The organism is Cellulomonas sp. CW35 (assembly GCF_052378485.1).
Taxonomy (GTDB): Bacteria; Actinomycetota; Actinomycetes; order Actinomycetales; family Cellulomonadaceae; genus Cellulomonas; species Cellulomonas uda.
On sequence record NZ_CP199000.1, the window covers coordinates 735,022 to 792,692 of the forward strand.

Genomic DNA, 57,671 nt, shown 5'->3' on the forward strand with positions numbered 1-57,671 from the left:
TCACGCAGTAGACGACGAATCCGATGAGCAGCAGCGTCCCGAGGTAGCGCACGCCCCCAGGCTAGTCGGTGGCGCGTGCCACAGGTGCGGGCGCGACCCCGAGGGTGGGCGGGGACCCCACGCCGCCTACGCTGGGACCGTGCCCGTCCTCGTCTACACGCTCCTGCGCCTGGTCCTGTTCGCCCTCGTGACCGTCCTGCTGTGGGCGGTCGGCATGCGCTCGTGGCTCGCGCCGCTCGCGGGGCTGCTGGTCGCGTGGGGGTTGTCGTACGTGCTGCTGGCGAAGCAGGGCCGCGCGGCCGCGGAGTGGGTCGAGCGGCGTGCCGCGCAGCGGGGGGAGCGGCGGCCCACGGCGGCCGACGAGGACGCGCGGCTGGAGGACGCGGCCGACGAGGCCGCGCGGGCCACCCCGGCCGACGAGGCCGCGCGGGCGGACCGCCCGGCCGACGAGGCCTGACGCCCCCGCTCGTCAGACGGCGAGCCCCACGCCCAGCAGCACGCCGAACGCGAGCTCGAGCATGCCCGTGCCGGCGAGCACGGGCACGAGCGCGCGGCCGCGCGCGCCGAGGAGCACGACGCCCGCGAGCAGACCGGCGGGGAACAGCAGGATCGAGACGATCAGCGCCCACGGCGAGGCGAACGCGCACACGATGCCGAGCAGCACGGGCACGACGACGAGCGCGGCGTACGCCCGGCGCGCGCGGCGGTCACCGAGCCGCACGGCGAGCGTGCGCTTGCCGGAGACCGCGTCCGTCGGGATGTCGCGGACGTTGTTGACCATGAGCAGCGCGCACGCGAGCAGCCCGACGGCCACCGCGCCGACCCACGCCACCCAGGACAGCCGCCCGGCCTGCGTGTAGGTGGTGCCGAGCACGGCGACCAGGCCGAAGAACACGAACACGCCGACCTCGCCGAGCCCGCGGTACCCGTACGGGTTGCGCCCGCCGGTGTAGCCCCACGCGGCGAGGATCGACACGGCACCGACGCCGACCAGCCACCAGGCGCCGGCCGCGACGGCGAGCCACAGGCCGAGGGCCGCGGCGACGCCGAACGCCGTGAACGCCGCGTTGCGCACGGCCGAGGGCCGCGCCGCGCCGGACGCGGTGAGCCGCATGGGTCCCACGCGCTCGAGGTCGGTGCCGCGCACGCCGTCGGAGTAGTCGTTGGCGTAGTTCACGCCCACCTGCAGCGCGAGCGCGACGCCGAGCGCGAGCGCGGCGCGCCCCAGGTGCGACGCGTCGAGCTGCGCGGCCGCACCGGTGCCGACCAGCACGGGGGCCGCGGCGGCGGGCAGCGTGCGGGGCCGCGCGCCGGCGACCCATTCCTGCGGTGTGGTCACGCGGTGCTCCCTGAGGTGGTGGTCGGTCCCGCGTGCGGTGCGGGCGAGGAGACGTGGTCGACGACGAGCGCGGCGGCGGCCCGGCGGTCGGGCTTGCCCGGGCCGCGCAGCGGCAGCGCGCCGACCACGACGAGGTGCTGCGGGGCGTGCGCGGGCCCGAGCGCGGCGGTGACGTGCGCGCGCAGGTCGGCGAGGGTCGGTGGTGCGGTCGGGTCCGTGGGGACGACGAGCGCGCCGACGGCCTGCCCCCACGTCTCGTCGGGCACGCCGACGACGAGCGCCTCGGCGACCCCCGGTGCCGCGGCGAGCGCCGCCTCGACCGCCGCGGGCGCGACGTTCACGCCACCCGTGACGACGACGTCGTCGGCCCGGCCCAGGACGCTCAGCACGCCGTCGTCGAGCCGGCCCAGGTCGTTCGTGCGCAGCCAGCGCGTGCCGTCGAGCGTCACGAACGGGTCCAGGTCGGGGCGGCCGAGGTAGCCCGCGGTGAGCACGTCCCCGCCCAGCAGGACCCGCCCGGAGGCGTCGAGCCGGACGCGCACCCCGTCGAGCGGTACGCCGTCGTAGACGCAGCCGCCGCACGTCTCGGTCATGCCGTACGTGGTGACGACGCGCACCCCCGCGGCGCGGGCGCGCTCCAGCAGGGGGGCCGGCGCTGCGGCGCCGCCGAGCAGGACCGCGTCGAACGTGCGCGCGGCGTCGGTCGCCGCCTCGTCGTCGAGGACCCGGACGAGCTGCGTGGGGACGAGCGAGGTGTACGTCGGCGTGCCGGCGGGGGTGCCGGTGCGCAGGTCGGCGACCGCGGCCGCGAACCGCGTGGCGGTGAACGGCGTGCCGAGCGCGACGACGGGCCGCGTGCCGGCGAGCACCGAGCGCACGAGCACCTGCAGCCCCGCGACGTGCTCGACGGGCAGCACCAGCAGCCACCGACCCGGACCGGCGAGGCGCCGCTCGGTCGCGCGGCCCGAGGCGCGCAGGGCCGAGGCCGTCAGGAGCGCGGTGCGCGGCTCACCGGTCGAGCCGGACGTCGCCACGGCGAGCGCCACGTCGTCGTCGACCGCGACGGTCGCGAGGTGGTCCCACCCGGTCGCGGTCGCCACGCGCACGGCGGGTCCCGCGCCGTCGAGCGCGGGACCCAGCGCGTCGAGCAGGTCCTCGGCGCGCGGCGGGACGTCACGCAGCGGCCGGCTCACGGTCCCAGAGTAGGTCGCCACGCGCGCGCGGATGCACGCCGCGCGCGCGGTCCGTGGCACCCTGGACCCGCTACGACCCCAGGGGAGAGACCACATGACGTCCACGTCCCACCGTCGCGCGCGCACCCGGGTGCTCGGCCTGCTCGGCGCGTTCGCGCTCACGCTCACGGCGGCGTGCAGCTCGACGACGCCCGAGACGCCCGAACCGGTGACGGCGGCCCCCGTGATCACCCCGGACAAGCAGCCCGTGCCGACGCCCTCGCTGCCCGCGACGTGGCCGCTGACGGGCCTGCCGGCCGGTGGCGACCTGGTCGAGCGCCCGTCCCTGGCCGTCAAGGTCGAGAACACGTCCGCGGCGCGCCCGCAGTCCGGCCTCGAGCAGGCCGACGTGGTGTGGGAGACGATCGTCGAGTTCCAGGTCTCGCGGTTCATCGCCGTGTACCACTCGCAGGTCCCCGAGACGGTCGGCCCGATCCGCTCGGTGCGTCCCATGGACCCGCTGGTCCTCGCGCCGACGAAGGGCCTGCTCGCGTTCTCCGGCGGGCAGGGCGGCATCGTCTCGCTCGCCCGGCAGTCCGGGCTGCAGATCCTGTCGAACGACGAGGGCGTCGACGGCATGTACCGCTCGAGCGACCGCGCCGCCCCGCACAACGTGTACGGCGACATGAAGACCCTGTGGGGTCAGGCGGACGCGTCCCACTCGGCGTCCCCGGGCGAGCAGTTCCTGTTCGCCCGGACCGCCGACGAGGCCGCGGCCGTCACGGGCGGTACGCCCGCCTCGACGCTGTCGTTCCGGCTGTCGAGCGCGTCGAACCCGTCGTGGGCGTGGGACGACGCGACGGGCACCTGGCTGCGCTCGGAGGGCTCGTCGCCCGCCACGGCGCGCAGCGGCACGCGGCTGTCCGCGGTGAACGTCGTGTCGGTCGTCGCGAACCACCCGAACACGGCCTTCCCGGCCCAGGGCGGCGCGCGTGTGCCCACCTACGACCTGGTCGGCCAGGGCGAGGGCACCCTGGCCACGGGCGGCAAGACCGTCGCGGTGACGTGGAAGAAGGAGGCGCAGGACGCGCCCCTGCGGCTGTTCCTCGCCGACGGCTCGGACGCCCTGCTCGCCCCCGGGAACACCTGGGTCGAGCTCGTCCCGCTGGGCTCGGGGTCGCTCACGACGAGCTGAACGTCCACCCTGCGGCGGCCGGGCCGTCCACCTGCGGGTGGAGGCCCGGCCGTCGTGCACCCGCCCCGGGACGGTCCGCGCCGCGGGCAGGACGAGCCCGGCGGCCGATGCCCGCACCGGCCGGCGCCGACGAGGCTGGTCGCATGACCACAGAACCTCTCACCGAGCCCGTCGAGCACGACATCGCGGCCGTGGGTGCCGTCGTCACCGCGGGGGTCGTCCTGCTCGCGTTGGTCGTCGGCGCCGCGTTCGTCGTCGCGCAGCTCGTCGACCTCGTGTCCTGGTTCGCCGTCGACTGACGACGCACCGGGACCGAGCGCACCGGGACCGAGCGCACCGGGACCGAGCGCACCGGCCGCGGCGCGCTCAGTACGCGTACGGGAAGCCCGACCAGTCGGGGTCGCGGCGCTGCAGGAACGCGTCCCGGCCCTCGACCGCCTCGTCGGTCATGTACGCCAGGCGTGTCGCCTCGCCCGCGAACACCTGCTGGCCCGCGAGGCCGTCGTCGGCCAGGTTGAACGCGAACTTCAGCATCCGGATCGCCTGCGGCGACTTGGTCGCGACGATCCGCGCGTACTCCAGGCCCGCGTCCTCGAGCTCGTCGTGCGGCACGACGTCGTTGACCGCGCCCCACGCGCACGCCTGCTCGGCCGAGTACTCGCGGGCCAGGAAGAAGATCTCCCGCGCGCGCTTCTGCCCGACCTGCCGCGCGAGCAGCGCCGAGCCGTACCCGCCGTCGAACGAGCCGACGTTCGCGTCGGTCTGCATGAACCGCGCGTGCTCGCGGGACGCGATCGTCAGGTCCGCGACGACGTGCAGCGAGTGCCCGCCGCCCGCGGCCCAGCCGTTGACGAGGGCGACGACGACCTTGGGCATGGTCCGCATGAGCCGCTGCACCTCGAGGATGTGCAGCCGTCCGGCGCGCGCGGGGTCGATCGCCTCGGCGGTCTCACCCTCGGCGTAGCGGTAGCCGTCCCGCCCGCGGATCCGCTGGTCGCCGCCGGAGCAGAACGACCACACGCCGTCCTTCGGGCTCGGGCCGTTGCCGGTGAGCAGGACCGTCCCCACGTCGGAGGTCATGCGCGCGTGGTCGAGCACGCGGTACAGCTCGTCGACGGTGTGCGGGCGGAACGCGTTGCGCACCTCGGGTCGGTGGAACGCGACGCGCACGACGGGCAGGTCCCGCACGACCGTGCCGTCGGCCGCGCGCTCGACGCCGCGGTGGTACGTGAGGTCGGTGAGGGCGGTGCCGTGCTCGAACCCGTCGACCGTGCGCCAGCGCGCGGGGTCGAACGTGTCGGAGACGCGGGCGGGCAGCTCGTCGTGCGCAGTCACGGCCTCACCCTACGAGCCTCGCGCGCGGGCGGGGCCGCAGGGCAGCGCACGTACGCTGGTCCGGTGCTCGCCCCGGACGTCGTCGTGTGGTCGCTGCCGATGCGCACGCGCTTCCGCGGTCTGACGTCCCGGGACGGCGTGCTCGTGCGGGGCGACGCGGGGTGGGCGGAGTTCTCGCCGTTCTGGGACTACGACGACGAGGAGTCCGCGGGCTGGTGGCGCGCGGCGCACGAAGCGGCCGAGCTCGGCTGGCCCGCGCCCGTGCGCGACCGTGTGCCGGTCAACGTGACGGTGCCCGCGGTGGACGCCGCGACGGCGCACCGGATCGTGACCGGCTCCGGCGGCTGCCGCACCGCGAAGGTCAAGGTGGCCGAGCGGGGGCAGGACGTGTCCGACGAGATCGCGCGCCTCGAGGCCGTCCGGGACGCGATCGGCCCGGGCGGGGCGATCCGGGTCGACGCGAACGCGGGCTGGGACGTCGACGAGGCCGTGGCGCGCCTGGCCGTGCTCGACCGCGCCGCCGGCGGGCTCGAGTACGCCGAGCAGCCCGTGCCCGGCGTCGCGGACCTCGCCGCGCTGCGACGGCGCACGCACGTGCCGATCGCCGCGGACGAGTCGATCCGCCGTGCCGCCGACCCGTACGCGGTCGCGCGTGCGCACGCGGCGGACGTGGTGGTGCTGAAGGTGCAGCCGCTCGGCGGGGTGCGCGCGTGCCTCGAGCTCGCGGAGCGCATCGGGCTGCCCGTGGTGGTCTCCTCGGCGCTCGAGTCGTCCGTGGGGCTCGCTGCCGGGGTGGCGCTCGCGGCCGCGCTGCCCGAGCTGCCGTACGCGTGCGGGCTCGCGACCGCACAGCTGCTCACCGCGGACCTCGTCGCGCAGCCGCTGCTGCCCGTGGACGGTGCGCTGCCCGTCCGCCGCACGCAGCCCGACCCCGCGCTCGTCGCCGCCGCGTCCGCCGACGAGGCCCTGACCGCGCGCTGGCGCACGCGCACGGCCGCGGTCCGCGCCGCCGCCGCCCGCGCGGACCGGGCATGATGTCCGGCGTGACGACGGCTGTCCCGGACCCCGCAGGCCACGCGACCGGCGCCGCGACGGGTCCCGGCGCCGGTGCCCCCGCCGTGGTGTCCGCGCGCGTGCTGGTGCAGGCGCTCGCGCGGCTGGGCGTCGAGGACGTCGTGCTTGCCCCGGGGTCCCGCAGCGCGCCGCTCGCGTACGCGCTCGCGGACGCCGCGCTGGGCGACGACGAGCGCCCCGAGCACGCGCCGGCCCTGCGGCTGCACGTGCGCATCGACGAGCGCGACGCGGGCTTCCTCGCGCTCGGGCTGGCGAAGGCGTCCGCGCACACGGACGGCTCCGGCGCGGCCCGCCCGGTCGCGGTCGTCACCACGTCCGGCACGGCGGTGGCGAACCTGCACCCCGCGGTCCTCGAGGCGCACCACAGTGGCATCCCGCTCGTCGTGCTCACGGCGGACCGCCCGCACGAGCTGCGGGGGACCGGCGCCAACCAGACCACCGACCAGCCGGGCATCTTCGGCAGCGCGGTCCGCCTGCTCGTCGACGTGCCCGCACCCGTCGGCCTGCCGCACGAGGCGCGCGACGTGCGGCACACCGCGGCGCGCGCCGTGGCGGCCGCGACCGGCGCGCGCACCGCAGACCCCGGCCCCGTGCACCTCAACCTCGCGTTCCGCGAGCCGCTCGTCCCGGGCGACGAGCCGTGGCCCGCGCCCGGCACGGCGGGCCTCACGCACGTGCAGTCCCGCCCCGGCCCGAGCGTCCCGACCGCGACCGGCGCCGTCCCCGCGGTCGTCGCGGCCGCGCAGCGCGTCGCCGACGACGACCGCCCCGCACGACGAGCACCCGGCCGACTCGGCGGCGTGCCCACGGTCGTCGTCGCGGGCGACGGTGCGGGACCCGCGGCGCGGCGCATCGCCGAGGCCAACGCGTGGCCCCTGCTCGCCGAGCCGTCGTCGGGGGCGCGCGGCGGCCCGTGCGCCGTGAGCGCCTACCGCCTGCTGCTCGCGCAGCCCGAGCTCGGCGGCCGCGTCCGCCGCGTCGTCGTGCTCGGCCGGCCCACGCTGTCGCGGCCGGTGCTCCGGCTCCTCGCGCGCGACGACGTCGAGGTCGTCGTGCTCGCCCCCCGCGGCGCCGACTGGTACGACGCCCCGCGCGCCGCCGACCAGGTGCTGCTCGAGACGTCCGCGCGCATGCGGCAGGGGCGCATGCCCGGGCCCGCGGGCTGGCTCGAGGCGTGGCTCGTGGCCGACACCGCCGCGCGCACCGCGGTCGACGCCGTGCTCGACGACGGGCCCGAGGCCGTGCGGGGCCGCCGCTCGCGCACCGGCGCCCGCATCACCGGCCCGGTGCTCGCGCGCGCGGTCGCCGCCGCGAGCACGCCGCAGGACGTCCTCGTCGCCGGGTCGTCGAACCCGGTGCGTGACCTCGACCTCGTCGCGCGCTGGGACGACCCGCCGCTCGTGCTCGCCAACCGTGGGCTCGCCGGCATCGACGGCACGGTCGCGACCGCGACGGGCGTCGCGCTCGCGCTCCCGCGGCGGCGCGTGCGCGCGCTCGTCGGGGACCTCACGTTCCTGCACGACGTCGGTGGGCTGCTGCGCGGCCCCGCCGAGCCGGCCGTGGACCTGCAGGTCGTCGTCGCGAACGACGACGGCGGTTCGATCTTCGCGACCCTCGAGCACGGCGAGCCGCACCGTGCCGCGGTGTTCGAGCGCGTGTTCGGCACGCCGCACGGCGCCGACCTCGCCGCGCTGTGCGCCGGGTACGGCGTGCGGCACTCGCGCGTCGTCGAGGTCGACGGGCTGCTGCCCGCGCTCGCCGCGCCCGGGCGCGGCGTGAGCGTCGTCGAGGTGCGCGTCGACCGCGCCGGGCGGCGCGCGCAGTCGGCGCTGCTCGCGCAGGAGGTCGCCGCGGCCGCCGCGCGCGTCCTGCGCACCTGACGAACTCCCAGGGAACTCTCAGGTCCGACGAAGGCTGCGCCCAGCACGAGGGCGTGTCATGGAGTCCGACCCGAGGAGGAGCTCACACCATGACCACCCCCACCCCTGAGAACCACCCGCAGGCGGAGCCGACCCAGCCCCTGCCGCCGGTGCCGGCCCCACCGACGACCCCGCCGACGACCCCGCCGTCGACCCCGCCGACGGCCCCGACGGCGCAGCTGCCGCAGGCTTCGGCCCCGCAGGCGCCGGCCCCGCAGCAGCCGGCCGCGCCCGTCGGACCGCAGGCGGGCCAGCCGTACGCGCCGGCCGCGCCGGACGCCGGTCAGCCGGACGCCGGTCAGCCGGCCGCCGCCGGGCCGTGGACGCCGGCCGAGCAGCCGCCCGCGGACCCCGCGCGCCGCGAGCGCCGGGGCCGCGTCTGGATCCCCGTCACGTCCGCCGCCGCCGCCGCGCTCGTCGCGGCCGTCGCGACGCTGGGCGTCACGGGCGCGCTCGACGACACGGCAACCCCGGCCGCGTCGAACGGCACCAGCTCGTTCGCCGAGCTCGGCCACTCGTCCACCGACACCGTCCCGGTCGCCGGCTCGTCCGACGACGCCCCGGACTGGGCCGCCGTCGCGGCGGCCGTGCAGCCGTCGGTCATCGCGATCGAGACGACGACCTCGGGTGGCACCGCGCTCGGCTCGGGTGTCGTCATCGACGACGAGGGCCACATCGTCACCAACAACCACGTGGTGGCGGGCGCGCAGGGCGGCGAGGTGCAGGTGACGCTCACCGACGGGCGCATCTTCACCGCCAAGGTCGTCGGCACCGACCCGACGACGGACCTCGCCGTCGTCAAGCTCGTCGACCCGCCGAGCGACCTGGAGCCCGCCGCGCTCGGCGACTCGTCGCAGGTGCGCGTGGGCGCGGCCGTCATGGCGGTCGGCAACCCCCTCGGCCTGCAGAACACCGTGACCACCGGCATCGTCTCCGCGGTCGACCGGCCCGTCTCCACGCAGAGCGAGGACGGCTCGCAGGCCACCGTCACCAACGCGATCCAGGTCGACGCGTCGGTCAACCCCGGCAACTCCGGGGGCCCGCTGTTCGACGCGCAGGGCCGCGTCATCGGCATCAACTCGTCGATCGCGACCACGTCGCAGCAGTCCGGGTCGATCGGTCTGGGCTTCGCGATCCCGGTCAACCTCGTCAAGACCATCGCCGGTCAGCTCGTCGAGTCGGGTACGGCCCGGCACGCGTTCCTCGGCGTGGGGCTGGACGACGGCACCGCGACGGTCGACGGCGTGACGCGCGCCGGTGCCGTCGTCAAGCAGGTCAACGAGGGCTCGCCCGCCGCGAAGGCAGGCCTGCAGGTCGGCGACGTGGTCGTCGGCATCGACGGCAAGGCCGTGGGCGGCGCGGAGTCGCTGACCGCGTACGTGCGCTCGTACGCGTCGGGCTCGTCGGTGACGCTGACGGTCGTGCGGGACGGCAAGGCGAGCGACGTCGACGTCACGCTGGCGACGCGCGAGGACACCACGGCCGGCGGCCAGCAGGGTGGCGGCCAGCAGGGCGGTGACGAGCAGGGCGGCCAGGAGGGTGGCGACCAGCAGGGTGACCAGCAGGGCAGGCCGGGCTTCGGCGGCCAGGACGGCTCGCAGCTGCCCGACCTGCAGAACATGACCCCTGACGAGCTGTGGCAGTGGCTCCAGGAGAACGGGGTGGGTCAGGGCCGCTGACCCCCCTGCGGACGCCCGGTCGGACGACCCCTGGTCCGGCCGGGCTTCCGCACGTCCGGGCTTGCGCACGTCCGGGGTTCGGCGCATCCCGCGGTCCGCGAGCCCGGCCGCGCGTCAGTCGGACGCGAGCGCCGTCCGCATCGGGACGAGCTTCGCCTCGGACTCGGCGAGCTCGGCCGCCGGGTCGGACGCGGCGACGATCCCGCACCCCGCGAACAGCCGCACGCGCGTCGGGTCGTCGGTCGACGTCTGCGCGGAGCGCAGCGCGATGCCCCACTCGCCGTCGCCGTCGGCGCCGAACCAGCCGACCGGCCCGGCGTACCGGGCGCGGTCCATGCCCTCGATGCGGCGGATGAGCGCCGCCGCGGCGCGCGTCGGCGTGCCGCACACGGCCGCGGTCGGGTGCAGCGCGGCGGCGAGCGCGAGCGACGAGGGGTGGGCCGGTGTGCCCACGACGCCCTCGGACGCGTCGGTCAGGACGCCGGTGACGTCCGAGGCCAGGTGCAGCACGTTGGGCAGGTGCAGGACGAACGGCACGTCGGGCACGTTCGTCGACGAGCAGAACGGCTCGAGCGCGTGCGCGACGGAGCGCACCGCGTACTCGTGCTCCTCGAGGTCCTTGGAGGAGTGCGCGAGGATCGCGGCGCGTGCGAGGTCCGCGGCGTCGTCGCCCGTGCGCCGGATGGTGCCCGCGAGCACGCGCGACGTCACCAGGCCCTTCTCGGAGCGCACCAGCAGCTCCGGGGTCGCACCGATCATGCCGTCGACGCTGAACGTCCAGCAGGACGGGTACCGGTCCGCGAGTCGGCCCAGCGCCCACCGCACGTCGAGCGGGCGCTGCGTGCGGGCGACGACGTCGCGCGCGAGGACGACCTTGTCGACCTCGTCGGCGTGCACGGCGGCGATGCCCGCGGCGACGACGTCGCGCCAGCCGTGGGCGGTCACGGCGCCGTCGGCGTACGTGACGCGGCCGGGGGAGGCGGGCGGGACGCGGTCGCCCGCGAGCTCGTCGAGGTCCGGCACGGGCCCCAGTGCGGGGCCGGTGGACATGGTGGTGAGCCACGTGCGGCCGCCGCGCCGCCCGACGACCACGCGGGGCACGACGACGACGCCGCCGGCCGCGGACTCGTCGTCGAACGCGAACGAGCCGAACGCGACGGGACCCGAGCCGGGCAGGCGCACCTCGTCGCGCACGACGGCGTGCGCGAGCACGTCGTGCCACGCGCGCTCCGCGTCGGCGAACCGGTCCGCCCCGGCGACCTCGAAGCGCAGCACCTCGCCCCAGGCGACCAGCCCGTCACCGCGGCGCACCCACGCGAGCGGCGGTGCGCCCTGCGCGCGCTGCGCGCCGGGCGCCGGGAGCAGGTCCAGCAGGTCCGCGGGGTCCGGCAGGTGCTCACCCGACGGGTCGGCGACCGCGCCGGGCGCGAGCGCGTCCAGGGGGACGGTGCGGACGACGAGGGGGTGCGGGAGTCGCTCCGCGGGTGCGGAGGCAGTCGTGCTCATCGCGTCCCAGGGTATGCCCGCGCCCGCGCCGCGCTCGTCGTGGCCCCCGGCCCGTGGCCTGGTCCGTTCGTCACACCGTGGTCGGTGCCGGGGCCCGCGGGCTGGCACGATGGGGGCATGGCGCGAGCGAACCTGGACAAGAAGCCCGACGAGGTCGCGGCGATGTTCGACTCCGTGGCGCAGCGCTACGACCTCACGAACGACGTCCTGTCGATGGGGCAGGACCGCCAGTGGCGGCGCGCGACGCTCACCGCGCTCGCGGCGCAGCCGGGGGAGCGGGTGCTCGACCTCGCGGCGGGCACGGGCACGTCGTCGGAGCCGCTCGCGGACGCGGGCGTGCTCGTCGTCCCGTGCGACCTGTCCGAGGGGATGCTCGGCGTCGGCAAGCGCCGCCGCCCGGACCTGCCGTTCGTCGCGGGGGACGCGCTGCACCTGCCGTTCGCTGACGCGTCGTTCGACGCCGTGACGATCTCGTTCGGCCTGCGCAACGTGCCCGACGTACCGGCCGCGCTCGCGGAGATGCTGCGCGTCACGCGCCCGGGCGGACGGCTCGTGGTGTGCGAGTTCTCGACGCCGACGTTCGCGCCGTTCCGCGCGGTCTACACGGGCTACCTCACGCGCGCGCTGCCGCGCGTCGCGCAGGCCGTCACGCGCGACTCGGAGGCGTACACGTACCTCGCGGAGTCGATCCGCGACTGGCCGGACCAGCGCGAGCTCGGGCGCACGGTCAAGCGCGCGGGGTGGGACCAGGTGGCGTTCCGGAACCTGTCCGGCGGCATCGTCGCGCTGCACCGCGGGACCCGGCCCGCCTGACCCGTGCCGCGGAGGACCTGGTCCGTGGACGGTCGGCCCGGGCGACCGACTGGCGGTCACGCGTCGTCCGTCAGGCGGACGCCGCGCCGTCGCGCCCGCGTCCGACGAGCGGCGACGGGTGCGCGAACCGGCTGTTGGCGGGGCGTTCTTCACCCGGTCACCCGGCACCCGTGCGAGGTGAGGTAAGCCTTCGCAGACACCCTCCCGGACGCGTGACTAGACTCCCCCGAGTCGCACGTGAACATCGTCACAAGTGAGGTCGCTCGTGGTGGTCGCAACCGATGACGCGGACGTCATCGTCGTGGGCGCGGGTCCTGCCGGGGCCGCGACCGCGTACCACTGCGCCCTCGCGGGGCTCGACGTCCTGCTGCTCGAGAAGGCGTCCTTCCCGCGGGACAAGGTGTGCGGCGACGGCCTGACGCCGCGTGCGGTCGCCGAGCTGGTCCGCATGGCCGTGCCGATCCGCGAGCAGGACGGCTGGATCCGCAACAAGGGCCTGCGCGTCATCGGCGGCGGGCACCGGCTCGAGCTGGCGTGGCCCGAGATCTCGTCCTACCCGTCCTTCGGCCTGGCGCGGGCCCGCACGAGCCTGGACCAGATCCTGGCCGAGCACGCGCGTGCCGCGGGCGCCAAGCTGCACGAGCTCACCAACGTCACGGGCGCGGTGCGCGACGAGCGCACGGGCCGGGTCGTCGGCGTGACCGCACGGCCGGTGGACGCCGACGGCAGGCGGGCCGGTGACGAGGTCACGTACCGCGCCCGCGTGGTCGTCGCGGCCGACGGCGTCAGCGCGCGGCTCGCGACCGGCGTGGGCCGCACCAAGCGTGACGACCGCCCGATGGGCGTGGCCGTGCGCACCTACTTCCGCACCCCCCGCCACGACGACGCCTGGATGGAGTCCCACCTCGAGCTGTGGGACGGCGAGCCGGGCCGCTCGAACCTCATGCCGGGCTACGGCTGGATCTTCGCCCTCGGCGACGGCACCGCGAACGTCGGCCTGGGCTCGGTGAGCTCGACGGCCGCGGCGACCAAGGTCGACTACAAGTCCCTGTTCGCGGCGTGGATGGCCAACGCACCCGCCGAGTGGGAGTTCACGCCCGAGAACCAGCTCGCGCCCGTGCGCGGCGCGGCGCTCCCGATGGGCTTCAACCGGGGGCCGCTGTACGCGGACGGTCTGCTGCTCGCGGGGGACGCGGCCGGCATGGTCAGCCCGTTCAACGGCGAGGGCATCGCGTACGGCCTGCAGGCGGGACGGGTCGCGGCCGACGCGATCGCGCAGGGCCTCGCGCGCGGCACCGTCGCGGGCCGCGAGCGCGCCCTGGCCACCTACCAGCGCCGCATGAAGGACGACCTGGGCGGGTACTACACGCTCGGGCGGGTCTTCGTGCGCCTCATCGAGCACCCCGAGGTCATGCGCATCTGCACGCGCTACGGCCTGCCGCGGCCCCTGCTCATGAAGTTCGTGCTCAAGCTCCTGTCCGACTGCTACGAGCCGCACGGCGGTGACGTGGTGGACCGGACGATCGCCGCCCTGGCCCGGATCGCCCCGGCGGCCTGACCGACATGACCAGCAGCACCTCAGCGCCGAGGAAGGACGCCTGATGACCAACCCGTACGTGCCGCTCCTGTGGCTCATGGGCATCGCCGCCGTCCTCGCCCTGGGCGGGGTCGGCGCCAGCGCGATCATCGGCCCCAAGCGGTACAACCGCGCCAAGCTCGAGGCGTACGAGTGCGGCATCCAGCCCACGCCGCACGCCGTGGGCGGCGGCCGCTTCCCGATCAAGTACTACCTGGTCGCGATGACGTTCATCGTGTTCGACGTCGAGGTCGTGTTCCTCTACCCGTGGGCCGTGAGCTTCGTGGAGCTCGCGCTGTACGGGCTCGTCGCGATGCTCGCGTTCCTGGTGCTCATCACGGTGCCGTTCGTCTACGAGTGGCGGCGCGGGGGCTTCGAGTGGGACTGAACCGGCTGGACGTAGGACGAAGGTCACGGGCCGCCCGGTCAGGGGCGGCGACGATCACGACGAGCACGACGACGAGGAGGTCCTGACATGGGGATCGAGGAGGCACCTTCCGGGTTCCTGCTGACGACGATCGAGGACCTCGTCGGCTACTTCCGCAAGGGGTCGCTGTGGCCCGTCACGTTCGGTCTCGCCTGCTGCGCGATCGAGATGATGGCCGCGGGTGCCCCGCGCTACGACCTGTCGCGGTTCGGCATGGAGGTGTTCCGGGCGTCGCCGCGCCAGGCGGACCTCATGATCGTCGCGGGCCGGGTGAGCCAGAAGATGGCGCCGGTCGTGCGGCAGGTCTACGACCAGATGTCCGAGCCGAAGTGGGTCCTGTCGATGGGCGTGTGCGCCTCGTCGGGCGGCATGTTCAACAACTACGCGATCGTGCAGGGCGTCGACCACGTCGTGCCCGTGGACATCTACCTGCCGGGCTGCCCGCCGCGCCCGGAGATGCTCATCAACGCGATCCTCACGCTGCACGACCAGATCCAGAACGAGCCGCTGGGCGTGAACCGCGAGGAGGCCGCCGCGGCGGCCGAGGCGGCGGCGCTGGCGGCCACGCCCACCTCGCACATGACGGGGCTGCTGCGATGAGCGACGAGCCGAAGAAGGACGAGCTGAAGAAGGACGCGGCCGAGGCGGTCAAGCCCGGCGACGGCACGACCGACGCGCAGCGCACGTCCGAGGCGGCGCTCGAGTCGGGCTCGCAGCACGTGCCCGCGACGTCCGGCGCGGCGCGCACGCCGCTCGACGTCGTCGACGTGCGCCACGGGCTGTTCGGCGCGCACGGGTCGGGGGACACCTCGGGCTTCGGCGGGCTCGTGACGACCGTGCTCCTGCCGGGGCCGAGCGAGCGTCCGTACGGCGGGTGGTTCGACGAGGTGGTCGACATCCTCGCCGAGCTGCTCGACGCGTCGGGGACCGGCTTCGCGAACGCGGTCGAGTCGGTCGTCGTGGACCGCGGCGAGCTGACGATCAACGTGGCGCGCGACCACCTCGTCGAGGTGTGCCGGCACCTGCGCGACGACCAGGACCTGCGCTTCGAGCTCGGCCTGGGCGTCTCGGGCGTGCACTACCCGCACGACACGGGCCGCGAGCTGCACGCCGTCGTCCACCTCACGTCGGTCACGCACTCGCGCCGCCTGCGCCTCGAGGTCGCGGTGAGCGACGCCGACCCCCACATGCCGTCGACGACGGGCGTCTACCCGGGCCACGACTGGCACGAGCGCGAGACGTTCGACTTCTTCGGGATCATCTTCGACGGCCACCCGGGCCTCGCCCGCATCGAGATGCCCGACGACTGGCCGGGCCACCCCCAGCGCAAGGACTACCCGCTGGGCGGCATCCCGGTCGAGTACAAGGGCGCGACCGTCCCGCCCGCGGACCAGCGGAGGTCCTACAGCTGATGAGCACCACACGCCCCGCCCCCCACGCCCCGCGCGCCACGTCGGGCATCGTCGACGACGAGACCACCGGCATCCCCTCGTTCGAGGCGTCCGGCGGCGACTGGTCGGACATCGCCGAGGAGGCCGCCCGCCTCGGCGAGGAGCGCATCGTCGTCAACATGGGCCCGCAGCACCCGTCCACGCACGGCGTGCTGCGGCTCATGCTCGAGATCGACGGCGAGACCGTCACCGAGGCGCGCGCCGGCATCGGATACCTGCACACAGGTATCGAGAAGAACATGGAGTTCCGCACCTGGACCCAGGGCGTGACGTTCTGCACGCGCATGGACTACGTGGCACCCCTGTTCCAGGAGGCCGCGTACTGCCTCGCGGTGGAGAAGCTGCTGGGCGTCACGGACGACGTGCCGGAGCGCGCGAGCGTCATCCGCGTGCTGATGATGGAGCTCAACCGCATCACGAGCCACCTCGTGTGCCTCGCGACCGGCGGCAACGAGCTCGGCGCGACGACGATCATGACGGTCGGCTTCACCGCGCGCGAGGAGCTCCTCAAGATCTTCGAGCTGATCTCCGGCCTGCGCATGAACCACGCGTACATCCGCCCCGGCGGCGTCGCGCAGGACGTGCCGGCGGGCGGCGTCGAGGCGACGCGCGAGGCGCTGAAGAACGTCGAGCACTACCTGCGCCAGCTCGAGGACCTCATGCTGGCCAACCCGATCCTGCACCTGCGGCTCAAGGACGTCGGCGTCCTCAACCTCGCGGGCTGCATGGCCCTCGGGATCACGGGCCCCATGCTGCGCTCGGCCGGCCTGCCGTACGACGTGCGCAAGGCCGCGCCGTACAGCGGGTACGAGACGTACGAGTTCGACGTCCCGACCGTGACGAGCGAGGACGCCTGGGGTCGCGTCGAGGTCCGCCTCGAGGAGATCTACCAGTCGATCAAGATCGCGCGGCAGGCCCTCGACCGGCTCGAGAAGAACCCCGGGCCGGTGATGGTCGCGGACAAGAAGATCGCGTGGCCCGCACAGCTCGCGATCGGCTCGGACGGCATGGGCAACTCGCTCGCGCACATCAAGGAGATCATGGGCACCTCGATGGAGGCCCTGATCCACCACTTCAAGCTGGTGACCGAGGGCTTCCGCGTGCCGGCCGGCCAGGTGTGGCAGACGGTCGAGCACCCGCGCGGCGAGCTCGGCGTGCACCTCGTCTCGGACGGCGGGACGCGCCCGTACCGCGCGCACTTCCGCGACCCGAGCTTCAACAACCTGCAGGCGACGTCGATCGTGTGCGAGGGCGGCCAGGTGGCCGACGTCGTCGTCGCCGTCGCGTCGATCGACCCGGTGCTCGGAGGGGTGGACCGCTGATGTCCGTCGAGGAGCTGGTCCCGCGCGAGCCCGGCCGGGTGCACGCCGCGTCGTACGACGACGTGACGCTCGCCCGGCTCGAGGCCGACGCCACCGTGATCAAGGCGCGCTACCCGCAGGAGCGCTCGGCGCTGCTGCCGCTGCTGCACCTCGTGCAGTCGCAGGACGGCTACGTCAGCCCGCGGGGCATCGCGTTCTGCGCGCAGACGCTCGGGCTGACCACGGCCGAGGTGTCCGCGGTCGCGACGTTCTACACGCAGTACAAGCGCCACCCCAACGGCGACTACACCGTGGGCGTGTGCACCAACACGCTGTGCGCCGTCATGGGCGGCGACGCGATCTACGAGCACCTGTGCGACCACCTCGGCATCGGGCACGACGAGACCACCGAGGACGGCAAGGTCACGCTCGAGCGCGTCGAGTGCAACGCCGCGTGCGACTACGCGCCGGTCGTGATGGTGAACTGGGAGTTCTTCGACAACCAGACCCCCGAGTCGGCGGCAGCGGTGGTCGACGCGCTGCGCGCGGGGGAGCCGGTCGCGCCGACGCGCGGCGCGGACCAGGTCGTCACGTTCAAGGAGATGTCGCGCGTGCTCGCGGGCTTCCCCGACGGCCGCGCCGACGAGGGTGTCGGGGCCGGTGAGGCGACGCTGCGCGGCACCGTGCTCGCGCACGAGCAGGGTTGGACCGCCCCGCCGCTGCCCGGCCAGGACGAGCCTCGTCGCACGAGCACGCGGACGACGACGCGCGCCCGGACGGGGACCGCCCGCGCCGCCGCGTCCGAGCCCCGCACGGGCGACGAGCAGTCGAGCGCGGAGCGCCCGGTGACGGGCGAGCGCGACACGTCGTCGCAGCAGCAGGAGACCAAGCAGGCCTCGTCCGACGCGAAGGAGGACTGAGCGATGGCGACGACCCTCGCACCGGTGCTCACCGACCACTGGGACGCCGAGCGCTCCTGGAGCCTGGCGACGTACGAGGCCAACGGCGGCTACCGCGGTCTGCGGCGCGCGCTGGGCATGCCGGCGGCTGACGTGGTCACCGCGGTCAAGGACTCGGGCCTGCGCGGCCGCGGTGGCGCGGGCTTCCCGACGGGCATGAAGTGGGGATTCCTGCCCGCGCCCGACGGCGGGCCGCGCTACCTCGTCGTGAACGCGGACGAGTCCGAGCCGGGGACCTGCAAGGACATCCCGCTCATGATGGCGAGCCCGCAGCACCTCATCGAGGGCGTGGCCATCACGTCCTACGCGATCGGCTGCCACCACGCGTTCATCTACGTGCGCGGTGAGGTCGTGCACGTGTACCGCCGCCTGCTGCGCGCGGTCGAGGAGGCGTACGCGAAGGGCTACCTCGGGAAGAACGTCCTGGGCTCGGGCTTCGACCTCGAGGTCACGGTGCACGCCGGCGCCGGCGCGTACATCTGCGGTGAGGAGACCGCGCTGCTCGACTCGCTCGAGGGCCTGCGCGGCCAGCCGCGCCTCAAGCCCCCGTTCCCCGCGGTCGCGGGCCTGTACGCGCGCCCGACGGTGGTCAACAACGTCGAGTCGATCGCGTCGGTGCCCGGGATCCTGGTCGGCGGTGCCGACTGGTTCAAGCAGATGGGCACCGAGCGGTCGACCGGCCACGGCCTGTTCTCGCTGTCGGGCCACGTCACGCGGCCCGGCCAGTACGAGGCACCGCTGGGCATCACGCTGCGTGAGCTGCTCGAGATGGCGGGCGGCGTCCGCGAGGGCCATGAGCTGAAGTTCTGGACCCCGGGCGGCTCGTCCACCCCGATCTTCACGGCCGAGCACCTCGACGTCCCGCTCGACTACGAGTCGGTGGGCGCCGCGGGCTCGATGCTCGGGACGCGCGCGCTGCAGATCTTCGACGAGACGACGTCCGTGGTGCGTGCGGTCACGCGGTGGACCGAGTTCTACAAGCACGAGTCGTGCGGCAAGTGCACGCCGTGCCGCGAGGGCACGTTCTGGCTCGCGCAGGTCATGCAGCGCCTCGAGCGCGGTCAGGGCACGCCCGCCGACATCGAGCTGCTGCTCGACCTGTGCGACAACATCCTGGGTCGCGCGTTCTGCGCGCTCGGCGACGGTGCGACGAGCCCCGTGACGAGCGCCATCCAGTACTTCCGGGACGAGTTCGAGGCCGGGTGCCACACGCCCGCGGACGTCCTGTTCCCGCCCGAGCGCAGCGCGCTGTTCGACTACACGCCTCGCCGTCGCGGCGCGGCACTCGCGGGGGTGCACGCATGACGATCACCTCGGACCGCTCGCAGACGGGGTCGCCGCTCGTCCCGGCCGCCCCGCCCGTCGCCACGCCCGTGCCGGCGGACACGGTCACGTTCAGCATCGACGGCGTCGAGACGACCGTGCCCAAGGGCACGCTCGTCATCCGGGCCGCCGAGCAGCTCGGCGTGCAGATCCCGCGGTTCTGCGACCACCCGCTGCTCGCACCCGCCGGTGCGTGCCGCCAGTGCCTCGTCGAGGTCTGGGCACCCGGCCGCGACGGCAACCTCGCCAAGATGCCCAAGCCGCAGGCCTCGTGCACGCTCGAGGCCACGCCGGGCATGCAGGTCAAGACGCAGCACACATCGCCCGAGGCGGACAAGGCGCAGCACGGCGTCATGGAGCTGCTGCTCATCAACCACCCGCTCGACTGCCCGGTGTGCGACAAGGGCGGCGAGTGCCCGCTGCAGAACCAGGCGATGAGCAACGGCCGCGCCACGTCGCGGTTCGTCGACGTCAAGCGCACGTTCCCCAAGCCCATCGCGATCTCGACGCAGGTGCTGCTCGACCGCGAGCGGTGCATCCTGTGCCAGCGCTGCACGCGGTTCTCCGAGGAGATCGCCGGCGACGTCTGGATCGACCTGCAGAAGCGCGGTGCGCAGCAGCAGATCGGCACGTTCGACGTCGAGGTCCTCGGCTTCGCGGGCGACGTGCCCGTCGGCGCGTCGACGCTCGACACGAGCGGGCAGCCGTTCGCGTCGTACTTCTCGGGCAACACCGTGCAGATCTGCCCCGTGGGCGCCCTCACGTCGGCCGCCTACCGGTTCCGCGCACGCCCGTTCGACCTCGTCTCCACGCCCGGGGTGTCCGAGCACGACTCGCAGGGCTCCGCGATCCGCGTCGACCACCGCCGCGGCGTCGTCATGCGTCGCCTCGCGGGCGAGGACCCGGCGGTCAACCAGGAGTGGATCACCGACAAGGACCGCTTCGCGTTCCGCTGGCAGTCCTCGCCGGACCGCATCACCACCCCGCTGGTGCGCGACCGCAACCCCGACGGCACGCGCGGCGAGCTGCGCCCCGCGAGCTGGGTCGAGGCCTACGGGGCCGCGGCCGCGGGCCTGCGCGACGCGCTCGCCGCGGGCGGCGTGGGCGTGCTGCCCGGCGGCCGGGTCACGCTCGAGGACGCGTACGCGTACGCCAAGTTCGCGCGCGTCGTGCTCGGCACCAACGACGTCGACCACCGGGCGCGCCCGCACTCCGACGAGGAGGCCGCGTTCCTCGGCCACCACGTCGCGGGCCGCACGCTGGACGTGACGTTCGCGGACGTGACGTCCGCGCCGACCGTGCTGCTCGTCGGCCTCGAGGCCGAGGAGGAGGGCGGCATCCTGTTCCTGCGGCTGCGCGACGCCGTCGTCAAGCGCGGCACGGCCGTGCTCTCGGTGGCCGCGCTCGCGAGCCGCGGGCTGGAGCGCCTGTCCGGCACGCTCGTGCCGGCCGCGCCCGGCACCGAGGCCGAGGTGATCGAGGGCATCGACGCCGGCTCCGACGAGCCGGTGCTCGCGCGCGCCGCCGAGGCGCTCGCCGCACCCGGTGCCGTGGTGCTCGTCGGTGAGCGCGCGGCCTCGTCGACCGGTGCGCTCTCCGCGGTGCTGCGGCTCGCGGCCCGCACGGGGGCGCGCGTGGCGTGGGTGCCGCGTCGCGCCGGTGAGCGCGGTGCGGTCGAGGCAGGCACGCTGCCGACGCTGCTGCCGGGCGGTCGCCCGGTCGCGGACGCGGCCGCGCGCGTCGACATCGCCGCGGTGTGGGGCGCCGAGCACCTCCCCGAGGCTCCCGGCCGCAGCGTCACGCAGATCGTCGCCGCCGCGCGCGACGGCTCGCTCGCCGGGCTCGTCGTCGGCGGCGTGGACCCGGCGGACCTGCCGGACCCGGCGCTCGCGCGCGACGCGCTCGAGAAGGCCCGCTTCGTGCTCTCGCTCGAGGTGCGCCCGTCGGCCGTCACGGAGCGCGCGGACGTGGTGCTGCCCGTCGCGCCTCCGGTCGAGAAGCCGGGCACGTTCGTCACGTGGGAGGGCCGACCGCGGCCGTTCCCGCAGGCGCTCGTGTCCCACGCGCTGAGCGACCACCGCGTCCTGCACGGGCTCGCCGCGGAGCTCGGGGTCGACCTCGGGCTCGGCTCGGTCAGCGACGTGCACGCGGAGCTCGACCAGCTCGGCGGGTGGGACGGGACGCGGCTCGACGCGCCCGACGTCCGGCCCGGCGAGCCGCCCGCCGTGCCCGCGGGCCACGCGGTCCTCGCGACGTGGCACCAGCTGCTCGACGCGGGCCGGCTGCAGGACGGCGAGCCGCACCTGGCCGGCACGGCCAAGCGACCCGTCGCGCGCGTCTCGGCAGCGACCGCGGCGTCGGTCGGCGTGGCCGACGGCGCGCCGCTCGCGGTGAGCACCGACGCCGGGACCGTGACGCTGCCGGCGCAGGTCAGCGACGTGCCGGACTTCGTCGTCTGGCTGCCGACGAACGCGCCCGGCTCGGCCGTGCGCGACACGCTGCACGCCGTCGGCGGTGACCTGGTGCGGCTCGCGCCCGGCACCGCCGTCACGCAGGACGAGGAGGTCTGACGTGCACACGATCCTGCTCGCCGAGCCGGTCGCGCCGGTCACGGCCGACTTCTCGAACGACACGTGGTGGATCTGGCTCATCAAGGCCGTCGCGATCCTCGTGTTCCTGCTCACGAGCGTGCTGTTCGCGATCTGGTTCGAGCGCAAGGTCGTCGCGCGCATGCAGGTGCGCCCCGGCCCCAACGTGCACGGCCCGTTCGGCCTGCTGCAGTCGCTCGCCGACGCCATGAAGCTCCTGTTCAAGGAGGACATGACGGTCAAGGCGGCGGACAAGGTCGTCTACATCGTCGCGCCGCTCATCGCGGTGTTCTGCTCGCTGCTGACGTTCGCGGTGATCCCGCTCGGCCCGACCGTGAGCATGTTCGGCGTCGAGACGCCGCTGCAGCTCACCGACTTCCCGGTCGCCGTGCTGTACATCCTCGCGTGCGCGTCGGTCGGCGTGTACGGCATCGTCCTCGGCGGCTGGTCGTCGAACTCGACGTACCCGCTGCTCGGTGGTGTGCGCTCCACCGCCCAGGTGATCTCCTACGAGCTCGCGATGGGCCTGTCGCTGGTCAGCGTGTTCGTGCTCGCCGGGTCGATGTCGACGTCGCAGATCGTGTCCTCGCAGACGCAGCTGTGGTGGTTCCTGCCGCTGCTGCCCGCGTTCGTGATCTACGTGATCTCGATGGTCGGCGAGACCAACCGTCTGCCGTTCGACCTCCCCGAGGCCGAGGGTGAGCTGGTCTCCGGCTACATGACCGAGTACTCGTCGATGAAGTTCGCGTGGTTCTTCCTCGCGGAGTACATCAACATGCTCAACGTCTCCGCGGTCGCGACGACGCTGTTCCTCGGCGGCTGGCGCGCGCCGTTCATCCCGGCCGACCACTTCCTGCAGCAGGGCTGGTGGCCCGTGCTGTGGTTCCTGGCGAAGCTGTGGGCGCTCATGTTCTTCTTCGTCTGGGTGCGCGGCTCGGTGCTGCGGTTCCGGTACGACCAGTTCATGAAGCTCGGCTGGAAGGTGCTCATCCCCGCCGCGCTCGCGTGGCTCGTCCTGGTCGCCGTCGTGCAGGGGCTGCGCCAGTTCCCCGAGTTCGCGGACCTCGAGCTGCGGACCATCCTGTTCGTCATCGCGGGCATCGTGGCGGTCGGCGTGGTGATCTCGCTGTTCGTCCCCGAGAAGAAGCGCCCGGAGCCGGCGACGCCGCCGCGCGTCCTCGACGCGTTCGCCGACGGCTACCCCGTCCCGCCCCTGCCCGGTCAGGTGCTCCCGCCGTCGCCGCGCCGGGCGCGCGTGCCCGCGGGTGCCCCGGGCGAGCCCGACGAGCCCGATGCGCAGACCGACACGAAGGAGGTGCACGGTGGCTGAGCCGCGCAAGAAGCCGCCCGCCCCGCGCCCGCAGCAGGCCGGTGCGCCCGCCGGGGGCAAGGCCGTCGCCCGCAAGCCCGCCTCGGAGGTGGGAGCGCCCGCGGCACCGCAGTACGAGTCGCTCATCCCGCAGTCGTCGGGCCTGCGCGCGCTGCTCGCCCCCGTCGGCGGGTTCGGCGTGACGCTGTCGAACATGTTCCGCAAGACCGTCACCGAGCAGTACCCGCGCGAGACGGTCCCGACGAAGCCGCGCTACCACGGCCGTCACCAGCTCAACCGCTACGCCGACGGCCTCGAGAAGTGCATCGGCTGCGAGCTGTGCGCGTGGGCGTGCCCCGCGGACGCGATCTACGTCGAGGCCGGGGACAACACCCCCGACGAGCAGTACTCGCCCGGGGAGCGCTACGGCCGCGTCTACCAGATCAACTACCTGCGCTGCATCTTCTGCGGGCTGTGCATCGAGGCGTGCCCCACGCGCGCGCTGACGATGACGAACGACTACGAGCTCGCGGGGCCGACGCGCGCCGGGATGATCTACGAGAAGCAGGACCTCCTCGCGCCGCTGCGTGACGGCATGCTCGCGGCGCCGCACCCCATGGCCGAGGGCACGACCGACACCGACTACTACCGCGGTGAGGTCACCGGGGCCACGCAGGAGCAGCAGGACTGGGTCCGCGAGCAGCGGCCCGACGACCCGACGCTGCCCGAGGGACCGGGGCTCACCCCGGCCGAGCAGGTCGGGCCGACCGCAGCGGCCATGGCCGCGAACGTCGCCGCCGCGCACCGCCAGGGCGGTGCCCGATGAGCGCAGCGCTCTCGGCGGCCGCGCTGGCCGCCGACCTCACCTCGAGCCTGCCCGCCGTCGGGGCGCTGCCCCGCGCGGTCGACTCGGCCGGGGACCCGTCCACCGCCGAGGCCGTCCTGTTCTGGGTGCTCGCGCCCGTCATGGTCCTCGCGTCGCTCGGGCTGCTCTTCGCGCGCAAGGCCGTGCACGCCGCACTGTCGGTCATCCTCGTGATGATCTGCCTCGCGTTCATGTACGTCACGCAGGGTGCGGTCTTCCTCGGCGTCGTCCAGGTGGTCGTCTACACCGGCGCGATCATGATGCTGTTCCTGTTCGTCCTCATGCTCGTCGGCGTGAGCACCGCGGACTCGCTCGTCGAGACCATCCGCGGGCAGCGCTGGATCGGCTGGGTGGCGGGGCTCGGGCTGCTGGTCGTGCTCGCGGGCGTGATCGGCACCGCCGCGTACCCCGAGCCCACCGGGCTGGGCAGCGCCAACGAGGCGTCCAACCCCGTGGGCATCGCGCACCTGATCTTCGGCAGGTACGTGTTCGCGATGGAGGTGGTCGGCGCACTGCTCGTGACCGCCGCGCTCGGCGCCCTCGTCTACACGCACCGCCGCCGGCTCACCCCGCGCCTCGGCCAGCGCGAGCGCGCCGAGGCGCGCGTGCGCGACGGGCAGCACCTCGCGCCGCTGCCCGCGCCGGGCGTGTACGCCAAGCACAACGCCATGGACGTGCCCGCGCTCGACCCGTACGGGCAGCCGATCGAGAGCTCGGTGCCGCGCGTGCTGCGCGTGCGCGGCCAGGAGGCCGACGCCGCGGAGTACGCCGCGCGGATCGACCGCGTGCTCGCGGGCAAGGCGGCGGTCGACCGCGGCACGAGCGCGTCCGACGAGCAGGGCACCACCCCGCCGCCGCACGCCGAGCCGCAGTCGGCGCCGATCGGCGAGCCGCGCATCGCGGACGCGGTCGCGGGCGTGGACGCCGGCGCACCGGACTCGGAGGAGGGCAAGTGACGCTCACCCACTACCTCGTGCTGTCGGGGATCCTGTTCTCGATCGGTGCGGCGGCCGTGCTGCTGCGCCGCAACGCGATCATCGCGTTCATGGGCGTCGAGCTCATGCTCAACGCCACCAACCTCTGCCTCGTGACGTTCTCGCGTATGCACGGCGAGCTCACGGGCCAGGTGCTCGCGTTCTTCGTGATGGTCGTGGCCGCCGCCGAGGTCGTCGTCGGGCTCGCGATCATCGTGGCGATCTTCCGTACCCGTCGGTCGGCCTCGATCGACGACGTCAACCTGCTGAAGAGCTGAGGGGACGGCTGTGCACTCTCTTGCCCTCGCGGCGACCCTGCCCGCGGTGTCCCCGGTGGTGAACCCGGCCGGGGCGACCGCCTCCGGCGGTGTCTGGTCGTTCGCCTGGCTGGTGGTCGCCCTGCCGCTCGCCTCCGCGGCCGTGCTGCTGCTCCTCGGCCGGCGTGCCGACCGGTGGGGGCACTGGCTCGGCGTGCTCGCCTCCACCGGCGCGTTCGTCGTCGGCCTGCTCGCGATGCTCGAGGTCCTCGGGCAGGACGCGTCCTCGCGGGTGTGGGACCTGCGGCTCGGGACGTGGATCGACGCGGGTGCGCTGCACCTCGACGCGGGGCTGCGGTTCGACCCGCTGTCGCTCACGTTCGTGCTGCTCGTGACGTTCGTCGGCACGCTCATCCACGTCTACTCCGTGGCGTACATGGAGCACGACACCGACCGTCGCCGGTTCTTCGCGTACCTGAACCTGTTCGTCGCCGCGATGCTCCTGCTCGTGCTCGCCGACTCGTTCGTGCTGCTGTTCGTCGGCTGGGAGGGCGTCGGTCTGGCCTCCTACCTGCTCATCGGGTTCTGGAACCACAACACGCCGTACGCGGTGGCCGCCAAGAAGGCGTTCGTCGCGAACCGTGTCGGTGACGTGGGCCTGCTCGTCGCGATGGGCCTGATGTTCGCGCACTTCGGCGCGCTCGACTTCGGGACCGTCCTCGCCGACCCGGCGGCGCACGCGAGCGAGGGGACGCTCACCGCGATCGGCCTCATGCTGCTGCTCGCGGCGTGCGGCAAGTCGGCGCAGTTCCCGCTGCAGTCCTGGCTGGGTGACGCGATGGCCGGCCCGACCCCCGTCTCGGCGCTCATCCACGCCGCGACGATGGTCACCGCGGGCGTGTACCTGATCGTGCGCTCGGGTGCGATCTTCGAGGCCGCGCCGAGCGCGCAGCTCGTCGTCGTGGTCGTCGGCGCGATCACGCTGCTGTTCGGGGCGATCGTCGGCTGCGCCAAGGACGACATCAAGAAGGCCCTCGCGGCGTCGACGATGTCGCAGATCGGCTACATGGTGCTCGCGGCCGGCCTCGGCCCCGTCGGCTACGCGTTCGCGATCTTCCACCTGGTGACGCACGGGTTCTTCAAGGCCGGGATGTTCCTCGGTGCCGGGTCCGTCATGCACGGCATGGACGACCAGGTGGACATGCGCCGCTTCGGCGGCCTGGCCCGCTACATGAAGGTCACCTGGATCACGTTCATGATGGGCTGGCTCGCGATCCTCGGGATCCCGCCGTTCTCCGGCTTCTTCTCCAAGGACAAGATCATCGAGGCCGCGTTCATCCCCACCGACGGCGCGCCGTGGCGCGCGTGGGTGTTCGGGACCGTGGCGCTCGTCGGCGCCGGCATCACGGCGTTCTACATGTCGCGCCTGTTCTTCATGACGTTCGAGGGCGAGCGCCGCTGGACCACCCGCAAGGACGGCTCCGAGCAGCACCCGCACGAGTCCCCGGCCCTCATGACGTGGCCGATGATCGTCCTCGCGGTCGGCTCGGTCGGCCTCGGCCTGTTCCTCGCGCTCGGCAACCGGTTCACCGGCTGGCTCGAGCCCGTCACGGGGCACGTCGAGCACGAGGAGCCCGTCCTGCCCGCCGGTGTGCTCATCGCCCTCACGCTCACCGTGGTCGTCGCCGGCCTCGTGCTGGCGTGGCGCCGGTACGCGACCGCGACCGTGCCCGTCGTCCCGCCGCTCGGCACCGCGCTCACGCGCGCCGCGCGCGTCGACCTCTACCAGGACGCCGTCAACGACGCCGTGCTGGTCGAGCCCGGGCAGCACCTGACGCGCTCGCTGGTCTACGCCGACCACGCGGTCGTCGACGGCGGGGTCAAGGGGGTCACGCACGCGACCGTCGGTCTGGGCGCGCTGCTGCGCCGCCTGCAGACCGGATACGTCCGCACGTACGCCGCGACGATGCTCGGAGGCCTCGTGGTCCTCCTCGTCGTCGTGCTGGCCGTCCAGAGCTGAGGAGAGCGATGTCGCCCGACTTCCCCTGGCTGACCACGCTGATCGCGTGGCCGGTCCTCGGTGCGCTGGTGCTGTGGTTCGCGCCGAGGGCGCTGCGCCCCCGGGCGCGCGTCGTGGCGCTCGGTGTCGCGCTCGTCGAGCTCGTCCTGCTCGGCCTCGCGCTCACCGCGTTCGACACTGCCGACGCCGGCACCGTCCAGCTCACCGAGACGCACCGGTGGATCCCCGCGATCGGCGCGTCGTACGCGGTCGGGGTCGACGGCGTGGGCCTCGCGCTCATCGCGATGTCCGTGCTGCTCGTCCCGCTCGTCGTCCTCGCGGCGTGGCGCGAGCAGGGTTCGCGCACCACCACGAGCGACGCGCTGCGCAACTACCTCGCGCTCGCGCTCGTGCTCGAGGCGTTCATCGTCGCGGTGTTCGCCGCACGTGACGTCTTCCTGTTCTACGTGCTGTTCGAGGCCATGCTCATCCCCGTGTACTTCATGATCGGCGGGTACGGGGGAGCCGAGCGCCGGTACGCGGCCGTGAAGTTCCTGCTCTACTCGCTCGCGGGCGGCCTGATCATGCTCGTCGGCGTCATCGCGCTGTACCTGCAGGGCCCGCGCGGCGAGGACGGCTTCCTCACCGAGAAGCTTACCGGGCTCGACCTGTCGACCGGCACCGAGCGGTGGCTGTTCGTCGCGTTCTTCATCGCGTTCGCGATCAAGGCGCCCATGTTCCCCGTGCACACGTGGCTGCCCGACGCCGCCGAGCAGGCGCCCGCCGGCACGTCGACCCTGCTGGTCGGCGTGCTCGACAAGGTCGGCACGTTCGGCATGCTCACGCTCTGCCTGCCGCTGTTCCCGCAGGCGTCGCGGTGGGCCGCGCCCGTCGTCATCGTGCTCGCCGTCGTGTCGATCCTCTACGGCGCGCTGCTCGCGATCGGCCAGAAGGACCTCATGCGGCTCATCGCGTACACGTCCGTGTCGCACTTCGGGTTCATCGTGCTCGGCATCTTCGCGTTCACGTCGACGTCGGTCGCGGGCTCGTCGTTCTACATGGTCAACCACGGGCTCTCGACCGGTGCGCTGTTCCTGATCGCCGGCTTCCTCGTCGCGCGCCGCGGCTCGCAGCAGATCGACGCCTTCGGCGGCCTGCAGAAGGTCGTGCCCGTCCTGGCGGGCCTGTTCCTCGTCGCCGGCCTGTCCGCCCTGTCGCTGCCGGGTCTGTCGACGTTCGTGTCCGAGTTCATGGTCATCGTCGGCACGTTCGCCCGGCACCCGGCCGCCGCGGTCGTCGCGACGCTCGGCGTCGTGCTCGCCGCGATCTACGTGCTGTGGACCTACCAGCGCATCTTCACCGGGCCGCCGCGCGAGGAGGTCGCGGGCTTCCGCGACGTCACCGCGACCGAGCGGTGGGCCGTCGCGCCGCTCGTCGCCGCGATGCTCGTGCTCGGCTTCGTCCCCGGCCCCGCGCTCGACCTCGTGCGTCCGCCCGCGTCCGTGACGCTCGACGTCGTCGGCCTGCAGGACGTCCCGGCCGCTGCTCTCGAAGGGAGCGACCAGTGAGCTTCACCGCACCGGAGATCGCCTGGGGCGCGCTCAGCCCCGTCGTGATCGTGCTCGTCGCGGGCATCGTCGGCGTGCTCGTCGAGGCGTTCGTGCCCGACCGCGCGCGGCGGGCCGCACAGCTCGTGCTCGCGTTCGGCGCGCCCGTCGGCGCGATCGTCGCGGTCGCGGCGCTGTGGGACGGCGTCTCGTCGTCCGGCGGGACGGACGTGCTCGACGGCTCGCTGCTCGTCGACGGCCCGACGCTCGTCATCCAGGGCGTCATCGCGGTCCTCACCCTGCTCGCGCTGCTCGTCGTCGCCGACCGCACGGCCACCGGCGAGGACGCGTTCGCGCCCACCGCGGCGTCGATCCCCGGCTCGGACTACGAGGAGCTCGCACGGCGCAAGGGGCTCACGCAGACAGAGGTCTACCCGCTGCTGCTCCTCGCGACCGGCGGCATGATGATCCTGCCCGCGACCGGCGACCTGCTCACGCTGTTCGTCGCGCTCGAGGTGCTCTCGCTGCCGCTGTACCTCCTGACCGGCATGGCGCGCCGCCGCCGCCTGCTCTCGCAGGAGGCCGCGCTCAAGTACTTCCTGCTCGGTGCGTTCGCGTCCGCGCTGCTGATCTTCGGCGTCGCGCTCGTCTACGGCTACTCGGGCACGCTGCGCTACTCGGAGATCGCCGCCGCCACGGGCACGCCCTCGGCGCTCGACCCGCTGCTGCTCGTCGGCGCCGTGCTGCTGCTCGTCGGCCTGCTGTTCAAGGTCGGCGCGGTGCCGTTCCACTCGTGGACGCCGGACGCCTACCAGGGCGCCCCGACCCCGATCACCGGCTTCATGGCCGCGTGCACCAAGGTCGCCGCGTTCGGTGCGCTGCTGCGCGTGTACTACACGATCTTCCCCGGCCTGCAGTGGGACCTCGACGTGTTCCTGTGGACCGTCGCGATCGCCACCATGGTCGTCGGCACGGTCGTGGCGCTGGTCCAGACTGACATCAAGCGCCTGCTCGCGTACTCGTCGATCGCCCACGCGGGGTTCATCCTCACGGGCGTCGTCGCGCTCGACGAGGCGGGCATCAGCGCGGTGCTGTTCTACCTGCTGGTGTACGGCGTCGCGACGGTCGGGGCGTTCGGCGTGGTGTGGCTCGTGCGTGAGCGCACCGTCCCGCAGGCGTCGACCGACGTGGCGGCCGACGAGCTCGCGGAGGCCGGGGACGAGGACCTGCGCACCAGCGTGCTCGGCGAGGCCACGCACCTGTCGCAGTGGGCCGGGCTCGGGCGCACGCACCCCGCGCTCGCGGGCGCGTTCGCGCTGTTCCTGCTGTCCTTCGCGGGCATCCCGCTCACCGCGGGGTTCATCGGGAAGTTCGCCGTGTTCTCCGCCGCGGTCGACGGCGGCGCCTGGCCGCTCGCGCTCGTCGGCGTGCTGAGCTCGGCCGCGGCCGCGTTCTTCTATGTGCGGATCATCGTGCTGATGTACTTCACGCCCGCGCCCGGCCGCGACGAGGCCGCCGTGGAGCCGTCCGACGAGGACGCCGCACCGGTCGTCGAGGGCCGCGCGTCCGACGAGAACGCCGCACCGGGCGAGGACGTCACGCTCGTCGGGGCCGACGGGTCGTCCGCCGTCGCGACGCTCGTGGCCGCGCCGACCGCGACGACCACGACGACGGTCGTGCCGTCCGAAGGGCTCGCCGCGGTCGCGATCGCGGTCGCCGCCGTCCTCACGGTGGTGCTCGGCGTGTTCCCGACGCCCGTGCTCGACCTCATCTCCGACGTCGCGCGGTTCCTGCCCTGACCAGGCCCGGTCCGGCTCCCGAGATCACCGTCCGGTTCGTCCGTTACGCCCGGTCGGGCGTGCCGGCGCACCCTCGTGGCCGGGATAGGTTCGTCTCGTGACTTCGACCGCGGCCATCCCGCTGGCCGACCAGGCCCTCGCCGACCGGCTCACCGCGCGCCTCGCCCTCGTCGAGGAGGCGCTGCGTGACGCGGTCGGCAACGCCGACGCCCTCGCGGACTCGGCCTCGCGCCACCTGGTCAACGCCGGCGGGAAGCGCCTGCGTCCGCTCCTGACCCTGCTCGTCGCCGAGCTGGGTGACGGGGCGCGCCGGGAGGTCATCGACGCGGCCGTCGTCGTCGAGCTCACGCACCTCGCGACGCTCTACCACGACGACGTCATGGACTCCGCACCGCTGCGCCGCGGTGCGCCGTCCGCGCACGAGGTCTGGGGCAACTCCGTCGCGATCCTCACGGGCGACCTCCTGTTCGCCCGGGCCTCCACGACCGTCGCAGGCCTCGGCCCCGAGGCGGTGCGCATCCAGGCGCGCACGTTCGAGCGGCTGTGCCTCGGCCAGCTCCACGAGACGGTCGGCCCGCGCGAGGGTGACGACCCGGTCGCGCACTACCTGCAGGTGCTCGCCGACAAGACCGCGTCGCTGCTCGCGACGTCCGCGCGGCTCGGCGCGATGTTCGCCGGCTGCACGCCCGAGGTCGTCTCCATCGTCATGGAGTTCGGCGAGCGCATCGGTGTCGCCTTCCAGCTCGCCGACGACGTCATCGACCTCACCTCCGACGGTGCGCTGACCGGCAAGACCCCCGGGACGGACCTGCGCGAGCGTGTCCCGACGATGCCCGTGCTCCTGCTGCGGGCCCGCTGCGCGGGTCCCGCCGCGACCGACGAGGACCGGGCGCTGCTCGCGCGCCTCGACGGGGACCTGTCCGACGACGCCGCGCTCGACGAGGCCGTCGCGCTGCTGCGGGCCCACGCCGTCGTCGACGAGACCCGGGACCAGGCGGTCGCGCTCGCGCACGACGCCGTGCGCGTGCTCGAGCCGCTGCCGGCCGGGCCGGTCAAGGACGCGCTCGTCTCCTTCGCCGACGCACTCGTCGACCGCGCCTCCTGACGACGGGCCGTCGCACCCCGCGCACCACCCGTGCGGGGGACACCTCGGGCCCCGCGCGTCTCGCGGTACGACCTGCACGGGCGGTGCTGTGCACGGACCGGGCGAACGCATCGGGCGCATCTGGCACGATGCTCGCGGCAGGCCGGGGAGCGCGCGAGCGGACCGGCCACCGCGACGAGGAGGGTGGCGAGCGTGAGCGGCAAGCTGTGCGGGACGTGCGGGGCTGAGCTCGAGGCGGGGGCGATGTTCTGCGCCGAGTGTGGCGCGCGCGTCCAGGCAGCGCCCGCGCCGTCGGCGCCCGGACCCGTACCCGCCCCCGTACCCGCTGCCGCGCCCGCTGCCGACGACCCCGTCCGGACGTCGCGCGACGTGCCCCCGAGCGCGCCCGCCGCGACCACCGCGCCGGCTCCTGCGCCGACGACGGCCGCGACCGCGTGGGGCTCGGAGCCGGTCACCGCCGCCTCGGTCGCCGCACCGCCGAGCGTCGGTGGGCGTCGCGACGCGCGTGCGGCCGGGACGTTCCCGGTCGTGCCGGGGAGCGTGGCGCCCGTCGGGCGCCGCGTCGCCGCGTACGCGATCGACCTCGCCGCGCTCTCGCTGCTCGCCGGGCTGGGCGTGGTGATCTCGCTGGCCGTCGCGGGCACCCCCGAGGCGGGAGCGCGCCCGAGCGCGGCGTCGTTCCTGCCGTCCCTGCTGGGCGGGCTCGGCGGGCTCGCGCTGTGGATCTCCGAGTCGGTCACCGGCGCAACCGTCGGCGGTGCGCTGCTCGGGATCCGGACGGTGTCGGCCGAGACCGGCCGTCCCGCGGGTCTGCTGCGCATCTTCGTCCGGCAGCTCGTCGTGGGACTCGGCTACGTCGCGTGCCTCGTCGGGGAGTGGCTCGTCGTGGCGTCGGGCGTGTTCGACAAGACGCCCGCGCAGCGGGGCTGGCACGACAAGGCCGCGGGCACGATCGTCCTGCTCGCGAACGCGACGGGCGTCGCTCGGTCCGAGGACCCCGCGCAGGCGTGGGACCGGGCCGTGGCGCGCGCGGTCGGGCCCGTGCCCCCGCCGCCGCCGTCGTCTGCGCCCGCGCCTGCCCCCGCGCCGGTCGCCCCCGCGCCGGTCGCCCCCGCACCCGTGACCCCCGCGCCCGTGACCGCCGCGCCCGTGACCGCTGCGCCCGTGACCGCTGCGCCCGTGACCGCGCCGCCCGTCACCGCGCCGCCCGTCGCGGCTGCGCCCCCGGCGGAGCCGGCGGCCGACGCCGCGGCGGCGGAGCCGGAGCCCGCCGCCACGATCGGTCTCGTGCCGCTCCCGCCGGGCGTCGGGACGGGCCGGCCCACCGAGCGCCCGCCGGCCGACGGCCTCATCACGGGCCCGCCCGCCCGCCCGCAGCCCGCGTCCGCCGAGCCGGCCCCGCCCGCGCCCACGTCGGGCTGGTCCGACACGCTCGCCGGTGAGGCGCGGCGCACGCCGGGCGACACCCCGCCGGCGGGCCATGACCGGGTCGAGCCCGCGGGCGCGCGCGTCGAGGACACGTCGACCGCCGCGCAGCCGATCGCGCGGGCGGCGGCGGACCACCCGCGCTGGACGGAGGAGCTCGACGACATCGAGCTCACGCGCCTGCGCACGCCCGTGACCGGTCAGCCGCCCGTGCCGCCCGGCCTGCGCCTGGTGTTCGACACGGGCGAGCGCGTCGACGTGCTGGGTGAGGGCGTCGTGGGACGCGCGCCCCAGGGCGACGTCGAGCACGTCGTGGCGATCGACGACCCGGCGCGGTCGCTGTCGAAGACGCACCTCGCGTTCGGCCCCGCCGAGCCCGGGACGCTGTGGGTCGTGGACCGCGGCTCGACCAACGGCACGCTCGTGGTGCGCCCCGACGGGACGGCGGCGACGCTGCCGGCGGGCACGCGCGCGAGCGTCGGCCCGGGCTGGTCGCTGCGTCTGGGCGAGCGCACGGTGCGCGTCGAGGCGCGCTGACTCAGGTCGTCGACGGCGTCCAGGCGAGCTGGACCACCTGCAGGCCCGCCTCGCGCGTGACGAGCTGCGCGCGTCCGGGCACCGACGGCACGGGCCGTGCGGCGCCGACGAGCGCACCCTCGTCGGGGCTGCCCGACATGACGATCCCGGGCGCCGCGAGGTCGCGCACGGCCTGCAGTACGGGGTCGTACAGCGAGCGTGACGCGCCACCGGTGCGTCGGGTGAGCACCAGGTGCAGCCCGACGTCGCCGGCCTGTGCGAGCAGCGGGACGAGCGACGTGAGCGGGTTCCCGGACGAGGTGGCGACGAGGTCGTAGTCGTCGACGAGGACGTACACCTCGGCACCGGTCCACCAGGAGCGGGCTCGCAGCTGGTCGGGTGTGACGTCGGGGCCCGGCAGCCGCCCGCGCAGGTACGCGGCGAGGTCCGTGAGCTCGGCGGTCGCCTGCTCGTGCGTGGTCAGGTAGCTCGTGAGGTACGTGTCGGGGATCTCGCCCAGCAGCGCGCGGCGGAAGTCCACCGCGATGATCTGTGCCTGCTGCGGCGTGTGCAGGCGCTGGACCTCGCTCGCGACGGCGCGCAGGAACGCGGACTTGCCGGCACCCGAGTCGCCGAACGCGTACAGGTGGTGCTCGTCGCGCACGTCGACGACGACGGGGGCGAGCGCTGCCTCGTCGATGCCGAGCAGGATGCCGGGCGCCTGAGGTGCGCGGGCGCGCAGCTCGTCGAGCGTGACCTGCTCGGGCAGCAGGCGCAGCTTGGGCGGGGGAGCGCCGCGCCACGACTGCGTGACGGTCTGCACGAGGTGCTGCACGCCGGCGCCGAGCGTGTCGGGCGACCCGTCGCCGTCGATGCGGGGCAGCGCGGTGAGCACGTGGTGCTTGGACGCGACGAGGCCGCGGCCGGGGCGCTCGCGCGGGACGGACGCGGCGACCTTGCGGTCGAGCTCGGAGTCCGTCGGGTCGCCGAGGCGCAGCTCGAGCCTCGTGCCGAACAGGTCCTTGATCTGGGTGCGGAAGTCCATCCAGCGGCTCGCGGACGCGAGCACGTGGATGCCGAACGTGAGCCCGCGCCCGGCGAGCGCCTGGAGGCGCGGCTCGAGCTCGTCGAACTCCTGGCGGATCGTGGACCAGCCGTCGACGACGACGAAGACGTCCCCGTACCCGTCGTCGACCTGGCCCGCGGCGCGTCGCTGGCGGTACGTCTCGACGGAGTCGACGCCGTGCGCCCGGAAGTACCGCTCGCGCGCGTCGACGATCCCCTCGACCTCGGCGACGATCCGCCGCACGACGTCGGGCTCGGCGCGCGTGGCGACGCCAGCGACGTGCGGGAGCCCGACGAGCGGCGTGAACGTGCCGCCGCCGAAGTCGAGCACGTACAGCTGCACTTCCAGCGGCGTGCGGGTGAGCGCGAGACCGGTCAGGACGGACCGCAGGACCGTGCTCTTGCCGGACCGCGGGCCGCCGACGACGGCGAGGTGCCCGCCCGCGCCCGCGAGCGACAGCGTGAGGTTCTCGCGCCGCTGCTCGAGCGGGCGGTCGACGATGCCGAGCGGGAACGTCAGCGCGCCGGCCTCGCGCCAGCCGCGCGAGACGAGCCCGAGCTGCGGGTCGACCGCGAGGTCCGGCATGAGCCGGTCGAACGTCTCGGGCACGACGAGCGGCGGGAGCCACACCTGGTGCGCGGCGGGGCCCTGGCCGCGCATGAGCGAGACCGCGATGTCGAACGTGGCGCGCTTCTCGTCGTCGTCGTCGAGGTCCGGCTCGTCGGGCTCGTCGCGACCCGCGGCGGCGGTCAGCACCGGCGCGGCGGTGAACGACTCGAGGCGCGCACGGCCCGTGGCGACGGGGCCCGTCCCGGCGGCCGTACGGCGCCGCGCCTTCGGCGGACCCGAGACGTAGGACGCGCGGAACTGGATCATCGTCGTCGGGTCGGGCTTGAGGTAGCCGACGCCGGGCACGGGCGGCAGCTCGTACGCGTCGGGCACGCCGAGGACGGCGCGCGACTCGGACGCGGAGAACGTGCGCAGGCCGATCCGGTACGACAGGTGGGACTCGAGGCCGCGCAGGCGACCCTCCTCGAGGCGCTGGCTGGACAGCAGCAGGTGCATCTGCAGCGAGCGGCCGAGGCGCCCGATCGCGACGAACAGGTCGACGAACTCGGGCTTGGCGGCGAGCAGCTCGGAGAACTCGTCGGCCACGATCAGCAGCGCGGGCAGCGGCTGCAGGTCCGGCCGGTCGGTACGACGCGCCTTCTCGTAGTCCGCGACGTTCGCGAAGTTGCCCGCGGCGCGCAGCAGCTCCTGACGGCGCACCATCTCGCCCTGCAGCGCGTCCTGCATGCGGTCGACGAGCGTGAGCTCCTCGCCGAGGTTCGTGATGATCGCCGAGACGTGCGGCATGTCCGCCATGCCGGCGAACGTCGCGCCGCCCTTGAAGTCGACGAGGACGAAGTTGAGGTCCTCGGAGGAGTGCGTGAGCGCGAGCGCGAGCACGAGCGTGCGCAGCACCTCCGACTTGCCGGAGCCGGTCGCGCCGATGATGAGCCCGTGCGGGCCCATGCCCTGCTGCGCGGACTCCTTGATGTCGAGCGCGACGGGCTGTCCCTGCGGGGTCAGGCCGATCGGGACGCGCAGCCGGTCACGCGCGAGCCGCGGGCGCCACGCGCGCGACAGGTCGAGGTCGCGCACGTCGCCCAGGCCGAGCAGGTCGACGAGCTCGGCGGAGACCTGGCCCTCGTCGCGCTGCGGCCCGGCGTCCACGTACAGGGGGAGCAGGCGGCGCGCCGTGGCCTCCGCCTCCGGCAGCGAGAGCCGGTCGCCCTTGAGCCGCGTGGGCTCCATCCCCAGGCGCAGCACCTCGACGGGCACGCCACCGTCGGGCAGCGCCGCGCCGAGCAGGAACCGCAGCGTGTTCGCGTCCTCGAGCTCCTCCCAGTGCTCGGGCAGCTCGAGCACCGTGACGCCGAGCACGCCGTCGGGCGTGACGATGCCGTTGCCCACGGGGACGTGACCGCCGTCGACGACGACGAGCAGGTGGGGCACGGGCGTCGAGCCGACCGGTGCGCGGCCGAACCGCGGCCGGTCCGCGAGCCCCTCGGGCAGCAGCCCCTCGATCTCGGCGAGCGTCGTGCCGATCATCCGGGCCGCTCCGACGGCGTCGCGCTCGCGCGTCGAGTGGGCGTGCGGCAGCCACTTCACCCAGTCCCACGCGGGCAGCGCGCGCTCGCCCGCGAGGACGGCGATCTGCAGCTGGTCGGGGGAGTGGAACGTCGCGAGCTGCGCGACGACGGCGCGGGCGAGCCCGCGGGCCTCGTCCTCGGCCCCGGCGACCTCGATGCGTGCCGCGCTGCGCACGTCGACCGACAGCGGGATGTCCTGCTGCACGCGGTGCGTGACCAGGAACCGGTGCGCGGCCGAGGCCGCCACGGGGTCGAGCTGCGCGAGCGGGGGCGTCTGCGGCGCCTCGAGCTGCAGCGCGAGCTGCTGCGCGCCCGTCCCGAGCCGCGCGCGCAGGAACTCCGGGTGGTCGGGTGTGCGCTCCCACGCCCGCGAGCGCTCCTCGGCGATCGCCGGCAGCGCGCCGGGCTCGGGTGCGAACCACTGCGCCGCGCGCCGCTGCGCCCGGGCCGCCTGGCGCACGGTGCGGCGCAGGTCCGCCAGGTACGCGAGGTACTCGCGCCGCGCACCGACGACCTGCGCCTGGTGCTGCGCGCGCTGGCGCCACCCGTTGACCGCGACGAAGCCCAGCGACGCGACCAGGAACATGCCGCCCGCGATCATGCCCTTGCCGCCCGGCTGCGACATCGAGATGAAGACGATCGAGCCCACCGAGCCGAGCATCGGCACGAGGTTCGAGAGCACGCCGCTGACGCCGTCGGACGGCTGGATCTCCGGCGGCGGCTGCATGACGACCTGACCCGTGGGGACGGGCGGTGGGCCGGCCTGGACGCCACGGTCGGCGGTGATCGACATCGCTCTCCTCGCTGCCCGGAGCGTGCGCCGGGGTCGAGCATGCACGGGACCACGCAACGGTACCCGCACCGGGGCGATCCGGACCCGTAGCATGTGGGCGGCCACCCGACCGCCGTCGCAGGTGGCGGGCCCGCACGCGCAGGACGGACACGGACGAGGAGGTGGTCGTGGCGGCACCCGGCTCGGCCACCGACGCCCGCCCGCAGTCGCACGTGCGGCTCGTCGTCGCCGTGGGCGCCGAGCAGCGCCATGTCGCGCTGCGCCGTGACGTCGTGCTCGGTGACGCGCTGCGCGCCGCGCTCGTCCCGATCGACGACCCCGCGACCCTCGTCCTCGACTCCGCCGGGCAGCGGCTCGACGTGCGCGCCGCGGTCGGCCGGCAGGTCGCCGACGGTGGCGCGCTGCACGTCGTGCGCCCCGCGCCCCGGCCGCGTCGCCACCGGCCGGTCGACCCGGAGCTGCTCGCCCGCCGCCCCCGCCCGCAGGCGGGTCTGCTCGCGCTCGCGGGCGCGATCGGTGCGGTCCTGCTGCTCACCGCGATGCTCGGCCCCGCCCCGGACCTGCCCGCGTCGGCCTCGACCGGCGTCGCCCTCGCGCTGGCGCTCGTCGCGCTGGCCGTCGCCGCGGCGGGGCGCACCGGACGGGGGACCGCGCCCGTGGCGTCCGTCGCCGCGACCCTCGCCGCACCCACGCTCGCCGCCGCCGCCGGGGCGTGGACCGTCCTGCCCGACGACGCACCCGCGCGACGGCTCGCCGTCGTGGTCGCGCTGGCGTGCGCGACCACCGCGGGCGGCGTCCGCACCGTCGTCACCCGGCGCCTGCGCGACGGCGAGGACGTCGCGGTCGTCGTGCTCGGCGGGCTGACCGTCGCCGCCGCTGCCCAGTCCGCGACCCTCCTGCTCGACCTGCCGGTGCAGGCCGGGGCCGCGCTGCTGGTCGGCCTCGCACCGCTCGTGCTGCGCATCGCGCCGCGCCTCGCGCTCGCGATCCCCGACGAGCAGCTCGTCGACGTCTCGCAGGTCGCGCGCACCGCCGAGTCCGTGCGTGCCCCGCGGCCGCGCGCGCTCGGCCGCGTGAGCCAGCGGCTCGTCGCCCGCACCGTCGAGGGGGCCGAGCGGCGCGTCATCACCGCGACCGCCCTCGCGTGCGTCGTCGCCGTCGCGCTGCTGCCCGGCGTCGTCGCGGCCGCGCAGCGTGCGGACGGTCTCGCGGCCGTGCAGCGCTGGGGTGCGTACACGCTCGTCGCGTGCGTCCTGCTCGCGTTCGTGCTCGTCCCGCGCAGCTCGCGCGACACGGCCGGGCGGTGGCTGCCCCGGCTCGCCGCCGGGGCGCTGCTCGTCGAGACCGCGCTCGCGGTGCCGCTCGCGTGGCGGATCCCCGTCGCCGTGGGCGCGCTCGCGCTCTGTGCGGTCGTGGCGGTGGTCGGGACCGCGCTCGCGCGCGGCTGGCGGTCCGTGGTCGCGTCGCGGCTGGCGGACATGATGGAGGGGCTCGCGGTGGCCGTGGCGCTGCCGGCGGCGGTCGTCGCGTCCGGGCTCGTCGAGGTGCTGCGGAGGACGGTGGGCTCATGAGCGAGCAGACCTGCGCGTCGTGCGGACGCGCGTTGCGGGAGGGCGCCCGGTTCTGCACGGGGTGCGGCGCGCCCGCGGCACCCATGATCGTCGTCGAGGCGCAGCCGCCGGTGACGCGGCGACGCTCGTCGGGCCGCGCGCGGGGGGCGGCGCGCACGTCACACCCGCCCGTGGCGACGCCGGCCGCGGCCGGTCCCCGCGTCGTCGGCGCCCCCGCCCTCGCGGACGGCCTCGGGGCCGCGTTCGACGGTGTCCGGACCGTCGGCGTCGGGGCGCGTCTCGGCGCGTTCGCGATCGACACGCTCGTGGTCCTCGGCGTCGCGGGCGCCGTGCTCGGCGCGACGCAGCGGCCCGTGCTCGCGGCTCTCGTCGCGCTCGAGCTCGCCGTCGGGCTCGTCGTCTGGGAGGCCCGGACCGGGCGGACCGTGGGGAACCTCGTGCTCGGCCTGCGCGCGGCGCGCGTCGAGACGCCGTACGCGCCCGGCCTCGGCCGTGCGGTGCGCCGGGCCCTCGTCGTCGGGGCCGGGCACCTCGTCGGCGGGGTCGGGCAGTGGGTCGTCGTCGGGTCCGTCGCGGGGGACCGCTCCGCGCTGCGGCAGGGCTGGCACGACCGCGCGGGCCGCGCGGTGGTCGTCGACGTCCGCGGGCCGCGCGCCGGCGGCGCGGGGGTCGGGGCACCCGCCACGCCCGGCCTCGTCACCGTCGGCTCGGCAGCGCCCGTCTCCCGCCCGGCACCCGGTGCGCCGACAGCCGTGCCGACCGGTGCGCGGTCCGGTGCGCCGGCTGGCGCGCCGGCCGGTGTGCCGCCGACCGCCTCGGCGCCCGGCCCGGTGCCCGCCGCCGGTCCGCGTGCGACCCACGCTGGCGCGCACCCCGTGGTGCCCCACCCGTCGGCACCCCCGACGGCGCCCGTGCGGCCGCGCACGTTCGTGCTGACGCTCGACACGGGCGAGGCGATGAGCGTGAGCGGCCCGGGCGTCATCGGCCGCGCGCCGCGCCCGCGGGACGGCGAGCGGTGCGACCACGTGGTCACGGTCGACGACCCGCAGCGGTCCCTGTCGCGCACGCACGCGCGGTTCGGCATCGACGCGCGGGGGTTCTGGGTCGCGGACGCAGGGTCCGGCAACGGCACCGTCGTCGTGCTGCCCTCCGGGCAGTCGGTGGTCGTCGCACCGGAGCGGCCGACCCCCGTCCCGAGCGGCTCCACGGTGCGCATCGGCGACCGGACCGTGCTGGTGGAGCAGCTCCCGGGCTGACCGACGACGACGGCCCCCGCACCGGTGGTGCAGGGGCCGTCCGTCAGCGGTTCGTCACCAGGTCTCGTCGTCCGCGGGGGCGTCGACGGTCACGTTCGGTGCGTCCTCGCGCGAGCCGCGCGCGAGTCCCGCGGCGCGCGCGGTCGTCGTCGGCTCGTCCTCGTCGAGCTCGGGTGCCAGGTAGCCCAGCGAGCCCGCGCGACGCTTGCGCTTCGAGCTCCCGGCGGCTCCGCCGCCACCCGCTGCGCCGACCATGCCGCCCGCCGACCCGCCGCGACCGCCCGCGCCTGCGGCGCCGAGCGCGCCGCGGCCCGCGGCGCCCGCTCCGGCAGGGCCACCGCCCAGGACGGCCGCTCCGCCGGCTCCGCCCGGCGCACCGCCGAGCGCACCACCCAGGGCACCGGGGAGTGCGCCACCGCCGAGCCGCGCCGCACCCATCGCGCCGAGCGCGGTCCCGCCGACCACGGCGCCACCGGCGAGGGCACCGCCGGCCAGACCGCCGGAGCCCGGACCGCCGATCGACCCGCCGCCCGCTCCAGGGCCGGTGGTCGAGCCGTCGCCGCCGGCGAACCCGCCACCGAGGACGGGCGACCCGACGCCAGGCCGGGAGGGCGTCCCGGTGCCGGGCAGGTCGTCGCCGTGCGTGTCGCCGGGGTCGCCGATGACGGGGCCGGGCGTGACCGGGCCGGGGTCGACAGGGGGCGGGGGCTGCCGGGGCGGCCACTCCGTCTGAGGCGGCTCGTACGGGGGCTCGTACGGCGGCACGGGCGGCAGGACCGGGGGCTGCTCGCCGGGGTCGCCGGGCACGGGCCCGACGACCCCGAACCGCGGCGGGCGCTCGGGGGCCGGGCCGGGGCTCGACGACGGCGGGTCGTACGGCGTCCGTGGCGTCCTCGGGCCCCCGGGGTCCGTGGGCCCGGGGCTCGTCGGGTCCTCGCGGTCCTGGTCCGCGAGGCCCCGGACCTGGTCCGTGAGGTCGTGGAGGCGTGAGTTCACCGTTGCCAGAGCGGCCTCTGCCTCGCGCTCGCGCTCCAGGGCGCGGGCGTTCTCGATGTACGGGATGCCGGTCGAGGCACCGTTCGCCTCGAGCTCGCGGCGCTCGGCGTAGGTGAGCCGCCCGAGCGGCAGGGCCCAGTACTCGCGCTGTGCGGTCTCGACCGTGCTCGCCGCCTCTTTGACGACGGTCGCGATCGCCGCCAACGCGTCGACCTTCGCGAGCATCGACCTGGCGGTCTCGGCGATGCTCGCCTGCGCGGCGTCCCCGGACATGCCGTCGAGCCCGAGGTCGCTCGCCAGACGGCGCAGCTCGGTGCTGATCTCCTGCAGCGGCTCACCGAGCGCCTCGAGCCTCTCGGCGTCGGCGATCGCCGCGTCCGGGTTCGCGTCGAGCGCCCTCTGGAGCTCGGCGGAAGACTTCTCGGCCATCGTCACTTGCCCCCTTCAGTTGGGTCCGAGCCGTACGCCTGAGTGGCACCTCCGGTGCCCGGCCGGCTGACGTCGGTCGCGGTCGCGCCACGCCGGCGGAAGACGAGCACCGCGACAGCGGCGACGCCCACGGCCAGGAGTCCGCCACCGGCCGCGAGGAGCGCGGGTGCGGTCGAACCCGCGTCGTGGGCGACTGGCGTGGCGGGTGCAGGTGTCGCGGTCGCGTCTGCGGTGGGCGACGGCAGCGGGGTGGTTGCGCCCGCGCTGGGTGTCTCACGCCGCGGGGAGTCACGCAGCGTCGGGTCGTCCAGGAGCGAGAGGTCCTGCACCTGTTCATAGGTGGGGATGCTGTCGGGGTCGTGGTCGAGCAGAGGGTTCTCGTCCGGGTAGGTGGTCGGGTCGTGCTCGAGCATGTGCCGGACGTTGACGACGCCGTACCCGGTGAGCGGGTCGTGGTAGAGCTCGTGGTCCTCGCCGTCGGTGTTGCGGATGAGGGTCTGGATGATCTGGTTGCCGGTCGCCTCGGGGTAAGCGGACCAGACCAGTGCGAGCGCCCCCGCGGTGAACGCGGTCGCGGCCGACGAGCCGTTCCTCAGGCGGTACGAGCTCAGGTCGTCGTCAAGGTGGCGGATCGCCTCGCCGGGTGCGACGACGTCCGCGCCGGGCCGCGACCCGGGACGCACCTGCACGTCCGGCCCGAGCGACTCGACCGTGACGACCCCGTTGAACGAGCCCGGGTAGGGCTGGTCGGGGTTGTCCGACAGCGCCACGACGACGACGACGCCTTCGTGCAGCGCCCGCGTGACGGCCCAGTAGTCCATCAAGACAGTGCTGCTCAGCGAGATCGAGATGATGTCCGCACCGTCGGCAACGGCCTGGTCGATCGCCTCGCCGAACACGAAGCGTCCAGCCTCGACGGAGGGTGAGTGGCACACCTGTTCGCCGTCCGGCCCGACAAGTGTCGAGTAGAACCAGACGTCCGCGTCGGGGGCGACCCCGAGGATCCCGGGGTGCCCGTTCTGGCCGCTCCCGGTGCCGACCAGGAGCGCGGTCATGTTGGTCCCGTGCGCTGCGCTGACCGTGCGCTGCGCGGCGGGCAGCGGATCACCGAGCGACTTCTCGGCGCAGAACGACGGTTCGTGCACGCGGACGGACGCGCCCGCGAGGTCACCGGCTTCGGGCCAGATCGCCGTGTCGACCACGGCGATCTGCACGCCCTTGCCGGTGGTGCGCTCATGCAGCTTGGACATGCCTGTGGCCGTGTAGTACCACATGCCGTCGTCGTCATCGAGGGCCGCGGCGGGGGCTGCGGCGACGATGGCCAGGAGCAGGCCCGACGCGACCGCGGCGTAGGTGCGCGCGGCCCTCATCGCAGGTCGTCGCCCGACCTCACGGGGCCCTGCGGGCCCAGCGGGTCGGTGCCGGGCGCGACCGGCCCGGGGTAGCCGGGCGGGAAGTACGGGGTCGTCGACGGCTTCGGGTCGAACCGCTCCAGCTGACCCTGGACGTCCTCGTCGGTGCGCGACTGCGCGCTCGCGCTGAGGCGGAGGTTGTCGCGGATCAGCTCGACGCGCTCGCGCAGGGTCGCGAACGTGGCCTCGAGTCGTGCGATCTCCGTGCGGTACCCCTCGGCGAACGTCTGGGCTGACGGCATCGTCGACCACGTGGAGGAGTCTTGGCTCGAGCGCACGTCACTCGCCTGGGTGATCACGACGTCGATGCGGTCGAACAGTCGTAGCAGGGTGCTGACCTGCTGCTCGAGCAGCTCGATGTCGACGCCGACGTCGTTCTTCGACACGGATCCCCCCAGGGTGCTCAGGTGATGCGGTGCGTGCGTCGGGCGGGTGCCGGTGTCCCGGTCACCCGCCCGACGCAGGTCAGGTCCGACGCAGGGTCACCAGCGGGCGGCGTTGGCCCGCTCGGTGGCCTGGTAGTCGTCGTTCGACGTGGCCACGGCGCGGCCGATCTCGGCCAGCAGCGCCTTCATGTCCGTGATCGCGGCGGTCCACTTGGCACGCGCGGCCTCGTACGAGCCGGCGGCCTCGCCGGACCAGTTCGCCCGCAGCGGCTGCAGCGAGGAGTCCATGTCGTTCAGACGGGACTCGATGTGCGAGGCGCCGGACTGGATGTCGGCGGCGGCGGTGGACAGGCCACCGAAGTTCACCTTCAGGTCGCTCATGATGATCCCCTCGTTCAGCCCAGGCGCCCGGACAGGCGCGAGAACGTCGACTGCTGCGTCTCGTCCGACGCGGAGTACGTGGACTGCGACGTGAGCAGGTTCTGCTCGAACTCGTCGAGTGCGGCGACGATCTTCGACGCGTCGTCGCGCCAGCGGACCATCAGCTGGTTGAACGCGACCGCGCCCTGGCCCTGCCAGTGCGACCCGATCCCGGACAGCTTGCCCTCGAGCGCGGACAGCTCCGAGCGCAGCTCGCTGCGCGTACGCGCGACCACGTCCGCGCCCTGCTTGATCGCACCATCTGCTGCGGAGACCTCAGCGGCCATGACACCTCCCCCATGCCCGACCCCTGAGGGCCGACGCCGGCACGCGACCCGGACGAGCCACGTCGGTTCCGGACGAATGGTCGCGAAACCGGCCCCACCTTATCCGTAGGCGCCGGACCCTGCGGATCGGTCAGCCACCTGGTGGGCACTGTTCGCCCGATCGGTTGACCCGGCCGGCTGGTCCGACCGGCTGGTCCGACCGGCTGGTCCGCCCGGTGCGCGCCGCGCCACGGTGCGTGCGTCGGGCGGGTGCCGGTGTCCCGGTCACCCGCCCGACGCTGGTCAGGTCCGACGCAGGGTCACCAGCGGGCGGCGTTGGCCCGCTCGGTGGCCTGGTAGTCGTCGTTCGACGTGGCCACGGCGCGGCCGATCTCGGCCAGCAGCGCCTTCATGTCCGTGATCGCGGCGGTCCACTTGGCACGCGCGGCCTCGTACGAGCCGGCGGCCTCGCCGGACCAGTTCGCCCGCAGCGGCTGCAGCGAGGAGTCCATGTCGTTCAGACGGGACTCGATGTGCGAGGCGCCGGACTGGATGTCGGCGGCGGCGGTGGACAGGCCACCGAAGTTCACCTTCAGGTCGCTCATGATGATCCCCTCGTTCAGCCCAGGCGCCCGGACAGGCGCGAGAACGTCGACTGCTGCGTCTCGTCCGACGCGGAGTACGTGGACTGCGACGTGAGCAGGTTCTGCTCGAACTCGTCGAGTGCGGCGACGATCTTCGACGCGTCGTCGCGCCAGCGGACCATCAGCTGGTTGAACGCGACCGCGCCCTGGCCCTGCCAGTGCGACCCGATCCCGGACAGCTTGCCCTCGAGCGCGGACAGCTCCGAGCGCAGCTCGCTGCGCGTACGCGCGACCACGTCCGCGCCCTGCTTGATCGCACCATCTGCTGCGGAGACCTCAGCGGCCATGACACCTCCCCCATGCCCGACCCCTGAGGGCCGACGCCGGCACGCGACCCGGACGAGCCACGTGAGTCCGCGAGCTCCTCGCGAACCGGTGGCAACGTAACCGAACCGGGCACCGTCGCGCCGAGGACGGGTGACGCCCTGTGGACAACCGGCGCCCGGGCGTCACCCGACCGCACCGCGCGGGCCACGTCCGGACGCGCGTCCGGAGCCGAGGCAGGAGCCGCAGGTCACGAGCGCACCTCGGGGACGCTCGCGCGTGGCTATGCTGACCGGCGACCTGCCGACGACCACGAGGACGCCGATGACCGATCCGAGCACCCCGACGGCCCCCGTCGGCACCTTGCTGCGGATCTCGGTGACGGCGGGCGACCGCCGCATCGACCTCGGGGCACCGGGGAACGTGGCCGTCGTGGAGATCGTGCCGGGCCTCGCGCGCGCCCTCGGGGTCCTGGACGCCGCGTCGGTCTACGGCGGGTACCGCCTGGTGACGGCCGAGGGCGCGACGATCGACCCGGCGCGCAGCCTCATCGCGTCCGGCGTCGAGGACGGCGCCGTCCTGGCGCTCGAGTCCGGCGCCGAGCAGCCCGAGCCCCGGGTGTACGACGACGTCGTCGAGGCCGTCGCGGACGCGGTCGAGGCGCGGTTCCGCCCGTGGACGCCGCACGACAGCGCGCTGGGCGCGGCCTGGGGCGCGTCCGCGATCGTCGCCGCGACCTCGCTGCTGCTGCTCACCGCCGACCGGTCGTCGCAGCTCGCGCCCGTGGTCGCGGCGCTCGCCGCGCTGCTCGCGGTCGCCGCGGGCACCGTGGTCGCGCGCACGGGCCGCGACGCGTCCGCGGGGCGCGTCCTGGTGCTCGCGGCCGGTCTGCCCGCCGCGGTCGCGGGGCTCACCGCCGGGACCGGCTCGCCGACGTGGGGGTGGCCGGTCGCGCTGGCCGGTGCGGGCCTCGTCGTCGCCGGTCTGCTCGCGGTCGCGGCGCTGCCCGCGGGCCGGGAGACCGCGATCGCGCCCATCGGGCTGGGCCTCGCGCTCGGCGTCGTGGGCGCCACGGTCGAGCTCACCGGTGCGGCCGCCGCGGACGTGCTCGCGGTGGTGGTCGCGGTCGTGCTCACCGCGAGCATCGGCGTGCCGTGGCTCGCGCTGGCGAGCACCCCGTTGCGCGTCGTCTCGCCGCGCAGCGACGCGGAGATCCTGCTCGACCCCGCGCCCGTCGACCCGGACGCCGTCCGCCGCCAGCTGGACGCCGGGTACCGCATCCAGCTCGCGCTGCGCGTCGCGGTCGGCGTGCTCGCGCTCGTCGCGACCCCGACGCTCGTGCCCTCCGGCCTGCTCGGCACCACGCTGCTCGTCGTGGGCTGGGTCGGCCTGCTGCTGTCGACGCGGCAGTCGTACGCGCGGGCCGACGTGCTCGTCGTCGTGTGCCTCGGGATCACGGGGCTCGCGCTGACGCTCGTCGTCGCGGCGCTCGTGCACCCCGGCTGGCGCACGGCGCTCGTCTGCGCGGCGGCAGCGGCCGTCGCGGCGCTCGTGGCGCTCGGGCTCGTGGCCCCGCGTCGGCGGGTCGCGCTCGCGCGCGTCGGCGACACGGTCGAGATGACCTGCCTGGCCGTCCTGCTGCCGCTCGGCGTCGCCGCCGCGGGCATGGTCTGACCCGGGAGCGGGCGTGGCAGCCAAGCGGGACCTCGTCGAGGCGCAGTCCTTCAGCCGTCGTCGGCTGCTGACCGCGTTCGTCAGCGGCGCGCCGGGCGGCCAGGAGCTCGAGCCGACCAAACCCATGCGCGGCGTCGTCGCGGGCGTCTCGCTCGCGGTCCTCGTGGTCATCGGCTCGCTGGCGTGGGGCGCGATCCGCAGCGACCCGGCGGGCTGGGAGGCCAACCGGCTCGTCGTCGTCAAGGGCGAGGGGACGCGGTACGTGTCGCTCGCGGGCGTGCTGCACCCCGTGGTCAACACGACGAGCGCGCGCCTCGCGGTGGAGTCGGGCCAGTTCAAGGTGGTCGAGCTCGCGCCCGACGTCATCGCGGACACGCAGCGCGGCGAGACGATCGGCATCGTCGGGGCGCCCGACACGCCCCCCGCGGCGTCGTCGCTGGTCGCGGACGGGTGGACCGCGTGCGTCGCGGGTGACGCGCTGTCCGCGTCGGTCGGCGTCGAGCTGCCCACCGAGGCGGGCGGCGCGCTCGTCGCGCGGTCGGCGGGGGAGACGTTCGTCGTGGCGGGAGGCCTGCGGCACCGCGTCCCGGCCGACGAGTCCGCGGTGCTGCGGGCGGTCGGGCTCGACACCGTGGCACCGGTGGACGTGCCCGCGTCGTGGCTCAACCTCGTGCCCGAGGGCTCCGACCTGCGCCTGCTGACCGTGGATGGCGCGGGCGACCCGCTGCCCGCCGGCTCGCCGCTCGGGGACCTGACGGTCGGCACGCTCGTGCGGGTCGCGGGCACGGGCACCGCGGACCGCTGGTACGTCGTCGACGACGAGGGCCAGGTCGCGCCGCTGACGCCGTTCGCGGTGGGCCTCTACCAGTCCCGCACGGAGGCGGTGACGCTCACGCTCGCGGACGTGGGTGCGGCGCAGACGACCACGGCGCTGGCCCCCGCGGACTGGCCGGAGCAGCAGGTCGGCGCGATCGCGTCGGACGCCGCGCCGTGCGTCGTCCTGTCGCCCGGGGACGAGGGCGGGGTCGAGCTCGTCTCGACGACGCAGGAGCTGCGCCCCGGCGTGCACGTGGCCCCGGGTGGCGGCGCGCTGGTCCTGTCGCGGACGGGTGGCGGCAAGGGCGTGCACGCGCTGATCGACGAGACCGGCCGCCGGTTCGGGCTGTCGTCCGTGGACGCGGGTGACGACGACGTGCTCACGCGGCTGGGCTACTCCGCGCAGGACGTCACGGTCGTGCCGCCCGCCTGGGTCGACCTGTTCGAGACGGGCCCGGACCTCACGGTCGACGCGGCGCGCACGCCGGTGACGTCGTGACGCGAGCCCCGCACGCTCCGCGACGGGCGCGACGGGGCGTCGCGGCGGTGCTGCTCGGCTGCGCGGGCGCCGGGCTGCTCTCGGGTGCGCTCGTCGTCGCAGCGCCCGTGGCCAACGCGGCGCCGGAGCAGGGCTGCGGCGGCGAGGCGCCGCGGTACCTCGACGAGGAGCCGCCGGCGCTCGCGCAGCTCGGGGCGCAGCGTGCGGGGCAGCTCGCGACGGGCGACGGCGTGACGGTCGCGGTCGTGGACTCGGGTGTCGACGACAGCAACCCCCACCTGGCGGGTGCGGTGCTCGCGGGGACCGACGTGGTCCGGCCCGGCACGGCCGACGCGGGCCGCAAGGACACGTGGGGGCACGGGACGACGGTCGCGGGCATCATCGCGGCGCGCCCGGTGGACGGCTCGGGCGTGCGGGGTCTGGCGCCGGACGCCCGCATCCTGCCGGTGCGGGTCTACTACGGCGAGGACTCGCAGGCCGAGCGGGACGGCACCGACCCGGACCCGGGCCGGATCGCCGAGGGCATCCGCTGGGCGGTCGACCACGGCGCGCAGGTGGTCAACGTGTCGATGTCGAGCGACGCCGACGACCCCGCGCTGCGCGCCGCGGTGGAGCACGCGACGAGCAACGGGTCGCTCGTCGTCGCGAGCGCGGGCAACCGCAACACGGCGGACGACGACGCGGACGGCCCCCGGTTCCCCGCGGCCTACCCCGACGTGCTCGCGGTCGCCGCGGTGGACCGTGACCTGAACGCGACGGACGCCTCGATCCACGGCGACCACGTCGACGTCGCCGCACCGGGCCAGGACGTGCTCGGGGTGTACCGGGGCGCGGGGGACTGCTGGTTCGCGGTCGACGCCCCGGCGCCGAGCTGGTCCACGGCGTACGTGTCGGCGGCTGCGGCGCTCGTCGCGCAGCGGTTCCCCGACGAGACCCCGGCGCAGTGGGCGTACCGGCTCGAGGTCACGGCGGCGCGGGCGGTCGCGCACGAGCGCACGCGCGAGACGGGGTGGGGCGTGGTGCGTCCCGACCAGGCGTTGCAGCACGTGGACGACGGCACCGCGGTCGGTCCGCCGAACCCGACGAGCACGGACGGGCCGCCGGTCGCCGCGGTGACGCCGGTCGCCGTGCCGGCGAGCGTCGACCCGCTCGAGCCGGTGCGTGCGACGGCCGTGTGGTGGGTGCTGGCGGCGACGACGGTCGTCACGCTCGTGGCGTTGGCGTGGCGGCTCGTCGGCCCGCGGAGGTCGCGATGAGCGCGCTGCCGTTCGCGGTGCGCTGGGGGGCGGCGACGTCGCAGGGCGGCCGGTCGCACAACGAGGACGCGCTGCTCGCGGACACCGACGTGTTCGTCGTCGCGGACGGCATGGGCGGGCACGACGCGGGTGAGGTCGCGAGCGCGACCGCGGTCGAGGTGCTCCGTGCGCTCGTCGGGCGGGCGCCGGGTCCCGACGAGGTGCGCGCGGCCCTGGTCGAGGCGCACGAGCGGGTGCGTGCGCTCGCGAGCGAGGGCACGCGGCGCCCGGGGACGACGGCGACGGGCGTCGCGCTGACGGTCCACGAGGCGACGGTCTGCTGGGTCGTGCTGAACGTCGGCGACTCGCGCACGTACCGGATGGCCGGTGCGGTGCTCGAGCAGGTCACACGCGACCACTCGGAGGTCGCCGAGCTCGTCGCGGACGGGGTGGTGCGGCCGGACGAGGCCGCGCACCACCCGTGGCGGCACGTCGTGACGCGGGCCCTGGGCGGCGGTGCGCCGAGCGTGGAGCCGGACGTGGACGTGCTCGCGGTGAGCCCCGGGGACCGGATGCTGGTGTGCTCGGACGGCCTGACGGACGCCCTGCCGGACCAGCGCATCGAGGCGGACCTCAAGGCGGAGGCGGATCCTCAGGCGGCGGCGGACCGGCTGGTCGCGACCGCGGTGGCGGCGGGTGCGGCGGACAACGTCACGGTCGTGGTGGTCGACGCCCCGGCGGTCCTGCCGCGCTGACGCGCGGTCCCGTGCGGCGGGCGAGCGTCGCGGCGCGTGACGTGCGCACGGCGTCGACGGTGAGCACGACGAGCGCGAGCCACACGAGCGCGAACCCCCACCACCGTGCGGGTGGCATGGGCTCGTGCAGGACGACGACCCCGATGACCAGGTGCAGCAGGGGGGTGAGGTACTGCAGCAGCCCCACGACGGACAGCGGCAGCCGGGCGGCGGCGCTGTTGAACAGCACGAGGGGGACGGTCGTCGCGACGCCGGAGAGCGCGAGCAGCGCGGCGTGCCCGATGCCGTTCCCGACGAACGTGCCGGCGCCCTGGACGTGCAGCCAGAGCAGCCACCCCGCCGCGAGGGGCGCGAGCACGAGCGTCTCGGCCGCGAACCCGGGGACCGCGGCGACGTGCCTGCCGACCCGGCTCTTGATGAGCCCGTAGAGCCCGAACGAGACGGCGAGCGTGAGGGCGATCCACGGGACGCGCCCGTAGGCGAGCGTGAGCACGGCGACGGCTGCGGCGCCGCAGCCGAGCGCGACCCACTGCACGGTCCGCAGGCGCTCGTGCAGGACGGTGACGGCGAGGGCGACGGTGACCAGCGGGTTGACGAAGTAGCCGAGGGAGGCGTCGACGACGCGGTCGGTCGCGACGGCGAGGACGAACACGAGCCAGTTCGTGGCGAGCAGGACCGCGGCGAGCGTGAGCAGGCCGAGCGTGCGCCGGTCGCGCAGCACGACGACGAACGCGCGCCACGTGCGGGTCGCGGTGAGCAGCGCGGCGCACACGAGCAGGGACCACAGCGCGCGGTGCGCGACGATCTCGTCGGGTCCCGCCGGTGCGAGCACGGTGAAGTACAGGGGCAGCAGGCCCCACAGCGCGTACGCGGCGACGCCGCTCGCGAGGCCGCGCCGGTCCGCGGGTCCGCCGGCCGGTGCCTGCGGGCGGGCGGGGCCGGGGGAGGGGTCCGCGCGCATGGCGTGACCCTAGGACGACGCGCGCCGCCGGGCTGCGCGCGACACCCGGGCGTCCGGTTGACGGGGCTCCGCGCTGCCTCTACTGTCCGCTTGCAGCAAGTTTCACCATCCTTGCGACCTCGTTGCAGGGTGGTGCTGAGTGCGGGGCGCGCCCCGGACGTTCGTCGTCCGGTCACCTCCTCCTCGTCCGTCCGCGGACGTGGCGCCCCGAGCCGGCCACGGCCGGCGCACGGTCGCCGCGACGGCGCGGTGACCCGATCCGGCCGGCGACGACGCCGGCCCGAGCAGGAGGAGCTGCCGTGCGTACCACCACACGAACCCGCCCCCTCGCGCGTCGCGCGCTCGCCGCCCTCGTCGGCGCCGCGCTCGCACTCGGGGGCACGCTCGTCGCCGCGTCGTCGCTGGGCGCCTCGCCCGCGAGCGCCGCGCCGCCCGGCACGCGCAACGTCGGCGTCAACCTGTTCCAGTGGACCTGGGACGCGATCGCCGACGAGTGCACCACCCACCTCGGTCCCGACGGCTACGCCTGGGTGCAGACCTCCCCGCCCAACGAGCACCCGGTGCTCGGCGGGCAGTGGTGGACCTCCTACCAGCCCGTGAGCTACCGGATCGAGTCCAAGCTCGGCACGCGCGCCGAGTACCGGGCCATGGTCGACACCTGCCGGGCCGCGGGCGTGCAGGTCGTCGCGGACGTCGTCGTCAACCACATGACGGGGCAGACGAGCGGCACCGGCTGGGCCGGGACGTCGTTCACCGAGGAGCGCTACCCCGGCCCCGCCGGCGGCTACGGGCCGCAGGACTTCCACGCGTGCCGGTCGAACATCTCGAGCTACACCGACCGGTACCAGGTGCAGAACTGCCGGCTCGTCGGGCTGCAGGACCTCGACACCGGCTCGTCGTACGTGCGCCAGGAGATCGCGGACTACCTGAACGACCTCATCTCGCTCGGCGTGCGCGGGTTCCGCGTCGACGCCGCCAAGCACATCGCCGCGGCCGACCTCGCCGCGATCAAGTCGTTGCTCTCCGACCAGAGCGTCTACATCGTGCAAGAGGTCATCGGCGCGGCCGGCGAGCCCGTCCAGCCGAGCGAGTACCTGGGCATCGGCGACTCGCACGAGTTCACCTACGCGCGGCACCTCAAGAGCGCGTTCGCCGGCGGCAGCCTCACGTCCCTGCAGGGTCTGACCAGCGCGTCGTGGCTCCTGCCGTCGGGGAAGGCCGGCGTGTTCGTCGACAACCACGACACCGAGCGCAACGGCGAGACGCTCAGCTACAAGAACGGCTCGTCGTACCGGCTCGCGAACGTGTTCATGCTCGCGTACCCGTACGGCTGGCCCACCGTGTACTCGGGCTACGCGTTCTCGAACAACGACGCCGGTGCGCCGCAGACCGGCTCGGGCGAGGTGCTGGACGCGGTGTGCGGGCAGGGCACGTTCACGTGCGCGCACCGGTGGAACGAGACCGCGCACATGGTGGGCTTCCGGAACGCGGTCGGCACCGCGGGCGTCGTCGGGTGGTGGGACAACGGCTACGACCAGATCGCGTTCGGCCGCGGCGACAAGGGCTACGTCGCCATCAACCGCTCGGGCGCCCCGTTGACCCGCACGTTCACGACGAGCCTGCCGGCGGGCACCTACTGCGACGTGATCTCCGGCGGCGCGGGTCCCACGTGCTCGGGGACGAGCGTGACCGTCGCGTCCTCGGGCGCCGCGACGTTCACCGTGCCCGCGAACGGAGCCGTGGCGCTGCACGTCGGGGCCCGTCCCGGCACCGGACCCACCGCCACCGCGACACCCTCACCCACGGCGCCGACGAGCGCGGCCGTGTCGTTCGGCGTGAACGCGACGACGACCTGGGGGCAGAACATCTTCGTCGTGGGTGACGTCGCCGCTCTCGGCGGCTGGGACCCGGCGAAGGCGGTGCCCCTGTCGTCGGCGTCGTACCCCGTGTGGCGTGCGTCCGTGGCGCTCACGCCGGGCAGCACCGTGGCGTACAAGTACCTGCGCAAGGAGGCGAACGGCGCGGTGACCTGGGAGAGCGGGGCGAACCGCAGCGTGACGGTGCCGTCCGGCGGGACGCTCACGCTGACCGAGAGCTGGCGCTGGTGACCCGGCGCTGAGTGACGGCCGCGCGCCCCGGACCGGAGTGCGCGGACCGCGGGCGGGGTGGTGGGGCGCGTGGAGGTGCCCGCACCACCCCGTCGCCGCGTCCGGAGGGGCGCGGCCCGCATCGTGGGCGATTGTCCGCATGCTGGCGCGGGTGTCCAGCAGGTGGCTGAGGTCGGCCTAAGATGGCGCGCAGCAACCCGCCCTGCCTGCCGTGACCGCACCTGAGGGCCGTCCCGGGCGCACCTCGGAAGGCCGTCCGAGGGCTGGTTCCACGAGGACAAGCGGGGCGTCTGGTCCCCCGATCGGAAGGTCCGCCCGTGAGCACCCCGACCCTGCGCGTCGCCGTCGTCGGCGCCGGCCCCGCCGGCATCTACGCCTCGGACATCCTGTCCAAGACCGACCTCGACGTCAGCATCGACCTGTTCGAGCGCCTCCCGGCGCCGTTCGGCCTCGTGCGTTACGGCGTGGCCCCCGACCACCCGCGGATCAAGCAGATCATCGTCGCGCTGCACAAGGTGCTCGAGCGCGGCGACATCCGCCTGCTCGCGAACGTGGACTACGGCACGGACCTCAAGCTCGACGACCTGCGCCAGTTCTACGACGCGGTGATCTTCTCCACCGGGTCGATCCGCGACGCCGCGCTGCCGATCCCGGGCATCGAGCTGGAGAACTCCTACGGCGCCGCCGACTTCGTGTCCTGGTACGACGGGCACCCGGACGTGCCGCGCACGTGGCCGCTCGAGCACCGGACCGTCGCCGTCATCGGCGCGGGCAACGTCGCGCTCGACGTCGCGCGCATCCTCGCCAAGCACGCGGACGACCTGCTGCCCACCGAGGTCCCGGGCAACGTCTACGACATCCTCAAGACGAACCCGATCAGCGACGTGCACGTGTTCGCACGCCGCGGGCCCGCGCAGGTGAAGTTCTCCCCGCTCGAGCTGCGCGAGCTCGGCCACGTCCCGGACGTCGACGTCGTCGTCTACCCCGAGGACTTCGAGTTCGACGAGGGCTCGATGGCTGCGATCCACTCCTCGAACCAGACCAAGCAGGTCGTCAAGACCCTCACGGACTGGACGCTCAAGGAGCCCGAGGAGCTCACCGCGTCGCGCCGCATCCACCTGCACTTCCTGCACAAGCCGGTCGAGGTGCTCGGCGAGGACGGCAAGGTCGTCGCGCTGCGGACCGAGCGCACGGCGCTCAACGGCGACGGCAACGTCACCGGCACGGGCGTGCTGCACGACTGGCCGGTCGAGGCGGTCTACCGCGCGGTCGGGTACTTCGGCTCGCCGCTCGTCGACATCCCGTTCGACGACGTCGCGGGCGTCATCCCGAACCGCGAGGGCCGCGTCGTGGACGTCGACGGCGAGCACCTGCGCGGCGTGTACGCGACCGGCTGGATCAAGCGGGGACCGGTCGGCCTCATCGGCCACACCAAGTCCGACGCGTCGGAGACGATCCGCCACCTGACCGAGGACGTCGAGGCCGGTGGCGAGGCGTTCTACACCGCCGCGGAGCGGGACCCCGCCGCGGTCACCGAGTTCCTCGCCGCGCGCGGCGTCGACGTCATCGAGTGGTCCGGGTGGCAGCTGCTCGACGCGTACGAGCGTTCGCTCGGCGAGCCCCACGGGCGTGAGCGCGTCAAGGTCGTCCCGCGCGAGGAGATGGTCGACATCTCGCTCGGTCGCACGGCGAAGGGCTGACCCCTCCGCACCACCGAGCGGCCCGCGCCGCTCGTCGTCCGCGGGCGCCGCACCGGGGAACGCGACAGGATCCTGATGCGTTCTTCCAGGTGCGACGACCAGCGGAGGGAAAGCATGGGGACTCGGCACCACTTCAACGGCCTCAAGACGGCGGCCCTGTTCGGCGTCATGTGGGCGGTGCTGCTGGGGTTGGGCTGGATCCTGGGACGCGGCACGCCGAAGTTCGTGCTGCTGTTCGCGGCGATCGGCGTCGTGATGACGGCGGTGAGCTACTGGAACTCCGACAAGATCGCGATCCGCACCATGCAGGCGGTCCCCGTGACCGAGGTCGAGCAGCCCGCGATGTACCGCATCGTGCGCGAGCTCTCGACGCGCGCGGGCCAGCCCATGCCGCGCCTGTACGTCTCGCCGACCATGGCGCCCAACGCGTTCGCGACCGGCCGCAACCCGCGCAACGCGGCGGTGTGCTGTACGTCCGGGATCCTGCAGATCCTCGACGAGCGTGAGCTGCGCGGCGTGCTCGGGCACGAGCTCCAGCACGTCTACAACCGCGACATCCTCACGTCGTCCGTCGCGGCCGCCGTCGCGGGGGTCATCACGTCGGTCGCGCAGTTCGCCATGTTCTTCGGGGGCGGGGACCGGCGCGAGGGCGCCAACCCGATCGCCGGGCTGCTCATGGTGTTCCTCGCGCCGCTCGCCGCGATGATGATCCAGATGGCGATCAGCCGCACGCGGGAGTACGACGCCGACGAGGACGGCGCGTCGCTCACCGGTGACCCGCTCGCGCTCGCGTCCGCGCTGCGCAAGCTCGAGGCCGGCACCGCGGCCCGCCCGCTCCCGCAGGACCAGCGGCTCGAGAACGTCTCCCACCTCATGATCGCCAACCCGTTCAAGGGCGCCGGCGTCGCGCGGCTGTTCGCCACGCACCCACCCATGGCGGAGCGCATCGCCCGGCTCGAGGCGCAGGCCGGTGCGCAGGGCGGGCTCACGCGCTACTGAGCCCGGCCCTCGGACGCACGAGCGCCGCACACCGTCGCCCCTGAGGGCGCGGCTGTGCGGCGCTCGTCCGCGTCAGCGGTAGTTGGTGAACTGCAGGGCCGCGTCGACGTCGGAGCCCTTGAGCAGCGCGATCACGGCCTGCAGGTCGTCGCGGCTCTTGGCCGAGACGCGCAGCTCGTCGCCCTGGATCTGCGTCTTGACGCCCTTGGGGCCCTCGTCGCGCACGATCTTCGCGAGCTTCTTGGCGACCTCCGACGACAGGCCCTCCTTGATCCCGGCGGCCAGGCGGTACTCCTTGCCCGACGGCTTCGGCTCCTTGTCGCCCAGGTCGAGCGCCTTGAGCGAGATCCCGCGCTTGATGAGCTTCGACTCGAACACGTCGAGGATCGCCAGCACGCGGTCGGGGGAGTTCGCGATCATGAGGACCGACTCGCCGGACCACGCGATCGACGCCCCGACGCCCTTGAAGTCGTACCGCTGGGCGATCTCCTTCGCCGCCTGGTTGAGCGCGTTGTCGACCTCCTGCCGGTCGACCTTGCTGACGACGTCGAACGACGACTCGCTCGCCATGGATAGCCCTCCCGTGCTGTCGCGACCGCCGCTTGCCGGCCGTCGCTCGTCCTCCTGCGGGCCGCCGTTTTCTCGGTGGGGCCCGGGTGTTGCTATCCTTCCACGGCACGCCGCGCGAGCGACGACTGCGACCACGGCCGTCCCCTCGGGGCGGGCCGCGGGAACGGTCCGACGATCGTCGGCACGCACCCTGGCGGGTTACCCGAGTGGCCAAAGGGGGCTGACTGTAAATCAGCTGGCAACGCCTACGGGGGTTCGAATCCCTCACCCGCCACCAGCCGAAGGGGCGTCCCACGGGACGCCCCTTCGCCATTCCCCCCGCGCCGCCGGCCTCCGCGCCCCGCCGGCCCCCGCGCCCCGCCCCGTCTGCGCGCCCCGCCCGCCACGACCGGGCCGGTCCCCGTCCCCGTCTCCTTCCCGACCCCTCCGCCGACTGCGCACGCACGTGCGCGAGTGCGCCTCTCGAGCGCACGCACTCGAGACAGGACGTGCGCACTCGCCACGCCGTCGTCGACTGCGCACGTCGGTGCGCGGGTCCGGACACCCACGCACCCACCCGCGGCGGAACGCGCGCGTCGGCCTCCCTCTGCCCGAGTGCGCACGTCCGTGTGCGAGTGCGCACGCACGGCGTGCGCACTCGGAGTGGAACGTGCGCAGTCGGCGGGGCGGGGGTTGGGGTCGGGTGGGGGCGTGGGCTGGGGACGGCCGCCTACGGGGTGGCGGCGCATGTGCCAGGGTGCGGCGACGGTGCGGGCGGGCGGGTGGTCGGAGGGTGCGGTGGGCGCGACGAGCGGGCTCGTGGTCGGTGGTGGCGCGGCCGCGGCGCGGGACCCGGGGCTCGTGCGGGTGCGTCGCGGCGCGTACGTGGGACGCGAGCACTGGGACGCGCTCGGCGACGACGAGCGCTATCTCCTCGTCGTGCAGGCGACGGCTGCGGTGGCCGTGGGCCGGCCGCTCGTGTCGCACTGGTCGGCCGCGGCGGTTTGGGGGCTGCCGACGGTCGGCCGGCCCGACGAGCGTGTCCACCTCACGGTGCCCGCCGCCCCGGGCGGGCGTTCCGCGCGTGGGGTGGTGCGGCACACCCGCGCCGGTGCGCGCAGCGAGGACCGCGCGGGCGGGCTGCGGGTGACGGGCGTCGCGCGCACGGTCGTCGACCTGGCCCGCGTCGGCGGCCTGGCCCGCGTCGGCGGCCTGGCCTCGGGTCTCGTCGCGGCCGACGCTGCGCTGCGGGCGGGCATGACCTCGTCGGACGAGATCGCGCGT

At 74.8% G+C, this 57,671-nt stretch carries 49 protein-coding genes and 1 tRNA gene (2 of these 50 only partly in view); 35 read left to right on the forward strand and 15 right to left on the reverse strand.

Annotation, left to right across the window (positions count from 1 at the left end):
• On the reverse strand, positions 1–52 hold the 5' end (the start) of the coding sequence (locus tag ACT17Q_RS03500; protein WP_444664774.1) for a PLDc N-terminal domain-containing protein. It extends 287 nt beyond the left edge of the window; only the first 52 of its 339 coding nucleotides appear in the window; the start codon lies at positions 50–52; its stop codon lies off the left edge, out of view.
• An 87-nt stretch (positions 53–139) separates the two neighbouring features.
• On the opposite strand from ACT17Q_RS03500, the gene ACT17Q_RS03505 reads away from it, so the two are divergent.
• A complete protein-coding gene (locus tag ACT17Q_RS03505; protein WP_094180826.1) occupies positions 140–457 on the forward strand; it encodes a DUF4229 domain-containing protein in 318 nt (105 codons plus the stop codon).
• Positions 458–469: 12 nt separating this feature from the next.
• On the opposite strand, the gene ACT17Q_RS03510 is transcribed toward ACT17Q_RS03505, so the two are convergent.
• A complete protein-coding gene (locus tag ACT17Q_RS03510) occupies positions 470–1,339 on the reverse strand; it encodes a 1,4-dihydroxy-2-naphthoate polyprenyltransferase (RefSeq protein WP_141319852.1) in 870 nt (289 codons plus the stop codon).
• Positions 1,336–2,532 (reverse strand): o-succinylbenzoate--CoA ligase, encoded by a 1,197-nt coding sequence (menE, locus tag ACT17Q_RS03515; RefSeq protein WP_444664777.1) that lies wholly within the window; start codon positions 2,530–2,532, stop codon positions 1,336–1,338. Before menE ends, ACT17Q_RS03510 begins: the two co-directional genes overlap by 4 nt.
• A gap of 94 nt (positions 2,533–2,626) precedes the next feature.
• On the opposite strand from menE, the gene ACT17Q_RS03520 reads away from it, so the two are divergent.
• Together ACT17Q_RS03520 and ACT17Q_RS03525 are read left to right on the forward strand one after the other, a co-directional pair.
• Complete coding sequence (locus ACT17Q_RS03520; RefSeq protein ID WP_094180823.1) at positions 2,627–3,706, forward strand: DUF3048 domain-containing protein; 1,080 nt, start codon at positions 2,627–2,629, stop codon at positions 3,704–3,706.
• Between the two features lie 143 nt (positions 3,707–3,849).
• Positions 3,850–4,005 (forward strand): hypothetical protein, encoded by a 156-nt coding sequence (locus ACT17Q_RS03525; RefSeq protein ID WP_444664779.1) that lies wholly within the window; start codon positions 3,850–3,852, stop codon positions 4,003–4,005.
• A gap of 67 nt (positions 4,006–4,072) precedes the next feature.
• On the opposite strand, the gene ACT17Q_RS03530 is transcribed toward ACT17Q_RS03525, so the two are convergent.
• Entirely contained in the window at positions 4,073–5,041 is a 969-nt protein-coding gene (locus tag ACT17Q_RS03530) for a 1,4-dihydroxy-2-naphthoyl-CoA synthase (protein ID WP_444664781.1), read from the reverse strand.
• Between the two features lie 99 nt (positions 5,042–5,140).
• Between ACT17Q_RS03530 and ACT17Q_RS03535 the strand changes: the two genes are divergently transcribed.
• From ACT17Q_RS03535 to ACT17Q_RS03545, 3 genes are all read left to right on the forward strand, one after another.
• The gene (locus ACT17Q_RS03535) at positions 5,141–6,076 is read left to right on the forward strand and encodes an o-succinylbenzoate synthase (RefSeq protein ID WP_444665358.1); all 936 of its coding nucleotides are present in this window, start codon (positions 5,141–5,143) and stop codon (positions 6,074–6,076) included.
• On the forward strand, positions 6,073–7,995 hold the full coding sequence (menD, locus tag ACT17Q_RS03540) for a 2-succinyl-5-enolpyruvyl-6-hydroxy-3-cyclohexene-1-carboxylic-acid synthase (protein WP_094180819.1): 1,923 nt from the start codon (positions 6,073–6,075) through the stop codon (positions 7,993–7,995). The genes ACT17Q_RS03535 and menD overlap by 4 nt, the downstream gene beginning before the upstream one ends.
• A gap of 89 nt (positions 7,996–8,084) precedes the next feature.
• The gene (locus ACT17Q_RS03545; protein ID WP_444664783.1) at positions 8,085–9,713 is read left to right on the forward strand and encodes a S1C family serine protease; all 1,629 of its coding nucleotides are present in this window, start codon (positions 8,085–8,087) and stop codon (positions 9,711–9,713) included.
• Between the two features lie 114 nt (positions 9,714–9,827).
• On the opposite strand, the gene ACT17Q_RS03550 is transcribed toward ACT17Q_RS03545, so the two are convergent.
• Positions 9,828–11,219, reverse strand: a complete 1,392-nt coding sequence (locus ACT17Q_RS03550) for an isochorismate synthase (RefSeq protein ID WP_444664785.1) — start codon at positions 11,217–11,219, stop codon at positions 9,828–9,830.
• 117 nt (positions 11,220–11,336) lie between these two features.
• Between ACT17Q_RS03550 and ACT17Q_RS03555 the strand changes: the two genes are divergently transcribed.
• The 18 genes from ACT17Q_RS03555 (at position 11,337) to ACT17Q_RS03640 (ending at position 33,474) form a co-directional block, all read left to right on the forward strand.
• Positions 11,337–12,032: a demethylmenaquinone methyltransferase gene (locus tag ACT17Q_RS03555; protein WP_444664787.1), complete on the forward strand. Its 696-nt coding sequence runs from the start codon at positions 11,337–11,339 to the stop codon at positions 12,030–12,032.
• Between the two features lie 265 nt (positions 12,033–12,297).
• Positions 12,298–13,590 carry a geranylgeranyl reductase family protein gene (locus ACT17Q_RS03560; protein WP_094180815.1) on the forward strand — a complete coding sequence of 431 codons (1,293 nt, stop codon included), beginning with the start codon at positions 12,298–12,300 and terminating at the stop codon, positions 13,588–13,590.
• 43 nt (positions 13,591–13,633) lie between these two features.
• Complete coding sequence (locus ACT17Q_RS03565; RefSeq protein ID WP_094180814.1) at positions 13,634–13,996, forward strand: NADH-quinone oxidoreductase subunit A; 363 nt, start codon at positions 13,634–13,636, stop codon at positions 13,994–13,996.
• Positions 13,997–14,083: 87 nt separating this feature from the next.
• Positions 14,084–14,635: a NuoB/complex I 20 kDa subunit family protein gene (locus ACT17Q_RS03570; RefSeq protein ID WP_094180813.1), complete on the forward strand. Its 552-nt coding sequence runs from the start codon at positions 14,084–14,086 to the stop codon at positions 14,633–14,635.
• A complete protein-coding gene (locus ACT17Q_RS03575) occupies positions 14,632–15,447 on the forward strand; it encodes an NADH-quinone oxidoreductase subunit C (protein ID WP_444664790.1) in 816 nt (271 codons plus the stop codon). The genes ACT17Q_RS03570 and ACT17Q_RS03575 overlap by 4 nt, the downstream gene beginning before the upstream one ends.
• Positions 15,447–16,808, forward strand: a complete 1,362-nt coding sequence (locus tag ACT17Q_RS03580; protein ID WP_094180811.1) for an NADH-quinone oxidoreductase subunit D — start codon at positions 15,447–15,449, stop codon at positions 16,806–16,808. Before ACT17Q_RS03575 ends, ACT17Q_RS03580 begins: the two co-directional genes overlap by 1 nt.
• Complete coding sequence (gene nuoE / locus ACT17Q_RS03585; RefSeq protein WP_444664792.1) at positions 16,808–17,707, forward strand: NADH-quinone oxidoreductase subunit NuoE; 900 nt, start codon at positions 16,808–16,810, stop codon at positions 17,705–17,707. Before ACT17Q_RS03580 ends, nuoE begins: the two co-directional genes overlap by 1 nt.
• A 3-nt stretch (positions 17,708–17,710) precedes the next feature.
• Positions 17,711–19,051 carry an NADH-quinone oxidoreductase subunit NuoF gene (nuoF, locus tag ACT17Q_RS03590; RefSeq protein WP_094180810.1) on the forward strand — a complete coding sequence of 447 codons (1,341 nt, stop codon included), beginning with the start codon at positions 17,711–17,713 and terminating at the stop codon, positions 19,049–19,051.
• Positions 19,048–21,639 (forward strand): NADH-quinone oxidoreductase subunit G, encoded by a 2,592-nt coding sequence (locus ACT17Q_RS03595; RefSeq protein WP_268531398.1) that lies wholly within the window; start codon positions 19,048–19,050, stop codon positions 21,637–21,639. Before nuoF ends, ACT17Q_RS03595 begins: the two co-directional genes overlap by 4 nt.
• A 1-nt stretch (position 21,640) precedes the next feature.
• Positions 21,641–22,987: an NADH-quinone oxidoreductase subunit NuoH gene (gene nuoH / locus ACT17Q_RS03600; protein ID WP_094180808.1), complete on the forward strand. Its 1,347-nt coding sequence runs from the start codon at positions 21,641–21,643 to the stop codon at positions 22,985–22,987.
• Positions 22,980–23,792, forward strand: a complete 813-nt coding sequence (gene nuoI / locus ACT17Q_RS03605) for an NADH-quinone oxidoreductase subunit NuoI (protein ID WP_141319876.1) — start codon at positions 22,980–22,982, stop codon at positions 23,790–23,792. Before nuoH ends, nuoI begins: the two co-directional genes overlap by 8 nt.
• Complete coding sequence (locus ACT17Q_RS03610) at positions 23,789–24,787, forward strand: NADH-quinone oxidoreductase subunit J (protein WP_444664795.1); 999 nt, start codon at positions 23,789–23,791, stop codon at positions 24,785–24,787. Before nuoI ends, ACT17Q_RS03610 begins: the two co-directional genes overlap by 4 nt.
• Positions 24,784–25,083, forward strand: coding sequence for an NADH-quinone oxidoreductase subunit NuoK (gene nuoK / locus ACT17Q_RS03615; RefSeq protein WP_094180805.1), 300 nt, complete (start codon positions 24,784–24,786; stop codon positions 25,081–25,083). Before ACT17Q_RS03610 ends, nuoK begins: the two co-directional genes overlap by 4 nt.
• Before the next feature lie 10 nt (positions 25,084–25,093).
• Positions 25,094–27,082 (forward strand): NADH-quinone oxidoreductase subunit L, encoded by a 1,989-nt coding sequence (gene nuoL, locus ACT17Q_RS03620; protein WP_444664798.1) that lies wholly within the window; start codon positions 25,094–25,096, stop codon positions 27,080–27,082.
• 8 nt (positions 27,083–27,090) lie between these two features.
• Positions 27,091–28,629: an NADH-quinone oxidoreductase subunit M gene (locus ACT17Q_RS03625; protein ID WP_444664800.1), complete on the forward strand. Its 1,539-nt coding sequence runs from the start codon at positions 27,091–27,093 to the stop codon at positions 28,627–28,629.
• Positions 28,626–30,407: an NADH-quinone oxidoreductase subunit NuoN gene (nuoN, locus tag ACT17Q_RS03630; protein ID WP_444664802.1), complete on the forward strand. Its 1,782-nt coding sequence runs from the start codon at positions 28,626–28,628 to the stop codon at positions 30,405–30,407. The genes ACT17Q_RS03625 and nuoN overlap by 4 nt, the downstream gene beginning before the upstream one ends.
• A gap of 97 nt (positions 30,408–30,504) precedes the next feature.
• Positions 30,505–31,512, forward strand: a complete 1,008-nt coding sequence (locus tag ACT17Q_RS03635) for a polyprenyl synthetase family protein (RefSeq protein ID WP_444664804.1) — start codon at positions 30,505–30,507, stop codon at positions 31,510–31,512.
• Positions 31,513–31,704: 192 nt separating this feature from the next.
• Positions 31,705–33,474: an RDD family protein gene (locus tag ACT17Q_RS03640; protein ID WP_444664806.1), complete on the forward strand. Its 1,770-nt coding sequence runs from the start codon at positions 31,705–31,707 to the stop codon at positions 33,472–33,474.
• A 1-nt stretch (position 33,475) separates the two neighbouring features.
• On the opposite strand, the gene eccCa is transcribed toward ACT17Q_RS03640, so the two are convergent.
• Positions 33,476–37,447, reverse strand: a complete 3,972-nt coding sequence (gene eccCa / locus ACT17Q_RS03645) for a type VII secretion protein EccCa (RefSeq protein WP_444664808.1) — start codon at positions 37,445–37,447, stop codon at positions 33,476–33,478.
• Between the two features lie 167 nt (positions 37,448–37,614).
• Here eccCa and ACT17Q_RS03650 point away from each other — a divergent pair, with 167 nt between their 5' ends.
• Positions 37,615–39,018, forward strand: coding sequence for a hypothetical protein (locus tag ACT17Q_RS03650; RefSeq protein WP_444664810.1), 1,404 nt, complete (start codon positions 37,615–37,617; stop codon positions 39,016–39,018).
• A complete protein-coding gene (locus tag ACT17Q_RS03655) occupies positions 39,015–40,274 on the forward strand; it encodes an RDD family protein (RefSeq protein WP_094180797.1) in 1,260 nt (419 codons plus the stop codon). Before ACT17Q_RS03650 ends, ACT17Q_RS03655 begins: the two co-directional genes overlap by 4 nt.
• Positions 40,275–40,328: 54 nt before the next feature.
• On the opposite strand, the gene ACT17Q_RS03660 is transcribed toward ACT17Q_RS03655, so the two are convergent.
• The 7 genes from ACT17Q_RS03660 to ACT17Q_RS03690 form a co-directional block, all read right to left on the reverse strand.
• On the reverse strand, positions 40,329–41,699 hold the full coding sequence (locus ACT17Q_RS03660) for a hypothetical protein (RefSeq protein WP_444664812.1): 1,371 nt from the start codon (positions 41,697–41,699) through the stop codon (positions 40,329–40,331).
• 2 nt (positions 41,700–41,701) lie between these two features.
• Positions 41,702–43,069 carry a S8 family peptidase gene (locus ACT17Q_RS03665; protein WP_444664814.1) on the reverse strand — a complete coding sequence of 456 codons (1,368 nt, stop codon included), beginning with the start codon at positions 43,067–43,069 and terminating at the stop codon, positions 41,702–41,704.
• A complete protein-coding gene (locus tag ACT17Q_RS03670) occupies positions 43,066–43,497 on the reverse strand; it encodes a hypothetical protein (protein ID WP_444664816.1) in 432 nt (143 codons plus the stop codon). The genes ACT17Q_RS03665 and ACT17Q_RS03670 overlap by 4 nt, the downstream gene beginning before the upstream one ends.
• Positions 43,498–43,593: 96 nt before the next feature.
• Positions 43,594–43,878, reverse strand: a complete 285-nt coding sequence (locus tag ACT17Q_RS03675) for a WXG100 family type VII secretion target (protein ID WP_094182305.1) — start codon at positions 43,876–43,878, stop codon at positions 43,594–43,596.
• A gap of 14 nt (positions 43,879–43,892) precedes the next feature.
• Positions 43,893–44,204, reverse strand: a complete 312-nt coding sequence (locus tag ACT17Q_RS03680; protein WP_094180793.1) for a WXG100 family type VII secretion target — start codon at positions 44,202–44,204, stop codon at positions 43,893–43,895.
• A 299-nt stretch (positions 44,205–44,503) separates the two neighbouring features.
• Positions 44,504–44,788, reverse strand: coding sequence for a WXG100 family type VII secretion target (locus tag ACT17Q_RS03685; RefSeq protein ID WP_094182305.1), 285 nt, complete (start codon positions 44,786–44,788; stop codon positions 44,504–44,506).
• A 14-nt stretch (positions 44,789–44,802) separates the two neighbouring features.
• On the reverse strand, positions 44,803–45,114 hold the full coding sequence (locus ACT17Q_RS03690; RefSeq protein WP_094180793.1) for a WXG100 family type VII secretion target: 312 nt from the start codon (positions 45,112–45,114) through the stop codon (positions 44,803–44,805).
• A 301-nt stretch (positions 45,115–45,415) separates the two neighbouring features.
• Between ACT17Q_RS03690 and eccD the strand changes: the two genes are divergently transcribed.
• The 4 genes from eccD to ACT17Q_RS03710 are packed head-to-tail and all read left to right on the forward strand — an operon-like array spanning position 45,416 to position 50,070.
• Positions 45,416–46,765, forward strand: coding sequence for a type VII secretion integral membrane protein EccD (gene eccD, locus ACT17Q_RS03695; RefSeq protein WP_444664819.1), 1,350 nt, complete (start codon positions 45,416–45,418; stop codon positions 46,763–46,765).
• A gap of 13 nt (positions 46,766–46,778) precedes the next feature.
• Positions 46,779–48,080: a type VII secretion protein EccB gene (gene eccB, locus ACT17Q_RS03700; RefSeq protein WP_141322429.1), complete on the forward strand. Its 1,302-nt coding sequence runs from the start codon at positions 46,779–46,781 to the stop codon at positions 48,078–48,080.
• Complete coding sequence (locus ACT17Q_RS03705) at positions 48,077–49,336, forward strand: S8 family serine peptidase (protein ID WP_444664821.1); 1,260 nt, start codon at positions 48,077–48,079, stop codon at positions 49,334–49,336. Before eccB ends, ACT17Q_RS03705 begins: the two co-directional genes overlap by 4 nt.
• On the forward strand, positions 49,333–50,070 hold the full coding sequence (locus tag ACT17Q_RS03710; RefSeq protein WP_444664823.1) for a PP2C family protein-serine/threonine phosphatase: 738 nt from the start codon (positions 49,333–49,335) through the stop codon (positions 50,068–50,070). Before ACT17Q_RS03705 ends, ACT17Q_RS03710 begins: the two co-directional genes overlap by 4 nt.
• On the opposite strand, the gene rarD is transcribed toward ACT17Q_RS03710, so the two are convergent.
• Complete coding sequence (gene rarD, locus ACT17Q_RS03715; RefSeq protein WP_268533937.1) at positions 50,027–51,031, reverse strand: EamA family transporter RarD; 1,005 nt, start codon at positions 51,029–51,031, stop codon at positions 50,027–50,029. The two genes, ACT17Q_RS03710 and rarD, sit on opposite strands and share 44 nt — an antisense overlap.
• A 299-nt stretch (positions 51,032–51,330) precedes the next feature.
• Here rarD and ACT17Q_RS03720 point away from each other — a divergent pair, with 299 nt between their 5' ends.
• The 3 genes from ACT17Q_RS03720 to htpX all read left to right on the forward strand — a co-directional run bounded on the left by ACT17Q_RS03720 (position 51,331) and on the right by htpX (position 55,838).
• Complete coding sequence (locus tag ACT17Q_RS03720) at positions 51,331–53,139, forward strand: carbohydrate-binding module family 20 domain-containing protein (protein ID WP_444664825.1); 1,809 nt, start codon at positions 51,331–51,333, stop codon at positions 53,137–53,139.
• Positions 53,140–53,456: 317 nt separating this feature from the next.
• Entirely contained in the window at positions 53,457–54,839 is a 1,383-nt protein-coding gene (locus tag ACT17Q_RS03725) for an FAD-dependent oxidoreductase (protein ID WP_444664827.1), read from the forward strand.
• A 114-nt stretch (positions 54,840–54,953) separates the two neighbouring features.
• The gene (gene htpX / locus ACT17Q_RS03730; protein ID WP_094180787.1) at positions 54,954–55,838 is read left to right on the forward strand and encodes a zinc metalloprotease HtpX; all 885 of its coding nucleotides are present in this window, start codon (positions 54,954–54,956) and stop codon (positions 55,836–55,838) included.
• Between the two features lie 72 nt (positions 55,839–55,910).
• Here the strand turns inward: htpX and ACT17Q_RS03735 are convergent, their stop codons facing one another.
• Entirely contained in the window at positions 55,911–56,408 is a 498-nt protein-coding gene (locus ACT17Q_RS03735) for a YajQ family cyclic di-GMP-binding protein (protein WP_141322419.1), read from the reverse strand.
• Positions 56,409–56,600: 192 nt separating this feature from the next.
• Between ACT17Q_RS03735 and ACT17Q_RS03740 the strand changes: the two genes are divergently transcribed.
• Positions 56,601–56,685: transfer RNA gene (locus ACT17Q_RS03740), tRNA-Tyr, on the forward strand.
• A 449-nt stretch (positions 56,686–57,134) separates the two neighbouring features.
• Positions 57,135–57,671, forward strand: the 5' portion of a protein-coding gene (locus ACT17Q_RS03745; protein WP_444664830.1) for a hypothetical protein. It continues 276 nt past the right edge of the window; the window shows 537 of its 813 coding nt (coding positions 1–537); the start codon lies at positions 57,135–57,137; the stop codon falls past the right edge of the window.

Coding starts and splice junctions, on each gene's coding strand:
- eccCa (WP_444664808.1), bottom strand. CDS start 37,447: ATGTCGATCACCGCCGACCGTGGCGTCCAGGCCGGCCCACCGCCCGTC.
- ACT17Q_RS03570 (WP_094180813.1), top strand. CDS start 14,084: ATGGGGATCGAGGAGGCACCTTCCGGGTTCCTGCTGACGACGATCGAG.
- ACT17Q_RS03550 (WP_444664785.1), bottom strand. CDS start 11,219: ATGAGCACGACTGCCTCCGCACCCGCGGAGCGACTCCCGCACCCCCTC.
- ACT17Q_RS03595 (WP_268531398.1), top strand. CDS start 19,048: ATGACGATCACCTCGGACCGCTCGCAGACGGGGTCGCCGCTCGTCCCG.
- ACT17Q_RS03535 (WP_444665358.1), top strand. CDS start 5,141: ATGCGCACGCGCTTCCGCGGTCTGACGTCCCGGGACGGCGTGCTCGTG.
- ACT17Q_RS03685 (WP_094182305.1), bottom strand. CDS start 44,788: ATGAGCGACCTGAAGGTGAACTTCGGTGGCCTGTCCACCGCCGCCGCC.
- ACT17Q_RS03525 (WP_444664779.1), top strand. CDS start 3,850: ATGACCACAGAACCTCTCACCGAGCCCGTCGAGCACGACATCGCGGCC.
- nuoF (WP_094180810.1), top strand. CDS start 17,711: ATGGCGACGACCCTCGCACCGGTGCTCACCGACCACTGGGACGCCGAG.
- eccD (WP_444664819.1), top strand. CDS start 45,416: ATGACCGATCCGAGCACCCCGACGGCCCCCGTCGGCACCTTGCTGCGG.
- ACT17Q_RS03690 (WP_094180793.1), bottom strand. CDS start 45,114: ATGGCCGCTGAGGTCTCCGCAGCAGATGGTGCGATCAAGCAGGGCGCG.
- ACT17Q_RS03580 (WP_094180811.1), top strand. CDS start 15,447: ATGAGCACCACACGCCCCGCCCCCCACGCCCCGCGCGCCACGTCGGGC.
- ACT17Q_RS03625 (WP_444664800.1), top strand. CDS start 27,091: ATGTCGCCCGACTTCCCCTGGCTGACCACGCTGATCGCGTGGCCGGTC.
- rarD (WP_268533937.1), bottom strand. CDS start 51,031: ATGCGCGCGGACCCCTCCCCCGGCCCCGCCCGCCCGCAGGCACCGGCC.
- ACT17Q_RS03655 (WP_094180797.1), top strand. CDS start 39,015: ATGAGCGAGCAGACCTGCGCGTCGTGCGGACGCGCGTTGCGGGAGGGC.
- nuoE (WP_444664792.1), top strand. CDS start 16,808: ATGTCCGTCGAGGAGCTGGTCCCGCGCGAGCCCGGCCGGGTGCACGCC.
- ACT17Q_RS03555 (WP_444664787.1), top strand. CDS start 11,337: ATGGCGCGAGCGAACCTGGACAAGAAGCCCGACGAGGTCGCGGCGATG.
- ACT17Q_RS03575 (WP_444664790.1), top strand. CDS start 14,632: ATGAGCGACGAGCCGAAGAAGGACGAGCTGAAGAAGGACGCGGCCGAG.
- ACT17Q_RS03610 (WP_444664795.1), top strand. CDS start 23,789: ATGAGCGCAGCGCTCTCGGCGGCCGCGCTGGCCGCCGACCTCACCTCG.
- htpX (WP_094180787.1), top strand. CDS start 54,954: ATGGGGACTCGGCACCACTTCAACGGCCTCAAGACGGCGGCCCTGTTC.
- ACT17Q_RS03735 (WP_141322419.1), bottom strand. CDS start 56,408: ATGGCGAGCGAGTCGTCGTTCGACGTCGTCAGCAAGGTCGACCGGCAG.
- ACT17Q_RS03545 (WP_444664783.1), top strand. CDS start 8,085: ATGACCACCCCCACCCCTGAGAACCACCCGCAGGCGGAGCCGACCCAG.
- ACT17Q_RS03680 (WP_094180793.1), bottom strand. CDS start 44,204: ATGGCCGCTGAGGTCTCCGCAGCAGATGGTGCGATCAAGCAGGGCGCG.
- menD (WP_094180819.1), top strand. CDS start 6,073: ATGATGTCCGGCGTGACGACGGCTGTCCCGGACCCCGCAGGCCACGCG.
- ACT17Q_RS03710 (WP_444664823.1), top strand. CDS start 49,333: ATGAGCGCGCTGCCGTTCGCGGTGCGCTGGGGGGCGGCGACGTCGCAG.
- ACT17Q_RS03675 (WP_094182305.1), bottom strand. CDS start 43,878: ATGAGCGACCTGAAGGTGAACTTCGGTGGCCTGTCCACCGCCGCCGCC.
- ACT17Q_RS03665 (WP_444664814.1), bottom strand. CDS start 43,069: ATGAGGGCCGCGCGCACCTACGCCGCGGTCGCGTCGGGCCTGCTCCTG.
- ACT17Q_RS03565 (WP_094180814.1), top strand. CDS start 13,634: ATGACCAACCCGTACGTGCCGCTCCTGTGGCTCATGGGCATCGCCGCC.
- ACT17Q_RS03520 (WP_094180823.1), top strand. CDS start 2,627: ATGACGTCCACGTCCCACCGTCGCGCGCGCACCCGGGTGCTCGGCCTG.
- ACT17Q_RS03660 (WP_444664812.1), bottom strand. CDS start 41,699: ATGGCCGAGAAGTCTTCCGCCGAGCTCCAGAGGGCGCTCGACGCGAAC.